This is a genomic window from Streptosporangium sp. NPDC006930, from assembly GCF_040635605.1.
GTDB lineage: Bacteria > Actinomycetota > Actinomycetes > Streptosporangiales > Streptosporangiaceae > Streptosporangium.
On sequence record NZ_JBEYID010000007.1, the window covers coordinates 215910 to 273580 of the forward strand.

Annotated in this window: 48 protein-coding genes (1 of these 48 only partly in view); 22 read left to right on the forward strand and 26 right to left on the reverse strand. The window is 70.4% G+C overall.

Going from position 1 to position 57671, the window contains the following annotated elements:
* The 3 genes from ABZ664_RS15210 to ABZ664_RS15220 form a co-directional block, all read right to left on the reverse strand.
* Nucleotides 1-1272, reverse strand: the 5' portion of a protein-coding gene (locus tag ABZ664_RS15210) for a HAMP domain-containing sensor histidine kinase (protein WP_362509237.1). 87 nt of this gene lie to the left of the window's left edge; only the first 1272 of its 1359 coding nucleotides appear in the window; its start codon is at nucleotides 1270-1272; its stop codon lies off the left edge, out of view.
* A gap of 204 nt (nucleotides 1273-1476) precedes the next feature.
* Nucleotides 1477-2514 carry a TerC family protein gene (locus tag ABZ664_RS15215; protein ID WP_362508834.1) on the reverse strand — a complete coding sequence of 346 codons (1038 nt, stop codon included), beginning with the start codon at nucleotides 2512-2514 and terminating at the stop codon, nucleotides 1477-1479.
* A 283-nt stretch (nucleotides 2515-2797) separates the two neighbouring features.
* Entirely contained in the window at nucleotides 2798-3040 is a 243-nt protein-coding gene (locus tag ABZ664_RS15220; protein ID WP_362508837.1) for a hypothetical protein, read from the reverse strand.
* Between the two features lie 159 nt (nucleotides 3041-3199).
* Between ABZ664_RS15220 and ABZ664_RS15225 the strand changes: the two genes are divergently transcribed.
* The gene (locus ABZ664_RS15225; protein WP_362508840.1) at nucleotides 3200-4456 is read left to right on the forward strand and encodes a histidine kinase; all 1257 of its coding nucleotides are present in this window, start codon (nucleotides 3200-3202) and stop codon (nucleotides 4454-4456) included.
* A 1-nt stretch (nucleotide 4457) separates the two neighbouring features.
* Entirely contained in the window at nucleotides 4458-5120 is a 663-nt protein-coding gene (locus ABZ664_RS15230) for a response regulator transcription factor (protein ID WP_362508843.1), read from the forward strand.
* 19 nt (nucleotides 5121-5139) lie between these two features.
* Here the strand turns inward: ABZ664_RS15230 and ABZ664_RS15235 are convergent, their stop codons facing one another.
* Together ABZ664_RS15235 and ABZ664_RS15240 are read right to left on the reverse strand one after the other, a co-directional pair.
* Nucleotides 5140-6387 (reverse strand): class I SAM-dependent RNA methyltransferase, encoded by a 1248-nt coding sequence (locus ABZ664_RS15235; RefSeq protein WP_362508846.1) that lies wholly within the window; start codon nucleotides 6385-6387, stop codon nucleotides 5140-5142.
* 67 nt (nucleotides 6388-6454) lie between these two features.
* A complete protein-coding gene (locus tag ABZ664_RS15240; protein ID WP_362508849.1) occupies nucleotides 6455-8497 on the reverse strand; it encodes an APC family permease in 2043 nt (680 codons plus the stop codon).
* Between the two features lie 116 nt (nucleotides 8498-8613).
* On the opposite strand from ABZ664_RS15240, the gene ABZ664_RS15245 reads away from it, so the two are divergent.
* Together ABZ664_RS15245 and ABZ664_RS15250 are read left to right on the forward strand one after the other, a co-directional pair.
* Entirely contained in the window at nucleotides 8614-9279 is a 666-nt protein-coding gene (locus ABZ664_RS15245) for a TrkA family potassium uptake protein (RefSeq protein WP_362508852.1), read from the forward strand.
* Nucleotides 9279-9950, forward strand: a complete 672-nt coding sequence (locus ABZ664_RS15250) for a TrkA family potassium uptake protein (protein WP_350946653.1) — start codon at nucleotides 9279-9281, stop codon at nucleotides 9948-9950. The genes ABZ664_RS15245 and ABZ664_RS15250 overlap by 1 nt, the downstream gene beginning before the upstream one ends.
* Nucleotides 9951-10115: 165 nt before the next feature.
* On the opposite strand, the gene ABZ664_RS15255 is transcribed toward ABZ664_RS15250, so the two are convergent.
* The 7 genes from ABZ664_RS15255 to valS all read right to left on the reverse strand — a co-directional run bounded on the left by ABZ664_RS15255 (nucleotide 10116) and on the right by valS (nucleotide 17428).
* Nucleotides 10116-10778: a DUF3159 domain-containing protein gene (locus ABZ664_RS15255; RefSeq protein ID WP_362509240.1), complete on the reverse strand. Its 663-nt coding sequence runs from the start codon at nucleotides 10776-10778 to the stop codon at nucleotides 10116-10118.
* Nucleotides 10779-10811: 33 nt separating this feature from the next.
* Complete coding sequence (locus ABZ664_RS15260) at nucleotides 10812-11204, reverse strand: OB-fold nucleic acid binding domain-containing protein (protein WP_362508855.1); 393 nt, start codon at nucleotides 11202-11204, stop codon at nucleotides 10812-10814.
* A 49-nt stretch (nucleotides 11205-11253) separates the two neighbouring features.
* Nucleotides 11254-11928: a DUF3710 domain-containing protein gene (locus ABZ664_RS15265; protein WP_362508858.1), complete on the reverse strand. Its 675-nt coding sequence runs from the start codon at nucleotides 11926-11928 to the stop codon at nucleotides 11254-11256.
* Between the two features lie 133 nt (nucleotides 11929-12061).
* Nucleotides 12062-12505, reverse strand: a complete 444-nt coding sequence (dut, locus tag ABZ664_RS15270; RefSeq protein WP_362508861.1) for a dUTP diphosphatase — start codon at nucleotides 12503-12505, stop codon at nucleotides 12062-12064.
* Nucleotides 12502-13056: a PaaI family thioesterase gene (locus ABZ664_RS15275; RefSeq protein ID WP_362508864.1), complete on the reverse strand. Its 555-nt coding sequence runs from the start codon at nucleotides 13054-13056 to the stop codon at nucleotides 12502-12504. Before ABZ664_RS15275 ends, dut begins: the two co-directional genes overlap by 4 nt.
* Nucleotides 13057-13067: 11 nt before the next feature.
* Nucleotides 13068-14297 (reverse strand): AI-2E family transporter, encoded by a 1230-nt coding sequence (locus ABZ664_RS15280; protein ID WP_362508867.1) that lies wholly within the window; start codon nucleotides 14295-14297, stop codon nucleotides 13068-13070.
* 539 nt (nucleotides 14298-14836) lie between these two features.
* Nucleotides 14837-17428: a valine--tRNA ligase gene (gene valS / locus ABZ664_RS15285; protein ID WP_362508870.1), complete on the reverse strand. Its 2592-nt coding sequence runs from the start codon at nucleotides 17426-17428 to the stop codon at nucleotides 14837-14839.
* Between the two features lie 83 nt (nucleotides 17429-17511).
* Here valS and ABZ664_RS15290 point away from each other — a divergent pair, with 83 nt between their 5' ends.
* Nucleotides 17512-17808, forward strand: coding sequence for a DUF4235 domain-containing protein (locus ABZ664_RS15290; RefSeq protein WP_362508873.1), 297 nt, complete (start codon nucleotides 17512-17514; stop codon nucleotides 17806-17808).
* A gap of 135 nt (nucleotides 17809-17943) precedes the next feature.
* Here the strand turns inward: ABZ664_RS15290 and ABZ664_RS15295 are convergent, their stop codons facing one another.
* The 5 genes from ABZ664_RS15295 to ABZ664_RS15315 form a co-directional block, all read right to left on the reverse strand.
* On the reverse strand, nucleotides 17944-19374 hold the full coding sequence (locus ABZ664_RS15295; RefSeq protein WP_362508876.1) for a trehalose-6-phosphate synthase: 1431 nt from the start codon (nucleotides 19372-19374) through the stop codon (nucleotides 17944-17946).
* A 55-nt stretch (nucleotides 19375-19429) separates the two neighbouring features.
* Nucleotides 19430-20350: a hypothetical protein gene (locus tag ABZ664_RS15300; protein WP_362508879.1), complete on the reverse strand. Its 921-nt coding sequence runs from the start codon at nucleotides 20348-20350 to the stop codon at nucleotides 19430-19432.
* Nucleotides 20351-20431: 81 nt separating this feature from the next.
* Complete coding sequence (locus ABZ664_RS15305; protein WP_030914836.1) at nucleotides 20432-20731, reverse strand: DUF4193 domain-containing protein; 300 nt, start codon at nucleotides 20729-20731, stop codon at nucleotides 20432-20434.
* 272 nt (nucleotides 20732-21003) lie between these two features.
* Nucleotides 21004-22404, reverse strand: coding sequence for a HAMP domain-containing sensor histidine kinase (locus ABZ664_RS15310; protein WP_362508883.1), 1401 nt, complete (start codon nucleotides 22402-22404; stop codon nucleotides 21004-21006).
* Complete coding sequence (locus ABZ664_RS15315; protein ID WP_350946642.1) at nucleotides 22401-23054, reverse strand: response regulator transcription factor; 654 nt, start codon at nucleotides 23052-23054, stop codon at nucleotides 22401-22403. The genes ABZ664_RS15310 and ABZ664_RS15315 overlap by 4 nt, the downstream gene beginning before the upstream one ends.
* A 207-nt stretch (nucleotides 23055-23261) precedes the next feature.
* On the opposite strand from ABZ664_RS15315, the gene ABZ664_RS15320 reads away from it, so the two are divergent.
* Nucleotides 23262-23444 (forward strand): hypothetical protein, encoded by a 183-nt coding sequence (locus tag ABZ664_RS15320; protein WP_350946858.1) that lies wholly within the window; start codon nucleotides 23262-23264, stop codon nucleotides 23442-23444.
* A gap of 100 nt (nucleotides 23445-23544) precedes the next feature.
* Here the strand turns inward: ABZ664_RS15320 and ABZ664_RS15325 are convergent, their stop codons facing one another.
* Both ABZ664_RS15325 and ABZ664_RS15330 read right to left on the reverse strand, forming a co-directional pair.
* Nucleotides 23545-24363 (reverse strand): inositol monophosphatase family protein, encoded by an 819-nt coding sequence (locus ABZ664_RS15325; RefSeq protein WP_362508887.1) that lies wholly within the window; start codon nucleotides 24361-24363, stop codon nucleotides 23545-23547.
* Nucleotides 24364-24524: 161 nt separating this feature from the next.
* On the reverse strand, nucleotides 24525-26510 hold the full coding sequence (locus ABZ664_RS15330; protein WP_362508890.1) for a S9 family peptidase: 1986 nt from the start codon (nucleotides 26508-26510) through the stop codon (nucleotides 24525-24527).
* Nucleotides 26511-26639: 129 nt separating this feature from the next.
* Between ABZ664_RS15330 and ABZ664_RS15335 the strand changes: the two genes are divergently transcribed.
* Nucleotides 26640-27602, forward strand: coding sequence for a ferrochelatase (locus ABZ664_RS15335; RefSeq protein ID WP_362508893.1), 963 nt, complete (start codon nucleotides 26640-26642; stop codon nucleotides 27600-27602).
* 142 nt (nucleotides 27603-27744) lie between these two features.
* Here the strand turns inward: ABZ664_RS15335 and ABZ664_RS15340 are convergent, their stop codons facing one another.
* On the reverse strand, nucleotides 27745-29100 hold the full coding sequence (locus ABZ664_RS15340) for a lytic murein transglycosylase (protein ID WP_362508896.1): 1356 nt from the start codon (nucleotides 29098-29100) through the stop codon (nucleotides 27745-27747).
* A 125-nt stretch (nucleotides 29101-29225) separates the two neighbouring features.
* On the opposite strand from ABZ664_RS15340, the gene ABZ664_RS15345 reads away from it, so the two are divergent.
* From ABZ664_RS15345 to sepH, 3 genes are all read left to right on the forward strand, one after another.
* Nucleotides 29226-30422 (forward strand): MFS transporter, encoded by a 1197-nt coding sequence (locus ABZ664_RS15345; RefSeq protein WP_362508899.1) that lies wholly within the window; start codon nucleotides 29226-29228, stop codon nucleotides 30420-30422.
* A gap of 136 nt (nucleotides 30423-30558) precedes the next feature.
* A complete protein-coding gene (locus ABZ664_RS15350; protein WP_362508902.1) occupies nucleotides 30559-31872 on the forward strand; it encodes a D-arabinono-1,4-lactone oxidase in 1314 nt (437 codons plus the stop codon).
* A 593-nt stretch (nucleotides 31873-32465) separates the two neighbouring features.
* Nucleotides 32466-34361, forward strand: coding sequence for a septation protein SepH (gene sepH, locus ABZ664_RS15355; protein ID WP_362508905.1), 1896 nt, complete (start codon nucleotides 32466-32468; stop codon nucleotides 34359-34361).
* Nucleotides 34362-34613: 252 nt separating this feature from the next.
* On the opposite strand, the gene ABZ664_RS15360 is transcribed toward sepH, so the two are convergent.
* Both ABZ664_RS15360 and ABZ664_RS15365 read right to left on the reverse strand, forming a co-directional pair.
* Nucleotides 34614-36449 (reverse strand): PH domain-containing protein, encoded by a 1836-nt coding sequence (locus ABZ664_RS15360; RefSeq protein ID WP_362508908.1) that lies wholly within the window; start codon nucleotides 36447-36449, stop codon nucleotides 34614-34616.
* 188 nt (nucleotides 36450-36637) lie between these two features.
* On the reverse strand, nucleotides 36638-37237 hold the full coding sequence (locus ABZ664_RS15365; RefSeq protein WP_362508911.1) for a PH domain-containing protein: 600 nt from the start codon (nucleotides 37235-37237) through the stop codon (nucleotides 36638-36640).
* 177 nt (nucleotides 37238-37414) lie between these two features.
* On the opposite strand from ABZ664_RS15365, the gene ABZ664_RS15370 reads away from it, so the two are divergent.
* The 9 genes from ABZ664_RS15370 to ABZ664_RS15410 all read left to right on the forward strand — a co-directional run bounded on the left by ABZ664_RS15370 (nucleotide 37415) and on the right by ABZ664_RS15410 (nucleotide 49159).
* The gene (locus ABZ664_RS15370; protein WP_362508914.1) at nucleotides 37415-38401 is read left to right on the forward strand and encodes an ATP-binding cassette domain-containing protein; all 987 of its coding nucleotides are present in this window, start codon (nucleotides 37415-37417) and stop codon (nucleotides 38399-38401) included.
* Nucleotides 38398-39207 carry an ABC transporter permease gene (locus tag ABZ664_RS15375; RefSeq protein WP_362508917.1) on the forward strand — a complete coding sequence of 270 codons (810 nt, stop codon included), beginning with the start codon at nucleotides 38398-38400 and terminating at the stop codon, nucleotides 39205-39207. Before ABZ664_RS15370 ends, ABZ664_RS15375 begins: the two co-directional genes overlap by 4 nt.
* A gap of 85 nt (nucleotides 39208-39292) precedes the next feature.
* Nucleotides 39293-42535: a DEAD/DEAH box helicase gene (locus ABZ664_RS15380; protein ID WP_362508920.1), complete on the forward strand. Its 3243-nt coding sequence runs from the start codon at nucleotides 39293-39295 to the stop codon at nucleotides 42533-42535.
* A 1-nt stretch (nucleotide 42536) separates the two neighbouring features.
* Nucleotides 42537-42770: a hypothetical protein gene (locus ABZ664_RS15385; RefSeq protein ID WP_362508923.1), complete on the forward strand. Its 234-nt coding sequence runs from the start codon at nucleotides 42537-42539 to the stop codon at nucleotides 42768-42770.
* Nucleotides 42771-42973: 203 nt separating this feature from the next.
* Complete coding sequence (locus tag ABZ664_RS15390) at nucleotides 42974-43528, forward strand: YbhB/YbcL family Raf kinase inhibitor-like protein (protein ID WP_362508926.1); 555 nt, start codon at nucleotides 42974-42976, stop codon at nucleotides 43526-43528.
* A 183-nt stretch (nucleotides 43529-43711) separates the two neighbouring features.
* Complete coding sequence (locus tag ABZ664_RS15395; RefSeq protein ID WP_362508929.1) at nucleotides 43712-45340, forward strand: hypothetical protein; 1629 nt, start codon at nucleotides 43712-43714, stop codon at nucleotides 45338-45340.
* Between the two features lie 72 nt (nucleotides 45341-45412).
* On the forward strand, nucleotides 45413-47662 hold the full coding sequence (locus ABZ664_RS15400) for a bifunctional SulP family inorganic anion transporter/carbonic anhydrase (protein ID WP_362508932.1): 2250 nt from the start codon (nucleotides 45413-45415) through the stop codon (nucleotides 47660-47662).
* A gap of 67 nt (nucleotides 47663-47729) precedes the next feature.
* Nucleotides 47730-48722: an NAD-dependent epimerase/dehydratase family protein gene (locus tag ABZ664_RS15405; RefSeq protein WP_362508935.1), complete on the forward strand. Its 993-nt coding sequence runs from the start codon at nucleotides 47730-47732 to the stop codon at nucleotides 48720-48722.
* A complete protein-coding gene (locus ABZ664_RS15410; RefSeq protein WP_362508938.1) occupies nucleotides 48713-49159 on the forward strand; it encodes a VOC family protein in 447 nt (148 codons plus the stop codon). The genes ABZ664_RS15405 and ABZ664_RS15410 overlap by 10 nt, the downstream gene beginning before the upstream one ends.
* A gap of 155 nt (nucleotides 49160-49314) precedes the next feature.
* Here ABZ664_RS15410 and ABZ664_RS15415 read toward each other — a convergent pair whose 3' ends face one another.
* The gene (locus ABZ664_RS15415) at nucleotides 49315-49770 is read right to left on the reverse strand and encodes a hypothetical protein (RefSeq protein WP_362508941.1); all 456 of its coding nucleotides are present in this window, start codon (nucleotides 49768-49770) and stop codon (nucleotides 49315-49317) included.
* A 211-nt stretch (nucleotides 49771-49981) separates the two neighbouring features.
* Here ABZ664_RS15415 and fxlM point away from each other — a divergent pair, with 211 nt between their 5' ends.
* From fxlM to ABZ664_RS15430, 3 genes are all read left to right on the forward strand, one after another.
* Complete coding sequence (gene fxlM / locus ABZ664_RS15420; RefSeq protein WP_362508944.1) at nucleotides 49982-51154, forward strand: methyltransferase, FxLD system; 1173 nt, start codon at nucleotides 49982-49984, stop codon at nucleotides 51152-51154.
* Nucleotides 51155-51567: 413 nt separating this feature from the next.
* Complete coding sequence (locus ABZ664_RS15425; RefSeq protein WP_362509243.1) at nucleotides 51568-52560, forward strand: ATP-binding cassette domain-containing protein; 993 nt, start codon at nucleotides 51568-51570, stop codon at nucleotides 52558-52560.
* Between the two features lie 225 nt (nucleotides 52561-52785).
* Nucleotides 52786-53484 carry an ABC transporter permease gene (locus ABZ664_RS15430; RefSeq protein WP_362509246.1) on the forward strand — a complete coding sequence of 233 codons (699 nt, stop codon included), beginning with the start codon at nucleotides 52786-52788 and terminating at the stop codon, nucleotides 53482-53484.
* 144 nt (nucleotides 53485-53628) lie between these two features.
* Here ABZ664_RS15430 and ABZ664_RS15435 read toward each other — a convergent pair whose 3' ends face one another.
* The 3 genes from ABZ664_RS15435 to ABZ664_RS15445 all read right to left on the reverse strand — a co-directional run bounded on the left by ABZ664_RS15435 (nucleotide 53629) and on the right by ABZ664_RS15445 (nucleotide 57089).
* Nucleotides 53629-54231: a hypothetical protein gene (locus tag ABZ664_RS15435; RefSeq protein WP_362508947.1), complete on the reverse strand. Its 603-nt coding sequence runs from the start codon at nucleotides 54229-54231 to the stop codon at nucleotides 53629-53631.
* 388 nt (nucleotides 54232-54619) lie between these two features.
* Entirely contained in the window at nucleotides 54620-56683 is a 2064-nt protein-coding gene (locus ABZ664_RS15440) for a glycosyl hydrolase family 28-related protein (RefSeq protein WP_362508950.1), read from the reverse strand.
* Nucleotides 56684-56909: 226 nt separating this feature from the next.
* A complete protein-coding gene (locus ABZ664_RS15445; protein WP_362508953.1) occupies nucleotides 56910-57089 on the reverse strand; it encodes a hypothetical protein in 180 nt (59 codons plus the stop codon).
* Nucleotides 57090-57671 lie beyond the last annotated feature (582 nt).

A 57671-nucleotide genomic window follows, 5' to 3' on the forward strand; every position in this document is an offset into this window, starting at 1 on the left:
CGTCCCGCCGTGGCGCTCGGCGATTCCTCTGGCGATCGCGAGGCCGAGTCCGGTGCCTCCCTGGTCCTTGCTGCGGGCGGCCTCCAGCCGCGCGAAGCGCTGGAACACGTACTCCCGCTGGTCGGGAGAGATCCCGGGCCCGTCGTCGCCGACCTCCAGCACGGCGTCGCCCCCCTCTCGGCGGACCGAGACCGTGACCGTGGAGGTGGCGTGCCGCTCGGCGTTGTCCAGGAGGTTGGCGATCAGCCGGGCGAGCTGGAGCCGGTCCGCGGTGACCACCACGTCCGGCTGGGGGTCGGCCACGACCCTCGCCCGGCGGACACGGCGGGCGAGTTCGGAATCGGCCAGTTCACTCAGGTCCACCCGTTCCCCGAGGTCGACGCCGCCCGCGTCGACCCGGGCGAGTTCGAGCAGGTTGGTGACGATCGCCTGCAGCCGGTGGAGGCTGTCCAGGAGGGCGTCCGCCGTGGCGGGCCAGTCGGCCTCCTTCGGATGCAGCAGCGCCTCCTCCACCTGGGTGCGCATGGCGGTGATGGGACTGCGCAGATCGTGGGAGGCGTCGTAGGCGAACCGCCGTTCCCGCTGGAGCGCCGCCTCCAGCCGGTCCAGGGTCTGGTTCACGATCTCGGCCAGTTGCCGGATCTCGTCGTGGTGCTCGGGCACCGGCACCCTGCGGCCCGGGTCGGTCGAGGTGATCTCGGCCAGCTCGGCGCGCATCGCCTCGATGGGGACGAGGGTCTTGCCGACCGTGCGGTAGGTGCCGACCGCCGTGACTCCGACCAGCAACGCGGATCCGCCCAGCAGCGCGGCCAGCAGGAAATGGTGAACATACGGCGGGACGACGGGCTCGGCACCGTAGATGATCCAGTGGTCTCCGTGCGCGTGGACCCGCAGGCCCACGACGATCACACACGCGTCGGGTTTCGGCGTGCCGCAGACGACCCCGCCCTTCGGCGAGAACTCCTCCGGAGGGACGAAGGAGGCCATGCGCGGCTTGCCGGTCATCCGGGAGTTCGCCGCCACGACCCGGCCGGTCGGTCCCACCACCTGAAGGGCCACGATGCCCAGTTCGGGGAGCACCGGGGGCAGCCGGTCACGCAGGAGGAGAGGAAGCACGCGCAGCTTCACGCGAAGGATTCGGTCGGCACGGTCCTCCGTCGCGTCCTGGTAGGCGCCCACCAGGATCAACGCGCAGAAGGTCGTGCACAGCAGCGCCATCACGACACCGGCCAGCACCGTCATCCGGGCCCGCACGGACCAGTCGCGCCGCATGTCCACCGTCCCCCACCCCTGACGATCACGCTAAACGCGCGTCGCGCGAGGGAGCGGCGGTCGCCGGGCAAGGAGGCGCAAACTGTGGATCAAGAGAACGGAGCGGACGGGAAGACGCGGTCGCCGCCCCCGAAACCCACGACGGCCACGCTCGAACAGAGGCTCGAGAACGTGGCCGTCGTGGAGGCGGAAAGAGCGGTGTGCCTAGGGTTTCGGCCCCGGCTGGGGTTCTCGTTCGGCGGGTGGGGGGACGGGCTTCGGCTCACGGCGGTTGGCGTACATGCTCGTGATCGTGACGGTGGCCAGAACCCCGACGATGACCCCCAGCGAGAGCGGGGTGGGAATCTCCGGGACCCATGACCAGACGCCGTGCGCCCAGTGCAGGACGAGCTTGATCCCGATGAAGGCCAGGATGATGCTGAGCCCGTGGTTCAGGTGCCGCAGCTTCGCCAGGACGCCCTGGAGCACGAAGTAGAGCGCCCGCAGGCCCATCAGGGCGAAGGCGTTGGTGGCGAAGACGATGAAGGGGTCCTCGGTCACGCCGTACACGGCGGGCACCGAGTCGACGGCGAAGACGATGTCGGTGGCGAAGACGGCCACGATGGCCAACGCCAGCGGAGTCAGGGCGCGGCGGCCGTTCTGGCGAACAACCAGGTGGGAGCCGTGGTAGTCGTTGGTAACCGGCATGAAGCGCCGTAGCAGCCGCACCGAGCGCATGGAGGAGACGTCGATCTTGTGCTCCTCCCCGCTCAGCGCGTCCTTGAAGATCTTCCATGCGGTGAAGAGCAGGATCCCGCCGAAGAGCAGGAACGCCCACGTGCCGCTCTGCAGGACGGCCGCCCCCAGCGCGATGAAGATCGCGCGCAGCACCAGCGCCCCGATGATGCCGTACAGCAGGACTCGCTGGGCCAGCGCGGGCGGGACCGCGAAGGCGGACAGCAGCAGCATGAACACGAACAGGTTGTCCACCGACAGCGACTTCTCCACCACGTAGCCGGTGAAGAACTCCACCGCCACACCGGACCCGAAGGCCCCCCACACGTAGAAGCCGAAGATCAGAGGGAGCACCAGGTAGAAGACCGACCAGCCCACCGCCTCGCGCATCCGCACCTCGTGCGGGCGCCGGGTGATCAGGAAGTCCACGGCCAGCAGCAATATCAGGGCGGCTACGGTGATCGCCCACAGTTGCGGCGAACCGATGGTTTCAAGACTGGCTACCGACAGGACTGTCTCAGCGGACATGACCCTCCTCGAACGCGCGCTCGGCTGTTCGAGGTCTCCTTCGCCTGTTTTCGCAGGCGGCCGCCCGGGGCCGTTATGAAACGTCCGTATTGACCGGGTCGGCTCTTGGGAAGTACTCCCCTCGTCGTCCTAGGTTAGACCGTTTCTCGAGCGGTGCTCTACCCGGGGTTTGAGCGATCTCTGAGCTACGCGGATTTTCGGGCCGGCAAGAAACCCCCACCCGCCGAGGGCGTGGAGGGCCGCCACGGAGGGCCGGGGGCCGTCGTTTCTCCTCTCCGCACGGTCATCCGCGGCCTCGCCGGGTGACCGCGTCACCGGCCGCGCCCACCGCGAGACCGAGGACGATCATGATGACGTAGCTGTAGATCTCGTAACCGCCGGGGGCGAGAAAACGGAGGAATCCCATGAAGTGAATCCAGCCGAACCATTCGTGCAGGAGGCCGCTCGCGCCGCCGGCGACGAGGACGAAGCAGATCAGGCCGGACAGTGCCGCCAGCGGGGACTTCGGCGGGGTGGTGAAGGTCATGCCTCGACGGTAGGCATGTGGTGCCGGGCTCGGGATCGGGCTCAGGATGGCCGGGCGGTGACCAAGGATGGCCGTCGGCGGGCCCTTCGGTCGTACTTAAGTATCCGGTCGCGGCGCGGACGCCGGGACACGGGCGGGAGCCGCGTAAATTTCCGGAGTATGCGCCGCATCCACCGCACCCGCCGCGACTGGGTCACCGACGTGGCGCTGTTCCTCTTCGCCGCCTGTTTCGCCGCTGTCAGCTCGCAGTCCATACCGGTTCCCGAGTCCCTCGACCCCGTGTGGCGGAACGTCGATCAGATGGTCGGAGGACTGGGGTGCGCGGCGGTGTTGTTGCGGCGGCGTCGGCCGGTACCGCTGGCGGTGGTGCTGCTGCTGGCGGGCACCTGGGCGCACTACCTGACCGGTCCGGCGATGGTGGCGGTGTTCACGGTGGCCGCGACCCGTCCGTGGCGGGTCACGGCGTGGGTGGCGGCGCTGGCCTTCGCACCGCTGCCCGTCTTCCTGTGGCAGGTGGCGGAGCTGTCAGGGGAACGTGCGGGATCGGCGCTGACGTACTTCGCGCTGATCGCCGGGGCGATCGGGTGGGGATTGTTCCGGCGCTCCCGGCAGCAGCTGATCGCCTCGCTGCGAGAGCGCGCGGAACTGGCCGAGGCGGACGCGGAGTTGCGGGCCGAATGGGCACGGCGGGAGACGCGGGAGGAGATCGCCCGCGAGATGCACGACATACTCGGTCACCGGCTGTCACTGCTGAGCGTGCACGCCGGAGCGCTGGAGTTCAACCCGGGCGCGCCCCGGGAGGAGATCGCGCGGGCCGCCGGAGTGATCAGGGAGAGCGCCCACCTCGCCCTGCGCGACCTGCGCGAGGTGATCGGGATACTGCGGGCCGGACCGGAGGAGGGCGAGCGACCGCAGCCGGAACTGGCGGACCTGGCCCGGCTGGTGGCTGAGGCACGGGCGACGGGCGGCCGGATCGAGCTGACCGGGCCGCCTGACGGGCAGGTACCGCCGCCCGTGGTGGGGCGCACGGCGTACCGGATCGTGCAGGAGGCGCTGACCAACGCGCGCAAGCACGCGCCCGGCGCGGCGGTGGCGGTGGCGGTGAGCGGGTCCCCTGACGGCCGACTCACGGTGGAGGTCCGTAACACGCCGCCACCGCCACCGGGACCGGCTTCGGTCCGTGGCCTAGGTGAGGGCGGAAGCGGGGACGGAATCGGAGATGGGAGCGGGAACGGGAGCGGAAGCGAGGGCGGGCGGGGGTTGATCGGGCTCGCCGAACGGGCCAGGCTGGCGGGCGGCGAGCTGACGGCCGGCCCCGCCGACGGCGGGTTCCTGGTCCACGCCTGGCTGCCCTGGTCCACGGCGGGCATCGCGTCCACCGCGTGCCGGAGTTCCGCGGACGGGAAGGGGGGATGAGGTGATCCGCGTCCTGCTGGTCGACGACGACGCGATCGTACGGGCCGGGCTGCGCCTGATGCTGGGCGGCGCCCCGGACATCGAGATCGTCGCGGAGGCCGCCGACGGGTCCGAGGTACCCGCCCTGGTCACCGCGCACGGCCCCGACCTGGTGCTGATGGACATCCGGATGCCGGGCGTCGACGGGCTGGCCGCCACCGAGAGGCTCCGGGCCAGGCCCGGTGCTCCGGAGGTGCTGGTCCTGACCACCTTCCACACCGACGCGCACGTGCTGCGGGCGCTGCGCGCCGGCGCGGCCGGGTTCCTTCTCAAGGACACCCCGCCGCAGGACATCGTCACGGCCATCCGGACGGTGTCCGCCGGAGATCCGGTGCTCTCCCCCGCCGTCACCCGCCGGCTCATCGAGCAGGTGGCGGACGGCTCGGGGCAGGGCGACCGGGCCGCCGCCGCCCGTGCCCGGCTGGCGCTGCTGGCCGAACGGGAGCGACAGGTGGCCCTCGCGGTCGGACGCGGCCGCTCCAACGCCGAGATCGCGCGGGAGCTGCATCTGGCGCTGCCGACGGTGAAGACGCACGTGTCGCGGATCCTGACCCGGCTGGATCTCAACAACCGGGTCCAGATCGCGCTGCTGGTCCACGACGCGGGCGCGCCGGAGCACCCGTGAGACCGCCGCCGGTCAGAGCCTAGATCGACTCGCTGACCAGCAGCGCCACGCACTCCACGTGGTGGGTCATCGGGAAGGCGTCGAAGGCCCGCAGGTCGGCGAGGCGGTAGCCTCGCTCGGCGAACCAGGCCAGGTCGCGGGCGAGGGTGGCCGGGTCGCAGGAGACGTACACGATCCGGGTCGCCTGGAGGGTGGTCACGTTCTCGACGACGTCGCGGCCCAGACCCGCCCTGGGCGGGTCGACGACGACCAGGTCCGCGCGCTCGATGCCGAAGCGGTCGAGGGCGTTCTCCACGCGTCCCCTGGCGAAACGGGCCTGGGGCAGGTCGCGGAGGTTGCGCTCCGCGTCGCGGACCGCAACGGACTCGGACTCGACACCGAACACGGCTCCCTCGGGACCGACCGCCTCGGCCAGCCCTGCGGCGAACAGGCCGACGCCGCAGTAGAGGTCGAGGGCCCACTCGCCGGGGCGCGGGGCGGCGAACTCCATGACGGCGTCGAGGAGGGTGGCCGCGGCACCGGGGTGCACCTGCCAGAAACCGCTGCCGGTGACCTGGAAGTCGCGGCCGGCGACCCGCTCGACGAGATGGTTGCGTCCGTGGACGACGCGGCTGCGGCCCTTGCCCTCGTCGACGAAGACGGCCACGCTCGTGTCGAGGTCGGGGATGGCCACCGTGCGCCGGGGCTTGGGGGCGACCACGACCGCCTGGTCACCGGCGCTGGAGGCGATGACCTCCACCGAGGATGCGTTGCGCCAGTTCATCACCTCGGCGCCGACGTTCTCCACCTCGGGGTGGGCGATCAGGCAGGCGTCCACCGGCTCGATGTCGTGGGAGCGGTGGCGGCGCAGGCCCAGGCTCCCGTCTCGCTCGACGGCGAACTGGACGCGGGTGCGCCAGCCGAGCCCGTCGGGGGCTCCGGGGACCTCCTCGACGATGCCCTTCCAGTCGATCGAGGCCAGTCGCTTGAGCTGCTCGGCCACCACGTCGGCCTTCAGTCGGCGCTGGGCGTCGAGGGAGGCGTGCTGCCAGTCGCAGCCGCCACAGCGGCCGGGGCCCGCGAAGGGGCACGGCGGGGTCACCCGGTCGGCGGAGGGCTCCAGGATCTCGACCGCGTCGGCCCGCAGGAACCGGGAGGTCTCCTCGGTGATCTCGGCGACGACGCGCTCGCCGGGCAGCGCGTGCCGCACGAAGACGACCCGCCCGTCATGGCGGGCGACACACCAGCCACCGTGCGCAACCGGTCCCACCGTCAGTTCGATCGTCATGGCCGTCGCCCCCAAGAGAAAATCGTCGTCGGTCGAGCCTCCTCGCGTCAGGAGCACCTACGAAAGGTTATGCCTTGACGTCCTCGTCCCGCGCCGCCTCCTGACGCGGACGGCGTACGGCGCCCGGCGCGAGGGGCTCGGGGCGGCCCTTGAGCCGGTCGGAGGAGTGCAGCTGCCAGGGCACGCTGATGACCATCACGCCTGGCTGGAACAGCAGGCGGCCCTTCAGGCGCAGCGCGCTCTGGTTGTGCAGGAGGTGCTCCCACCAGTGGCCGACGACATATTCGGGAATGTAGACACTCACCACGTCCCGGGGGGAACGGCGGCGCAGCGACTTGACGTACTCCAGGATCGGCCTGGTGATCTCGCGGTAGGGCGAGTCGAGCATCTTCAGCGGCACCGGGATGCCGCGCCGCTCCCACTCCTCCTGCAGCGCCCTGGCCTCCGGTCCCTCCACGCCCACGGTGATCGCCTCCAGCGTGGAGGGACGGGTGGCGCGGGCATAGGCGAGAGCGCGCAGGGTCGGCTTGTGGATCTTGGAGACCAGGACGATGACGTGGTTGCGCGCGGGCAGCATCGTCTCGTCCACCTGGGAGTCCTCGGCGACGGCGAGTTCGGCCGCCACGTTCTCGTAGTGGCGGTGGATGCCCTTCATCATCAAAAAAAGCACCGGCATGGCCACGCAGACGATCCAGGCGCCGTGGGTGAACTTGGTGACCAGCACCACCACCAGCACCAGGCCGGTCATGACGCCGCCGAAGAAGTTGATCGTCCGCGAGCGGTGCATCTGGTGGCGGACCCTGGGGTCGGTCTCGGTTCTCAGGTGCCTGCTCCAGTGCCTGACCATGCCGATCTGGCTCAGCGTGAACGACACGAAGACGCCCACGATGTAGAGGTTGAGCAGGCGGCTGACGTCGGCGTCGAAGCCCCACAGCAGCAGGCAGGCCCCGGCGGCGAGGATCACGATGCCGTTGGAGAAGGCGAGCCGGTCACCCCTGGTGTGCAGCTGGCGGGGCAGGTAGCGGTCCTGGGCCAGGATCGAGCCGAGCACGGGAAAACCGTTGAAGGCGGTGTTGGCGGCGAGGAACAGGATCAGCGCGGTGACGGCGGCGATGAAGAAGAAGGGAAGCGAGCCGTTCCCGAAGACCGCGTCCGCCACCTGGGCGATGATCGGCTGCTGGTAGTAGCCGGGCCCGGCGGGCCGGCCGTCGATGAGGACGTCGCGGTAGGCGACGGCGGGGTCGGCGACCTTGACGTCCGAGGCCAGCGCGAGGGTGATGATGCCGACGAACATCGTCACCGAGACCAGGCCCATCATCAGCAGGGTGTTCGCGGCGTTCCTGCTCTTGGGCTTGCGGAAGGCGGGCACGCCGTTACTGATCGCCTCGACGCCGGTGAGCGCGGCACAGCCTGAGGAGAACGCGCGCAGGATCAGGAAGGCCGCCGCGAAGGAGGTCAGGTTCGTCTGCTCGGCGATGATCTCGTACCCGGCGGTGGGCGCGTGCAGCTCGTCACCGAGGATCAGCACCCGGAATCCGCCCCATGCGATCAGGCCGAGGACCGCGAACATGAAGGTGTAGGTGGGGATCGCGAAGGCCGCGCCCGACTCGCGGATGCCGCGCAGGTTGACCACGGTCAGCAGCACGACGATGACGATCGCGACCAGCGTCTTGTGCTGGGCGACGTACGGGATGGTGGCGCCCACGTAGTCGACGCCGTTGGCGACCGAGACCGCGACGGTGAGCACGTAGTCGACCATCAGGGCGCTGGCGACGGTGAGACCGGCGTTCGGGCCGAGGTTGACGGTGGCGACCTCGTAGTCGCCACCCCCGCTGGGGTAGGCGTACACGTTCTGCCGGTACGACGCCACGACGGTGAGCATCACCACGACGACGGCGACGGCCACCCAGGGGCTGAAGTGGTAGAAGGAGAGTCCCGCGAGGGAGAGGATGACCAGGATCTCCTGCGGGGCGTACGCGACGGAGGAGAGGGCGTCACTCGCGAAAACGGGGAGCGCGATGCGCTTGGGGAGCAGTTGCTCGTGTAGCTGCGTGCTACGCAGCGCCCGCCCGATGAAAAGGCGTTTGACAAGGTCCGTCACCTTCGACACGTCTGCAGATGCTAGCCGTTATTACTCGGCCCCACTCACGCGGCACTCCCGGGGCGGTCCATACTGGCTGAATACATCGGGAACAAGATCCGCCTCACAGCGACCGGCGGGGGAGCATGCATATCGTGATCATGGGGTGTGGGCGGGTCGGTTCGACCCTGGCGCACATCCTTGAGGACAGCGGCCACTCGGTCGCGATCATCGACCAGGACCCGCAGGCGTTCCGCCGCCTGCGGGCGGGGTTCAGGGGTCGCAGGGTGACCGGGGTCGGCTTCGACAGGGACGTCCTGGAAGAGGCCGGCATCGAGGCCGCGGGAGCCTACGTGGCGGTGAGCAGTGGAGACAACTCCAACATCATCTCCGCCAGGGTCGCCCGCGAGACGTTCGGCGTGGACAACGTCGTGGCCAGGATCTACGACTCCCGGCGCGCCGAGGTCTACCAGCGGCTGGGCATCCCCACCGTGGCCACGGTCCGCTGGACCGCCGACCAGATCCTGCGCCGCGTCCTGCCCGAGGGCGCCGAGCCGCTCTGGCGCGACCCCAGCGGGCGCGTGGTGCTGGCGGAGGTGGCCTACCACCCCGGCTGGATCGGCACCCTCACGAGGGACCTGGAGGCGGCGGCGGGCACCCGCCTGGCGTTCGTCAACCGGATCGGCGACACCCTGCTGCCCAGGAACGACTCGGTGGTGCAGGAGGGCGACATACTGCACGTCATGGCGGTCGAGGCCGACATGGACCGCATCAACAAGGTGTTGTCCGGAGCGCCGGAGAAGGAGCACTGATGCGCGTCACCATCGCCGGCGCGGGGGCGGTCGGCCGGTCGATCGCCGCCGAGCTCCTGGAGAACGGCCACGAGGTCCTGCTCGTCGACATCGACCCCAAGGCCATCAAGATCGATACCGTGCCGCGGGCGGAGTGGCTGCTCGCCGACGCCTGCGAGATCTCCTCGCTGGACGAGGCGGGCCTCGCCGACTGCCACGTGGTCATCGCCGCCAGCGGTGACGACAAGGTCAACCTGGTGGTGTCACTGCTCGCCAAGACGGAGTACGGCGTGCCTCGCGTGGTCGCCAGGATCAACCACCCCAAGAACGAGTGGCTGTTCAACGAGTCGTGGGGCGTCGACGTGGCCGTCTCGACCCCGCGCCTGCTGAGCGCGCTGGTCGAGGAGGCGGTGAGTGTCGGCGACCTGGTGCGGCTGATGACCTTCCGCCAGGGCCAGGCCAACCTGGTCGAGCTCACCCTGCCCGAGGACGCGCCGGTCGTCGGCCAGCGCGCCGGCTCGGTTCCGTGGCCCAACGACACCGCCCTGGTCGCGATCCTGCGCGAGGGCCGGGTGCTGGTGCCCACCGCCGACGACCCGCTGGAGGCCGGCGACGAGTTGATGTTCGTGGCCAGCCAGGAGGTCGAGGAGGAGCTGGCCGAGCTCCTGTCCCCGCACCGCACGCCCCGCTGAACCCGCGCTCCCTCGCACCGGGCGAACCGGTCCTCCCGCACCGCGTGCCGGGGGATCGGCGCCGGGTCCAGGGCCGGGAAGCCGTATGTGACATCCGGAGGGGCCGGACGGGTTGCCGCCCGGCGGACCGAGAAGCTCTTCGCGAAGACGAAGGCGGCGCGGCGGTCAGGAGACCGCGGGCCGCACCGGGGTCCTGCCGCGGGCGAGGAGCCACACCATGGCAGCGAGCGCCGCGACCTGGAGCGGCCAGCCCATCGCGATCTTGAGGATGCCCAGCTGGGCGACCGCGTCGTCCCTGCCGATCAGATAGACGGGGAGTTGCACCGCCACCCGGATCACGCACGGGATCATCAGCAGCCAGGTGAGCCTGATGCACAACTTCACCACCGCCGGATCCGCGCGCCACGCGGTCGGGTCGCCGGTGACGGATCCGATGAGAAAGCCCACGACCGGCCATCGGGTGATGATCGACAGCAGCATGACCACGGAGTATCCGGCGTTGTAGAGGATGCCCGGCAGGAAGACATCCTCCGCCTGGCCGGTACGGGAGGCGAAGAAGGCGCCGATGCCGATGCCGATCAGGCTGTTGATCACGAACTGCGGCGTCGAGCGTTGCAGCAGCCGCACGACGAGCAGTAGCACCGCGGCCGAGATGCTCACGATCAGGGACGGCCTCAGCTCCGAGGTGGTGATCCACATGCCGGTGAAGGCGATGGTGGGCACGGCGGCCTCGATCACGCCTCGCACTCCGCCGAAGGCCTTGGCAAGCTGGCTGCGGATCACGGCCTCGACCGTGTCGTGCGCGGCGGTCTCACCGGTGGTGGTCATCTTCTCGCTCACCGTCTTGGGATCGTCAATCACTCACGCACCGCCCGCTGGGCGCAGCTCGTATCTCGGATTGAACATGACTTTGCGGCCATCCTGCACGCTGACGAGCCCTTCCGCCAGCACCAGGCGTCCCGGCTCGATACCGGCGATCTTCCTACGGCCCAGCCATATCAGGTCAATCACATCGGAACCATCGTAAAGCTCCGCCTCCAGCGCCGGAGCGCCCCCGCGAGGGCGCAGCGTCACCGTCCGTAGGGTGCCGGTGACGCAGAAGCGGCGGCGCGTGCCGCAGGAGACGATGGGTGTGGCGCCGTGACGATCGAGGTCCTGCTGGAGCTCGTCGGCCTCCAGTTCGGCCTGGCCTGCGGTCAACCGGCGGAAGAATCCCCGCAGACCGCCCTGTTTGTGCGGCTCCTGAGAACCCACGGACCTCTCCTTCACACCCGAGTCGAACCAGCGTACGCGATCGGGCCCGTCAGCGAATCTCGGCGATCTCCGGTCCCCGGTCGAACGGTTTGAGATCGGGCACCTCTCCCCCGGCGGCCTGCTGCTCCGCGGCCTGCTTGGCCTCGGGCGGCAGCCGGAGCTCGATGGCCTCCTTGGGAGCCATGGGCTCGTCGCCGCGTACCACGACCATGTCCCTGACGACACCCTCCAGCGTCTCGGCGGCCCCGGCGTCCTCCGCCGCCTTACCGCTGATCACCGCGCGCAGGAACCAGCGCGGCCCGTCCACCCCGATGTAGCGGACCGGCTGCTCGCCGCCCTCCGCGGGGATCCTCGCGCTCAGCTCGACACCGAACGCCCCCTCCCGCTCCTCGGCGGTGCCTCCGGCGCCCTTGACCCCCTCGGCCAGCTCGGCCCTGACCTCGTCCCAGATCCCGCTCCGCTTGGGCGCCGCGAAGGCGTGCACCTGCAGGGCACTCCCCTCGAACAGCACCACGGCACCGACGATCTGATCGCCGGCCAGATTGAGCTGCACCTCGAAACCGGCGTCCACCGGCAGGCGCATGCCTCCGAGGTCGACCCGTTCGCGCTCGGGGTGGGGCTCGTCCGCGTCCCACGGCCCCGACTCCCGCGACGGTACCCGCTCGACCTCTTCCACCGCGGCCTTGGCGGCCGGGGACTTCTCACGACGGCTACGTCCGAACACTTCTCTCACGCTCCTTGAAGATTCACTCGTCACTCGTCACCCGCCGGGCGCGGCGGCCGCTCTCCGGGGCCGGGAGGATGCCCCGCCCTCGGATCGCCGGCCGTTCCGTCCACCTCGCCGGGATCACTTCCTGTCAGCGGCCGGTGGACCCGAACCCACCGGCGCCTCGCACCGAACCGGGCAGCCGGTCCACCTCGTGGAACGCCGCCTTCTCCACCTTCTGGATCACCAGCTGCGCGACCCGGTCTCCTTTGCGCAGCCGTACGACGCTCTTGGTGTCGGTGTTGATCAGCGTCACCTTGATCTCCCCCCGGTACCCCGCGTCGACGGTGCCGGGCGCGTTGACGAGCGTCACGCCATACCTGGAGGCCAGGCCCGAACGCGGGTGGACGAACGCGGCGTACCCGTCGGGCAGGGCGATCGCCAGCCCCGTGCCGACCACGGCTCGCTCACCGGGGAGGAGCTCGACGTCCTCGGCGGCGTGGAGGTCGGCGCCCGCGTCGCCCGGATGGGCGTACGAAGGCGGCGGCAGGTCGGGGTCGAGCCGGTGGATCAACACCTCGACGGTGTGGGTCACGGGTTCACCTCGTACTCGTGGTGCTCGTCGGCGATCTTCTGAATGTCACCGTGCTTGGCGAAATGCTCCATGCCCACCTCGACGAAGAGGGCAGCGGCCCGCACGGCGACCGGGCCGTCCGGGGAACCGATCCGGCCCTCAGCCTCAAGGTACGCCTTCCTGCCGGACATGCCGTTGCACCAGGCGCGCAAATGCAGGGCGGTGCCCACGGGAACCGGCGCGAGATAATCGGTCTCCAGCCGGGCGGTGACGTAGGGGCGCTGGAAGAGCCACACGGACATACCGATGACCTCGTCCATCGCCGCGGCGAGCACACCACCGTGCGCCAGGCCGGGCGCGCCCTGGTGGGTCTCCTCCACGGTGAACTCGGCGACCACCGTGATCCCGTCGGGGCTGAGAGCGGTCAGGCGCAGGCCGTTCGGGTGGTCGGCACCGCAGCCGAAGCAGCGGCTGTAGTGGGAACCGAGCGGGATGCCGGGAGCGGGAGCGCCGGGATGCGGCGTCGGGCGGGTCGCATCCGGCGGAGGGGTGGTCAGGGCGGAACGGGTCACGGGGCAGAACGTTACCGCCTGGGCTGCGGTGATTCCTCATTCGCCGGTTTTCCCTCCGCACCGGCCCGCGGCCCGCCGGAACCGCTGCTCGGCCCCTCGGGACCTTCGGGACCACCGGGACCGCCGGGACCGTGAGGTTCCCCGGGATCGGGGCGTGGCGGGGCAGGTGGCAGGGCAGGCCGGGAATCACCCCTGAGGAGCTCCGGCAGCGCGCGGTAGATCACCGCGGCCACCGGCACCGCCACGGCGGCCCCGGCGATGCCCGCCAGGATGCCGCCCACCGCAAGCACCAGAATGATCGCCAGCGGGTGGAAGTGCAGCACCCTGCCGACGATCAGCGGCTGGAGCACGTGGTTCTCCAGCTGCTGCTCCACGACCAGGACGCCGAGGAAGATCAGAGCGTAGATCGGGCCCTTGGCACCGAGGGTGACCAGGGTGGCCACGGCCCCGGCGAAGAAGATTCCGACGATGGGGATGAAGCTGGCCAGGAAGATCAGCACCGCGAGCGGCGCCCAGAGCGGCACGCCCATCCCCGCGAGCACGATGCCCATGATCACACCGTGCACGGCGGCCACCGCGACCGTACCCTGCACGTAGTGCGAGAGCGTCACCCAGGCGGCCCTGCCGGCCCTGTCGACGCGGGGCGCGACGTCACCGAAGCCCTTCAGGAACCACGACCAGATCTGGTCGCCGTCCTTGAGCAGGAAGAACGTCACGAACAGCAGCAGCACGATGGAGGCGAGCACCTCCAGTGCCACCGTGGCGCCGGTGAGGACCGTCTGGGTGATCTGGTTGCGCTGGGTGGTGATCTGCCGCCCGATCTCGTCGACCCAGCTGGAGATCTGGGTCGGCTGCAGGTGCAGGGGGCCGGTGTAGAGCCAGTTCTCGACGCTCTTGACCGTCACGCGTAACTGGTCGAGGAGACCGGGGAACTCGTCGTTGGCACGCACCCCGATGATCCAGCCGGTGCCGCCGAGCACGGCGAGCGCGATGATCATCGTGAGCCAGGTGGCGTAGATGGGCCGCATGCCCATCGCGCCGAACCTCCGGGTGAGCGGGAACAGCAGCGCGGTCAGCAGGAGCGCGACGGCCACCGGCAGCGCCACGATGCGCAGCGTCGCGATGAACTGCGCGAAGTAGAGGACCGCCCAGCCGATGATGATCAGGCAGAGGCTCCACATCGCGATGCGCAGCAGCGTGCGAGGCACCAGGTTGGTGAGGCGTTCCCGGTCGGAGATCACATGTTCAAGACTGTCACGCCGGGAGTATGAATGCGCGGGGGTTATCGCAGGAACACGAAACGCGGTGGTTCGTCCGTGCGTCGGGCGCCGGCGCCCGTCCCGCGCCCACCCGGCAGGGATGCCGGCGCCCATCCCGCCGGGGTGGCACCCACCCTGCCGGGTCGGTGGCACACCCCGGCGGGATCGACACCCGCCCGTGACCGGGAACCGGCGCCCCTGGTCACGGGCCGATGCTCACCGATCCCGAGCCGAGGCCCACCGGTCACCACTCACCGGATGAGCGCTCACCCGGCAGGGGTCAGCGCTCATCCGGCGGGCGCGAGATCACCCTGTCTTCGAGGTAGCAGCTGCAGTTGCCACATCCTGGCGGCATGCCTGTCCTCCTCTCACCTGTCCTGCCTCGACCGTACGGCAGGACGCCCCGACGGGAAGGACAGATTCGCGTGCGCGCCCGGAGCGCGGATCCCGCCCGGGACACCTCGGCCGGGCGAGGAGCCGGACCTCACCGGGAGGCGTACCTCCGCGCCTCGGGCCCACCGTCAGGTGAGAGCGACCTCCACGAGAAGATCTCCCTCGCCCTCGTGGAGCACGAACTCGTCGATGACGCCCGCGCCGCACAGGTCGTCCTGCGCCTGGCGCACGAGGGCGGCCCGCGCACCGGTGACGGTCAGCCGGGAGACCTCCGCGCGCATGGAGAGGCGCGCGTCGGACTTGGCCTTGCGGACCCGGCCGAGGACGGCGGCCACCACGGGCAGCAACTCGGGGTCGCCTCCGCGCTCACGCGCCTCTGGCCAGGCGGCCCGGTGCACCGAGCCCTCACGCCACCAGGACCAGACCTCCTCGGTGACGAAGGGCAGGAAGGGGGCGAACAACCGGAGCATGACGTCGAGCGCCTCGCGCAGCGCCGCGTGCGCCGAACGCGCCGCTGTGTTTCCGCCGTTCCCGCCGTTCCCGCCGTTCCCGTCGCCTCCGGTCGCGGTGTTCGCGTCGTCGTAGGCCCTCGCCTTGACCAGCTCCAGGTAGTCGTCGCAGAACTCCCAGAAGAACCGCTCGGTCCGCTCCAGCGCGCGGGTGTAGTCGTAGCCCTCGAACGCCTCGGTGGCCTCGTGGACCACCTCCGACAGCCGGGCCAGCATCGACAGGTCGATCGGCTCGGTGACCTCCCCACCCCCCTCACCCAGGCCAAGGACGAACCTGGAGGCGTTCAGGATCTTGATGGCCAGGCGGCGGCCGACCTTGATCTGACCGGTGTCGAACGCCGTGTCGGTGCCGGGACGGCCGCTCGCCGCCCAGTAGCGAACCGCGTCGGAGCCGTACTGCTCCAGCAGACCCAGCGGGGTGACCACGTTGCCCAGGGACTTGGACATCTTCTTGCGGTCGGGATCGAGGATCCACCCGGAGATCGCGACATCGCTCCAGGGCAGGGTGCCCTGCTCCAGGTGCGCGCGGACCACGGTGGAGAACAGCCAGGTCCGGATGATCTCGTGGGCCTGCGGGCGCAGGTTCATCGGGAAGACCCGCTCGAACAGGTCCTGGTCGCGCTCCCAGCCCCCGGCGATCTGCGGCGTCAGCGAGGAGGTGGCCCAGGTGTCCATCACGTCCTGGTCTCCGATGAAACCGCCTGCCTTGCCGCGCTGGTCCTCGGTGTAGCCGCGCGGAACGTCGGTGGACGGGTCGATCGGCAGCGCGGACTCCGGCGGCATGATCGGCGCGGAGCGGTCGGGCTCGCCCTCGTCGTCCAGCGGGTACCAGACCGGGATGGGCACGCCGAAGAACCTCTGCCGGGAGATCAGCCAGTCGCCCGCCAGGCCCTGCACCCAGCTGTCGTAGCGGACCCGCATGTGCGGCGGGTGCCAGGACAGCTCCGCGCCGCGCGCCAGGAGCGCGTCGCGCAGGGCGAGGTCGCGCCCGCCGTTGCGGATGTACCACTGGCGAGTGGTGACGATCTCCAGCGGCCGGTCGCCCTTCTCGTAGAACTTCACCGCGCGCCTGGTGGGCCGCGGCTCGCCCTCCATGTCACCCGACGCGCGCAGCAGCTCCACGATCCGCTCACGGGCGCCGTGCACGGTCCTGCCCGCCAGCTCCGCGTACGGCTCCTCCGGCACGCCCTCGGGCGCGTCCGGCAGCAGCCTGCCGTCCCAGCCGATGACGGCGCGGGTGGGCAGGTCGAGCTCGCGCCACCAGACGACGTCGGTGACGTCGCCGAAGGTGCAGATCATCGCGATGCCCGAACCCTTGTCCGGCTCGGCCAGGTGGTGGGCGAGCACCGGCACCTCGACGCCGAACAGCGGTGTCCTGACCGTGGTGCCGAACAGGGGCCGGTAACGCTCGTCGTCCGGGTGGGCGACGAGCGCGACGCAGGCGGGAAGCAGCTCGGGGCGGGTCGTCTCGATCCAGACCCGGTCGCCGAACCCCCGGGCCCGCTGCTCCTCCGACAGGCCGAAGCCCAGCCGGTGGAAGGCGCCGGGCCACTCCCGGTCCTCCAGCTCGGCCTGGGCGACGGCGGTGCGGAAGGTGACGTCCCACAGCGTGGGCGCCTGCGCCACGTACGCCTCACCCCTGGCGAGGTTGCGCAGGAAGGCGCGCTGGGAGGCGGCCCGCGCGGCGCCGCCGATGGTGGCGTACGTCAGTGACCAGTCGACCGAGAGGCCCAGGCGACGCCAGAGTTCCTCGAAGACCTTCTCGTCCTCGACGGTGAGCCGCTCGCACAGCTCGATGAAGTTTCCGCGGGAGATCGGGATCTGCCGCTTGGGGTCGGGTCTGGCCGGAGGCTCGAACGAGGGGTCGTAGGCGATGGAGGGGTCGCAGCGCACGCCGAAGTGGTTCTGCACCCGGCGCTCGGTGGGCAGGCCGTTGTCGTCCCAGCCCATGGGGTAGAAGACCTCGCGCCCGCGCATGCGCTGGAAGCGGGCGACGGTGTCGGTGTGGGTGTAGGAGAAGACGTGGCCGACGTGGAGGGAACCGGAGACGGTCGGCGGCGGGGTGTCGATCGAGTAGATCTCCTCGCGCGTGCGTGACCTGTCGAAGCGGTAGATCCCCTCGGTCTCCCAGCGGCCCGACCATACGACTTCCAGGCCGTCGAGAGTCGGTTTCTCGGGCATGGAAGCGGGGCGCGGACGCTGATGTGTCATGCCTCCCTATGGTATGGCTTCACGCGATACGACGCTCGGGGAGACTAGTGTTCTTGGGGCGAGCCACGAAACGGGAGGACCCTATGGCCGACAAGAGCGAGAAGCAGGACATGGCGTGGAGGGCGATCGGCGGCCTCCTGGGGCTCGCCACCGCGTGGGGGGCGAAGAAGGTCATCGGGTTCGCGTGGGAGAAGACCACCGGTAAGAAGCCTCCCGTCGACAACGAGTCCCTGGAGATCAGCCTCGGCGAGGCGATCGGCTACGCCGTGGTGATGGGGGTCGGCATGCAGGTGACGCAGATCGTGGTCGCCCGCACCGCCAAGAAGCGCTACAACGCCTGGAAGGCCATGAAGGACGCGGCCAAGGACGTCACCACCTGACGGTGAGGCCGTGCCTCGCCGGTGACCCCGGCCGGGGTCACCGGCGTTGCCCCGGTGTTTCAGGACCCGTCGTCCCCGACCGCCGTCAAGGACCCGCCGCGCCGCTCGCCCCGCCCGAGGGCGGCGAGGTCGAGGTCAGGAGGACTCCGAGACTCCGGAGGGTTCCGGTGAGTCCTGGGAGCCGGGTGCGCCGGATGACTCCAGCGAGGTGAGAAACTCCTTGGCCCAGCGGTCCACGTCGTAGGTGGCCACCCTGCGGCGCAGCGACCGCATCCTGCGCGACAGATCGTGCGGGGTGGCCCGCATCGCGGTCAGCATCGTCCGCTTGAGACCGTCGACGTCGTAGGGGTTGACCATGAACGCCTGGCGCAGCTCGTCGGCCGCCCCGGCGAACTCGCTGAGCACCAGCGCGCCACGCAGGTCGTTGCGGCAGGCGATGTACTCCTTGGCGACCAGGTTCATCCCGTCGCGCAGCGGCGTCACCATCATCACGTCCGCCGCGAGATAGAGCGCGGCGAGCTCGTCCCTGCCGTACGACTGGTGCATGTACTGCACGGGTTGCTGGCCGAGTTCCCCCTGCTCCCCGTTGATCCGGCCGACCTGGAGTTCGATCGAGTCGCGCAGCCGTACGTACTCCTCGACCCGTTCCCTGCTCGGCGTGGCGATCTGTACGAACGCCGCCTCGCCCGGCTTGATCGCTCCCTCGGAGAGCAGCTCGCCGAACGCCTTCAGGCGCTGGCCGATGCCCTTGGTGTAGTCGAGCCTGTCGACGCCGAGCAGCAGGCACTCGGGATCACCCAGCTCCGCGCGGATCTCCCTCGCCCTGGAGATGATGTGCGGCTCCCTGACCAGGGAGTCGAGCTCGCCGAAGTCGACGGAGATGGGGAACGCCCCGGCGCGCACCACCCGGTCGCCCACGTAGATCTCGTGCTTGTGGTGCTGGAGGCCGAGCAGGCGGCGGCAGAGCCGGATGAAGTTGGACGCGCCGCCGGGGCGCTGGAACCCCACCATGTCCGCGCCGAGCAGCCCTTCGACGATCTCGCGCCGCCACGGCATCTGGGAGAACAGCTCGACCGGCGGGAAGGGGATGTGCAGGAAGAAGCCGATGCGCAGGTCCGGGCGGAGCTTGCGCAGCATGGCCGGGACCAGCTGGAGCTGGTAGTCCTGGATCCACACGACGGCGTTCTCCGCGGCCTCCTCCGCGGCGGCCTCGGCGAAGCGCTCGTTGACGGTGCGGTAGGCCTCCCAGGTGACCCGGGAGTAGACGGGCGTGGCGACCACGTCGTGGTAGAGCGGCCAGAGGGTGGCGTTGGAGAAGCCCTCGTAGTAGAGCTCGACCTCGGACCTGGAGAGCGGGACGGGGACGAGCTGCATCCCGTCGTGCTCGAAGGGTTCAAGGGTCTCGTCGGGAGCGCCGTGCCAGCCGACCCAGGCCCCCTCCCTGCGCTGCAGGACGGGGGCGATCGCGGTGACGAGGCCGCCGGGGCTACGCCTCCACATGTCCTCCCCGACGCGGTCGACGGGCAGGCGGTTGGCGACGATCACGAATGCGCTGCGGCCCAGCACAAATTCCTCCAGGTAGTCGGGGGCTTACTGAACTAACTACCCGTTTGCGAGGTTTCTATGGCTTACCAGGTGGAAGGGCTCGGTGGACCCTCAGATCGGCCCGTACGACCTCGCCGAGCTTCTTCGTGGCGGCCCGGTTGAGGAACCCTCCGGCCACGGCGCCCGTGAGGAACGGGCCGAAGGTGGTGAGGTGGCGTCCGAGGGTGCGCATCAGCCTGTTGCGCAGGGCCGTCTTCGCCGCGGTGCCCAGGGCGACGGTCATCGTCCCCGGCGCCATGGGGTCGACACCGCGCTGCTTGGACCAGGCCATCGCGAAGGCCATGGCGCGCTGGGAGCCGGTGCCCGGCACCTGGATCCCGTACACCTCGTGGAGTTCGGCGATGAGCTTGACCTCGATCGCGGCCACGACAAGGGTCTCGGCGACGAGCTGGGCGGGGGCGGAGAGCAGGAGAGGGGGAGCTGCGAACTCGGCGGCGGCGACGGCCCCGCCGATCGCCCCGACCGTCATGGTTCCCTTGGTCGCGGTACGTACCAGGTCGTCGGCGAGCGCCTCGGAGGTGAGGCCGCGGTGATGCTCGGAAAGGGTCTGCAGGTCGCGGATGGGGATGCGGGGCGCCACGGCCATGAACACGTCGGTCAGCCAGCGGCCTCGATTCTCTCCCGATGCCTTGGCCCTCTTCGCCCCTCGCGCCAGTGATCTCGTGAGGCGGCCGAGCAGCCTTCGCCGCTCGGCCGCGTCCATGTCGCCCGGCTCGGCGAGCCTGCCGACGATCTCGGCCACTTCTTGATCAGAACCGTCGTCCGCGGCCGCTCCGTGATCGGGACGGCTTTCCGGGGTAGCCCTGCGATCGGGACCGCCTTCCGGGGTCGCCTCCCGCTTGGTCTCGGGGGCCGTTTCGTGATCAGGCGCGCCGTCCGACTCCTCGGCCGTGGAGTCGTCCGGCGCGGCACCGCTCTGCCTGTTCTCTGACGTCATGTCTCGGAACCTCCTCAAGGCTGTCCTGGGGCCCTACCCGTACTTGGAAGAGCACACCTCGGACAGGCCATCGGAATCATCTCAAGCCGCGCATTCCCGGCATATCTGCTGGCCGTTCTTCTCAACGGCGAGTTGACTGCGGTGGTGCACCAGGAAGCAGCGCGCGCAGGTGAACTCGTCGGCCTGACGAGGGATCACCCGAAGCGAGAGTTCCTCGTTCGACAGGTCCGCGCCCGGCAGTTCGAGCGACTCGGCGAGATCCGTCTCGTCGATGTCGATACTGCCCGAGGACTTGTCGGTACGGCGGGCCTGCAGTTCCTGAAGACTGTCCTCACTGAGGTCGTCGTCGGTCTTGCGTGGGCTGTCGTAATCGGTAGCCATCGGTCTGATCCATCCCCCTCATCTATCTGTCTGCGCTGACTCGCGCGTGTGTAACGCTTGGGAGGCACGACTTGTGCCCGATCCGCCAGAGAGATTCCTGCTTCGGTACCCCGCCGGAATGGTCACTGAACCTCCCTACACGTGAGGGACGTACTGCCAATGGCCACGGTTAGCCAAATATGGCGTAAACCACAGCATCGGCGGCATGCACCACCGTGTTCGACGGCACATCCAACCACATGTACGGCGTGAACGAGACGCCCCCCGCCGGATCAACGTGGCTGAAGTCGCACGGTGACCACGAGACCCCCTCCGTCCCTGGGTACGGCGGTCACGTTGCCCCCGTGGGCGCGCACGACCGCGCGCACGATGGAGAGTCCGAGCCCCGCCCCCTTGTCCGAGTCGACCCGGTCGGCATTGAGCCGCCTGAACGGCTCAAAAAGGCTGTTCACCTCGTACGCGGGCACATGCGACCCCGTGTTGGCCACCTGAACAACCAACGCACCCTCCACCATTCCCGTCCTCACCCATAGGCGTCCGGAATCGGAGAGATTGTGCTTTATAGCGTTCTCCACCAGGTTGGCCACGCACCGCTCAAGCAACACCGGATCGCCGACCGTCTCGGCACTGCGAAGCTCCGGGATCACGGTGACCCCGGCCTCCTCGGCCCGCGCGGCGAGCTGTTCGACGACGGTCTCGGCCACGTCCTTCATGTCCACCGGCTTGCGCACGCTCAGCTCGCGCTCGCTGCGGGCGAGCAGCAACAGGCCCTCGATCAGGCGCTCGTTGCGGGCGTTGACCTCCAGGAGCGTGCGGCCCAGCGCCTTCAGGTCGCCCGAGGCCTCCGGATCGCCCAGGGCGATCTCCAGGACCGTCCGGTTGATCGTCAGGGGGGTGCGCAGCTCGTGCGAGGCGTTGGCCACGAATCTTCGTTGTGTGTCGAAGGCCACATTCAGCCTGGTGAGCATCGCGTCGAAGGTGTCGGCCAGCTCCTTCAGCTCGTCGTCGGGGCCCTTGAGGTCGATCCGCTCGTGGGCGAGCGTGGAGCCCGACAGCTTGCGTGCCGTGGCGGTCATCTGCTGGATGGGCTTGAGCGCCCGGTCGGCGACGATGTACCCGATGATGACGGCGAGGATGCCGACCCCCAGCAGGGCGAGCAGCGAGCGGGCCAGCAGTTCCCGCTGCGCCCCGGTGATCGCGACGTGCTGCTGCCAGTACCACTGCCGCTTGATCTCGGCCGCCAACTGCGGCCCCACAAGCCCGTCCAGGTCGGACGGGAAGGGCGGCCACGCCCCGTAGAGCGCCCAGCCCACCAGGAGGTAGATCACGGCCAGCAGGAGGGCGCCGGCCGTGAAGAACAGCACGGCGTAGGTGATGGTGAGCCGCCACCGGATGCTGATCCGGTCGATGATCGACCTCAGCCGCTCCAGCGGGGTCCTCTCCATCGGGGCGGCGCCCGCCGGGGGCGGCCCGTCCCAGGCGGGCGGGCCGGTCGGCGGCGGGGGCCCGTCCGGCTTCCGCTCTCCGGCGGGCCCGGACTCCAGCCGCTCGCTCTTCCAGGCGCCCCGCTCGGAGTGAGGACTGATCATCGGATGGGTCGGCACCGTGTCGCGGTTCTCTCCCACCGGGACGAACGTCGGGCGTTCCTCTCCCCCACCTGCCGGAGCGTTCACAGCTTGTACCCGACCCCTGGCACCGTCTCGATCACCTGGGGCTCGCCCAGTTTCTTCCTCAGCGTCATCATGGTGACGCGCACGACGTTGGTGAACGGGTCGATGTTCTCGTCCCACGCCTTGTCCAGCAGGTCCTCCTGGCTGACGACCGCGCCCTCGGCGCGCATCAGCTCCTCCAGGACCGCGAACTCCTTCTTGGTGAGCGCGACCTCCGCGCCGTCCCTGGTCACCAGCCGCTTGCCCGGATCCAGACGCACCCCGGAGCGCTCGAGCACCGGCGGCAGCGCCGGGGCGGAACGACGGCCGAGCGCCCGCACCCGCGCCACCAGCTCGACGAACACGAAGGGCTTGGCCAGATAGTCGTCGGCCCCCAGCCCCAGCCCCTCCACCTTGTCGTCGACGTCGCCGGAGGCGGTCAGCATGAGGATCCTGGAGGCGGTGCGCGAGGCCACCAGGCGACGGCAGACCTCGTCGCCGTGGACCTTGGGCAGATCCCTGTCCAGGACGATCACGTCGTAGTCGATGTAACCCGTCCGCTCCAGCGCCCCCGCACCGTCGTAGGCCACGTCCACGGCCATCGCCTCGCGCCGGAGCCCGGTCGCGATCGCGTCGGCGAGCACCCGCTCATCCTCGACCACAAGCACTCGCATGGCCTATGGCACCTCCCGTCACATTCCCAGAGCAGCCGCTGGGACGGCCTCCCCATTCTCCCCTCACCACCTGTAAGCACACGGTAAGCCCTTCACAAGAGGGGGCACTCCATGTGATGTCGGAAACACGCAGGTTTAGCGCGTGGTTCACCCTGGGTACAGCCGGTTCCAGTCTCCATAGCGGTATCCTCCGTTCCCCATGAGCCCGTGAGAAAGAAGGTGAAGATGGGCGAGTTCACCGCCACAATCGAACACCGCCTCGACCAGGCATACAAGAACTTGCAGGAGGCCAGGTCCTCCGGCGACGACTACCTCGCCGACACCTTCACCGCCGAGATCGAGGATCTCCGCCGTCTGGCCACAGACAACGGCGTCCCCGTTCAGCGCTGATGGGAGGGAGCCCCCCGGCCGACCGCCGGGGGGCTCTTTCACGCCCTCGCCCGCCCTCTCATCCGTGAGGACGGGCGAGGCGCACGGGCCCTCGTGAAGGTCAGGCGTCGCGTTCCGGGTCGAGCAGGAGCAGCAGGTCGTGCAGCTCCTCGAACAGGCCGGGGGCCGCGCACAGCAGGAGGCCGGGATTGGCCGGCCTGCCCTCGAGCCCGCCGACCCTCGCCCCGGCCTCCGCGGCGATGAGACCGCCGGCCCCGTAGTCCCAGTACTGAGGACCGCGCTCGTAATAGCCGTCCACCCGCCCCGCCGCCACCGAACACAGGTCGGAGGCCGCCGAGCCGCCCCTGCGGATGTCGCGCACGCGCGGCAGCACGTGGCGGAGCACCTCAGCCTGCACCTCTCGCCGCCCGCTCTCGTAGCCGAACCCGGTGGCGATCAGCGCCCGCTCGAGCGGCACCCCGGTGTTGCAGCTCAGCCGCTCTCCGGCCAGCCACGCTCCCCCGCCCTTGACAGCGGTGAACACCTCGCCGCGGGGCACGACGTTGACCGCTCCCGCGATCACCTCGCCGTCCACCTCGACCGCGATGCTGACCGCCCACTCGGGCACCCCGTACAGGAAGTTGACCGTCCCGTCGATCGGGTCGACGATCCAGCGGATCCTGCCCTCGCCGGTGGCGCCGCCCTCCTCGCCGAGGATCGCGTCGTCGGGCCTGACGGCCTTGATCCTGTCTCGGATGAGCTCCTCCGAGGCCCGGTCGAGGGCGGTCACCACGTCGGTGGGGCTGGATTTGGTGACCAGCACCTCGGGCCGGGCCGGTCGCTTGGCCAGCAGCATCTCACCGGCCTCTCTGGCGATCTCCTCCGTCAGCCGCCCGAAGGTCACGGCGCTGTCCACGATCCCCTCACCACTCTCGCTCATTCGGGCGGGTCCTCCTTGACGGGACCCGCCCTCCCCATGCCCGGCCGGACGTACGGCAGTCCTCGCCCGCCCCACCGAAGTCTGGGTCCATCCTCGTCGTTTTCGGTACGGTGGGCGGTCACCGCCCACCGTGCCGTGTTCACGACGGGATCACGACGGGATCACGACAGTGACTCCGGGCGCTTCCACTCGCGTCCGAGGACATGCTGGTCAAGGAAGGCCAGGACTGTTTCATACCAGGCAACCGCATTACCCGGTTTGAGCACCCAGTGGTTCTCGTCGGGGAAGTACAGGAACTTCGACTCCACCTCCGAGCGCTGCAGGTCCCACCACAGGCGCAGCGCCTCCCCGATGGGGACCCGGTAGTCCTTGTCGCCGTGGATGACCAGCATCGGGGTGGAGATGTTCTCCAGTGACCGGTGCGGGGAGAGTTTCGCGTACAGGCCGGTGCCCGGGGAGCCGAACTCCCGCTGCCAGTACATGGACGCGTCGGTGGTCCCCGCGAACTGGTCGAGGTTCCACAGCGAGGCGTGGGTGACGATCGCCCTGAACCTGCCGGTGTGCCCGGCGACCCAGTTGGCCATGTAGCCGCCGAACGAGCCACCCATCGCCGCGGTCCTGGTGGGATCGAGCTCGGGGAGTTCCAGGGCGGCGTCGGTGATCGCCATCAGGTCGGCGTGGGTGCGCGGACCCCAGTCGGCCCAGCCGCGCCGGATCATGTCCGGCCCGTAGCCGGTGGACAGGCACGGATCGGGCAGCAGTACGGCGTACCCGTGCTGGGCCATGATCCACGGGTTCCAGCGCCAGGACCAGTCGTTCCAGCTGCCCAGCGGGCCACCGTGGATCCACAGCAGGAGCGGTGCGGGGTTCTTCGCGGAGGCCTCCTCGGGCAGCACCAGCCAGGCCCTGATCTCCGCGCCGTCGTCGGCGGTCGCGGTGACCTCGGTGAGCGTGCCCGGCAGCTCCAGGTCTGGGACCGGAGAGGCCAGCTTCTCCACGGTCCCGTCCCGCGCCACCCTGACCGGGGCCGCGGGCGCGTCCACGGCCCCGCGCAGCGCGTAGACGGCGCCGTCGGGCGCGACGTTGAGCGAGCTGTAGGCGGCGTTGTCGAGGGTGAGCCGCTCCGGCGCGCCCCCGTCGGCCGGGACGCGGAAGATCGGACGGCGGCCGTGGTCGTCGGCGACCACGAACAGCGAGCGGGAGTCGGGCGCCCAGACCATGTCGGACGGCCAGAGCCCGCCACCCGCCGGGCGACCCTCCCCGGTGGCCAGGTCGACGATCCACAGGGTGCTCTCGGGGATCCGCTCGGTGTCGGCGTGGTTGTTCCTCACGCAGGCGACCAGACGCCCGTCCGGAGAGATCTTCACCGGCCCGTCGAAGTCGTGGTCGTCCGCGGCGGCCAGGACCCGCCGGGCGCCGCCGTCGGCGGTGTCGATGGCGACCAGTTCGAAGCGGAGCTCGCCCTGCGGCATCGACACGCCCCAGGTCGTCACGACCGTGGAGCCGTCCGGCGCCACGTCGCAGGCGCTGTGGCTCGACAGCGCCTTGCCCGGCTGCGGGGTGAGGTCCCTCACCTCGGTCAGCCGCTCGCCGTCGCCCAGGGTGCCGGCGAACAGCCGCGGCTCTCCGGGTCCGAGATCGTGATCCCAGTAGCGCACCGGGTAGCTCTCGTGCAGGATCGCGCTGATTCCCGCGTCCTTGCGTGTCTTGCGCCGCTCGGCCTCGCCCGCCTCGTCACCGGGGAGCACGTCGGAGCAGAAGACCACGGTCCTGCCGCCGATCGCGAATCCGGCGACGCCTCCTGGCCTGGAGGCGATCTGGCGGGCCTCTCCTCCCGTCGCGGGCAGCAGCCAGAGGGCGGGAACCTCCTCGTCCGCCTCCTTCACGGTCGGGTCGGGACGGCGCGAGGCGAAGAGCAGGTCGCCCTCTCGCGTGAACTCGGCCCCGGTCTCGCCCTTGACGGATCTGGTCAGCCGGTACGGCCGGCGGCCGTCGAGAGGGATCTCCCACAGGGAGGTCCCGTAGGATCTTCCGTCGGGATTAAGCGCCTGCACCACGCTGACCAGGCGCACTCCATCGGGGGATAGCCGCAGGGATGTCACCCGCGGTACGCCGACATAATCGCGGATGTCGTTAAATGGGGTCACGGTTTCGAACTTACCTCGGCGATCGTCTCCGAACACGCCTCCGAACATGCATCCACAAACCTTGTTGATAACGAAGTCCTCAAGGTGACCATGCAAGAGGACACCCCGGCATGCGGTTTGATAAATGCCATGGGGAATTACGACGCGCTTCTCGTCGTCTCGTTCGGGGGGCCCGAGAAACCAGACGATGTCATGCCGTTCCTGGAGAACGTGGTCAGGGGCAGGGGGATCCCGCGCGAGCGGCTGCTGGAGGTCGAGGCGCACTACCAGCGCTTCGGCGGCGCCAGCCCGATCAACCAGCAGTGCCGTGACCTGATCGCGGCCGTGGAGCCGACGATCGACCTTCCGGTCTACTGGGGCAACCGCAACTGGCATCCCTACCTGGAGGACACGCTTCGCCAGATGGCCTCGGACGGGGTGCGCAGGGCCGCGGCCTTCGTCACCGCCGCCTACAGCTCGTACTCGGCCTGCCGTCAGTACATCGACGACATCGCGCTCGCCAGGGCCGCGGTCGAGGGTGCCCCGGAGGTCGTCAAACTCCGGCACTACTTCGACCATCCCGGGTTCGTCGCGGCGATGGCCGACCACACCCGTGAGGCCCTGGACCGGCTGCCCGCCGAGCTCAGGGATCCCGCGCGGCTGGTCTTCACCGCCCACAGCATCCCGACCTCGATGGCCGCGACAGCCGGTCCAGGCGGCGGCGCGTACGAGGCGCAGCTGCGCCGGGCCGCGGCGCTGGTCACCGCCGAGGTGGGCGGCGGCAGAGAGTGGGACCTGGTCTGGCAGAGCCGGAGCGGTGCCCCGCACATCCCGTGGCTGGAACCCGACGTCTGCGACCACCTGCTCGCGGTCGACGCCCCCGCGGTCGTGCTGGTGCCGATCGGCTTCGTCTCCGACCACATGGAGGTCGTCTACGACCTCGACGTGGAGGCTGCGGAGACGGCGAAGAAGATCGGCCTGCCGCTGGTCAGGGCCACCACGGCCGGGACCCACCCGCGCTTCGTCTCGATGGTCGGGGAGCTGCTCGCCGAGCCGGAGCCCGTGGCGTGCGCGGCCACCTGCTGCCCGGCCCCGCCGCGCCGCCGCGGGTAGCCGCGAGGGCGCGGGCGCGAGCCGATCGCGGACGGCCGCGAAACCCCGAAGATCACCGGTGCGGGCCTCCACGGGATGGCCGACGATCACGGGCGTGGACGTCCGCGGGGCCGCGGCCGGTCACGGGTGCCTCGCCGGGGCCTCAGGGGTAGGCGGCGGCGTAGCCGCGGGAGATGCCCATGACCTTGGCGACGTACGACCAGGAGTGGTTGTAGAACCAGATGGCCTTCTCCAGTTTCTTGCCGCCCTTGCCCGCCCCGTTGGCGCACAGGTAGTTGGCCGCGCCGGGGACCGCGTCGTACGGGTTCCAGATGTCGGCGACGCCGTCACCGTCTCCGTCCACGCCGTAGGCCTTCCAGGTCGCGGGCATGAACTGCATCGGTCCCAGCGCGCCCGCGGAGGAGGGGCCGTTGTTTCGCCCGTGTGAGCTCTCCACCTGGCCGATCGCGGCCAGGACCGTCCAGGAGAGCCCCGGGCAGACCTCGGCCGCCTTGCGGTAGAGCTCCAGGTAGCTGCCTGGCCTGCCGACCGTGACCTGCCGCACCTTGCCGGTTCCCGCCGTCTTGGCGCCGGCGGCCTTCGCGGCGGGCTCGCGGGCGGCCTTCCGGGCACCGCCGACGGCGACCACCTGGGAACCCGGGCTCAGCAGCCTGCCCACCCGTGTCCTGAGGACGGTGGAGGCCTTCTCGGGGCCGTGCACGAGCAGCGCCACACCGGGCAGCAGACCCAGCCTGCGGCCGGTCTCCTCCCCTACGATGCCGTCCACGCCGGGCAGGCCGAACGAGGCGGAGGCCGCGGCCCGCAGCCGGGGACCGCCGTCCACCTGGTACTCCGAGCCGAGGACCAGGCCGAGGCGGCGCGCCGCCGAGTTGTCGGCGACGAGCTCCCCCTTGGCGAGGGCGTCCCAGATCCCCTGCTGGTCGGCGACGATCCTGGGTGCCCACGTGCGAAAGCGGGCGGGGTCGACGGCGATGAGGTTGAGCCCGATCCCGGACACCTTGACCGCCCCGCCGTCGAAGGAGTCGATCTTCTGGACGTACTTGAGCCGGGAGATGTCCTCCTTGGTCTGCTCGGTCAGCGTCGAGGGGGAGATGACCAGCAGCCGAGGCGGGGTGAGGGTGAGACCGGAGGCGCCCGTCGCACCCGGCTCGGGGGCGGAACTCTGTCCGCCTCCCGTCCCCTGGGAGACGGGGTCGCGCGGGGCCTGATCGTCCCCCACGGGAGCGGCCGGGCTCGCCGGGCCGGGATCCGCCGGGCTCACCGGGCTCGTCGGATCGGGGTCCGCCGGGCTCACCGGGATCGCGGGAGGGCTCGCCACCGGCGCGATCGCCGCCAGGTCGCGGACGCGGGACTCCACCACGGCGCTTCCCGCCGAAGTGGCGGGGGTGGCGGGGCGACCGGCGTTGATCATCGCGAGAGCGACGCCGCCGAGGGCGAGGAGAGCGGTCATGGCGACCACTACTGGGACAAACAACCGCAACCCGGGAAGACGTGACACCGCGCTCACGTTAGCTCCAACGGACCGCTCCGTGAGCCATTGCCTGGAAAATCACTTGCCGACCGGCGGTTCTGTGCGAAATCGTCGGCATGTTCCACGCACGGAGATCAGCAAGGGGATTATCGGTGGTCGGGCCGTACAGAGGGCTCTTCAGCATGCCCGGCGCCAAGGGGTTCGTCATCGCCGGGTTCTTCGGGCGGATGCCCATGTCGATGCTCGGCATCGGCATCGTGCTGCTCATCAAAGAACTCACCGGCTCCTACGCGACGGCGGGCGCGGTCGCGGCCACCGTCAGCGTCTCCTTCGCCGTCGCGGCCCCGCTGTCGGGACGCCTGGTGGACAGGTTCGGCCAGGCCAGAATAGTCATCCCGTTCACGCTCGCGCACGGCGCCACGCTGACCGCGATGATGCTCTGCGCCGAGTACGGTGCTCCTCTCTGGACGCTCTTCGCCACCGGCGTCATGGTCGGCGCGACCGCGCTGTCGCTCGGCTCGCTCGTGCGCGCCCGCTGGTCGCACCTGCTGTCCGGGTCGGGGAGGCTGCACACGGCGTTCTCCTTCGAGTCGGTCGCCGACGAGATCATCTTCGTCGCGGGCCCGGCGCTGGTCACCGCCCTGGCCACCATGATCAACCCGTACGCGGGCCTGATCGTGGCTCTGACCTGCACGGTCTTGGGCACCATCGCCTTCGCCCTGCAGCGCGGCACGGAGCCGCCCATCCGCCGCAGGGAGGCGCGCTCCGGCACCCCGATCACCATTCCCGGCGTGGCCCTGATGTCGTGCGCCTTCCTCGCGATGGGTGCGGTGTTCGGCTCGGTCGACCTGATCACGGTCGCGTTCGCCGAGGAGCGGGGTTCCAGGGCCGCGGCCGGGCTGCTGCTCGCCTCGTTCGCCGGCGGGAGCCTCGTCTCCGGCCTCTGGTACGGCGCACGGCAGTGGAGCATCCCGCTGAGCAGCAGGTTCGTCCGCTCGCTCGCGGCGTTCGCGGCCGGCCTCACCCCGATCATGCTCATCGGCGACATCAGGGTCATGGCGGGCGCGCTGTTCCTGGCCGGGCTGGCCATCTCCCCGACCGTCATCACCGGCTACAGCCTGACCGAGCAGCTGGTCCCGGCCGGCCTGCTCACCGAGGGCATGGCGTGGATCTCGACGTCGGTCGGGTTCGGCGTGGCGATCGGCGCGTGGGCGGGGGGCAGGCTCACCGACACGTTCGGCGCCTCCAACGCCTACGGGTTCTCCTTCGCCTGCGCCCTGCTCGCCGTCGCGGTCGGCGTCGGCGGCTCCGCCTGGCTGCGAACCCCTGTCGCCCAGCAACAATCGTGAGTATCGTTCATATTCGCTGGAGAAGCACGCGAACACGAACCGGTGACGGCCCACCTGACCGTGGGCGGGACTCCCCCGCGAGCGGGGCGTCGGCGCCCCCGGACGGCGGGGTGCCGCCCGCCGGGCAGGAGTGAACATGGGCGAGACCTTCCGCAACTGGGCCCGCAACCAGGCCGTCACCCCCGCGGAGGTCCGGGCGCCCTCCTCGGCCGAGGAGGTCTCGCGGGCCGTGCGGGACGCGACCGCGGCGGGCCGCCGGGTGCGCATGACCGGCAGCGGCCACTCGTTCACCGCGGTGGCGCTCACCGACGGCCTCCTGCTGCGGCCCGACGCGCTGACCGGGATCCGCGAGACCGGGGACGGCTGGGTGACGGCCGAGGCCGGGACGACGATCGGCGCGCTCAACCGGGAGCTGCACCGGATGGGCCTCGCCCTCGCCAACATGGGCGACATCGACGCCCAGACCGTGGCAGGGGCGATCCAGACCGGCACCCACGGCACCGGCAGGGACGTCGGCGGGCTCGCCGACCAGGTGCTGGCGCTGGAGATGGTGCTCGCCGACGGCGAGATCGTCACGGTCCGCGGCGACGGCGAGGGGAAGATCCGGGGGGTGGCCGAGCGGGACCTGTTCGACGCCGCCAGGGTGAGCCTGGGCGCGCTCGGCGTGGTGACCGCGGTGACCTTCCGGGTCGAGCCGGCCTTCCTGCTGCGCAGCGTGCGGGAGCCGATGGCGCTGACCTCGATCCTCGACTCCCTGGAGGCGCTCGTCACCGGCAACGAGCACCTGGACTTCTTCTGGCTGCCGCACACCGACACCTGCCTGACCAAGCGCAACAACCGCAGCCCCGGACCGGCCAGGCCGCCGAGCGCGCTGAAGTACTGGCTCGACAACCACCTCATGGAGAACACCCTGTTCGGCGCGGTGTGCGGCGTCGGCGGACGCTACCCGCGCGCCATCCCCCGGCTCAACGCGCTCTCGGCCGCGACGCTCTCGGCCTCGTCCTGTGTCGACGCCTCGCACAAGATCTTCACGAGCGTGCGGGAGGTGCGCTTTCTGGAGATGGAGTACGCCATCGCGCGCGAGCACCTCGGCCAGGCCCTCCACGAGGTTCGTGACCTGGTGGAACGGCGAGATTGGAAGATCAGCTTTCCCGTCGAGGTGCGGGTCACCCCGGCCTCGGACGCCTGGCTGTCCACCGCCTACGGCAGGGACTCGGCCTATGTCGCCTGCCACGTCTACCGGCCGACTCCAAACCCCGCCTACTTCGAGGGCGTCGAGGAGATCATGACCAGGCTCGGCGGCCGCCCGCACTGGGGCAAGCTGCACACCCGTGACGCGTCCTACCTGGCCGCGGCCTATCCCCGATTCGGTGACTTCCTCGCGATACGCGACACCCTCGACCCGGGGCGCGCCTTTTCCAACGACCATCTCGACACCGTGCTGGGGTGACCTGCCCCGGACCTCTCGCGGCCGTACGGCCGTCGGCCCGGCACCGTTCCCCCCAATCGGCCGCTTCTCTCCGGCTTTCGGTAAAGGATGTCGCAAAGGCTCGCTCGAAGAGTGACGCGTCCGCGTGTCCCGTCGTTCCCCTGAGGCGTACGAGGGGCAGATTCGCAGACACCCGCGCCGCTCGACCCCGAGGGAGTCCGCCGGAGATGACCTTCTCCCGCCGTCCATGCCAGCCGCCGCCGCGTCCCGTCGTCACGGAGCGCGACGACCGGCTCCCGCACAACACCGCAATCGCGGCATATCCCACCCGAACCGGCGGACCGGCCTCACCGCCATCTCCCGGTTCTTGGTGGAAGTCCGCAGCGGTTCCCGGAGTTATCCGTGAGAATCCCTTGAGGACCCGGAAGTCGCTGCTCCAGACCGGTGCCCTGTAATAGATGAATGGAGCAAATGTGACCGGCGTCACATCGCTGCGAGCCCCATCCAGGAAGGCGATGTTCGGACATGCCGGGTACGGTGCTGGCAGGCAACCGGCACACGCGAGAGACTCAAGGGTCCGGGGGAAGATTGAGCACGACGACGAAGGGACTCGCATGCAGGAGCTCCGACTCGTCGCGGTGAGTGAGGACGGGACCTATCTCGTGCTGGCGACAGCCGGCCGGGGTACCCGGTTCACGCTGCCCGTCGACGACCGGCTCCGTGCTGCCGTCCGCGGCAACTTCTCCCGTCTCGGCCAGTACGAGATCGAAGTGGAGAGTCCGTTGCGCCCCAAGGAGATCCAGGCCCGGATCCGTGCCGGCGAGACCGCGGAGGAGATCGCCAACACGGCGGGCATCCCGGTCGAGCGCGTGCGGTGGTTCGAGGGCCCCGTGCTCCAGGAACGTGAGTACATGGCACAGCAGGCGCAGCGCTGCGCCGTACGCCTGCCGGGCGACTCCGCTCCAGGTCCCACCCTCGGCGACCTGGTCGCCGAGCGGCTGACCCGCCGAGGCGTCCCCGCCGACGAGATCGAGTGGGATTCGGCCAAGCGGGACGACAACATGTGGCGCATCAAGCTCGGATTCGTGTGGAACGGCCACACGCGCAACGCCGAGTGGCTCTTCGACCCGCGCCGGCGCCACATCACGCCCCACGACGACGAGGCGCTGCGACTGTCCAGCGGCGAGGACGTCGAGCCGTTCGCGGACACCACGGTCACGCCGTTCGTCCCGCGCGTGGCCAAGCTCGCTCCGGTGCCGTCGCTGGCGCCGGAGCCGCTGAACCAGCCTCCGGTGGCCTTCCCCTCGGTTCTGCGGCACGAGACCCCGGCCCAGCCCCGGCCCGCCTACGCGCAGGCCGATCCCACCGTCTCCCCGGCATCCCCGACACCTCAGGCGCCTCAGGCATCCCCCTCGCCCGCGGCCCCTGCCCTGCCCTCGGCGTCCCCTGCCGCCTATCAGCAGCCGCCCATGCCCCCGCTCCCCGCCGGATACGAGGCTCCAAGGGTGTCGGTGCCGCCGCTGCGCGCTCCCGACCCTGCCGGATACCAGCAGGAAAGGGCGCCGGAGCCCACGGCCCAGGACTCCGACCCCGTCACACGGGTCAAGCCTCCCGAGCCCGTGCTGCCCGAGCCTCCCGCTCCGTACCCGGCTCCGTACGAGCCGGTCGCGCCGGCTTCGTACGAGCCGCTTTCCTCTCCGGAGCCGGAGCCCCCGGCACCCGTCGCGCCACGGCCCGCCGTCACCTCCCAGCCCTCCGTGACGGCGTCCGAGCCGTCTACGGCGACCACGCCGGAGCAGGCGACCACCGCGCGCGGATCCGCCGCCGCGCGGGGAGACCTCCTTCCCCAGGGGCCCGAGGAAGCGATTCCGGGGCAGGACGGTGCGGCCGGGCCCTCCGCGGCCGCCGAGGCCGAGCGGGCTCCGGAGACGGCGAAGGAGTCGCAGGTCACGCCGCCTCCGGAGGCGGCGAAGGCTCCGGAGGCCACGAAGGCCGAAGAGACCGAGGGGGCCGCGAAGGCTCCGGAGGCCCCCAAGAGCACCGAGAGCACCGAGAGCGCGAACCCCCCGCCTCCCGCCGCGGCCGCGCCGGAACCGGCCGCGACCGCTCCGGCCGATGCCCTGTCCGACCTCGCCGACCAGCGCTCCCCCGAGACCGGCAAGGCCACCGAGCAGGCTCCCGCGGAAGCGGAGAGGACCGTCGCGGAGAAGGAGACCCCCGCCTCCGAACCCGTTTCCGAGACCGGAGCGGCCCAGGAGGGTTCGATAGCCGTACCCGCGGCGCGCGTCAGCGTGGACAAGCGGGCCAAGACCACGCCTGGCAGGCAAGAGACACAGGGGGACACGGGGGCGATGCAGGAGACCAAGGCCGACAAGCCCGCCGCGGAGAAGCCCGCGGAGCCGCCGAAGCCCGCTCCGGCTCCGGCTCGGCCCGCCAAGAAGTCCAGGGGGCGGCGCGCGTCCGTGCCCACCTGGGACGAGATCATGTTCGGCGCCCGCCGCCAGGACTGAACCGCACCGCACCAGGCGGGGGTGACCGGGGTTCCCGGTCACCCCCGTCTCGTCGTCGCCGGCCCTGGGCGCGAGGGGCCGTCCACGACCTCGGCGGACCCAGAACGTGAGATGCGTGAGGCCGCCCCCACGACCTCGACGATCGTGGACATGAGGGTGTGCGGAGTCCCCGAGAGGTGGGCACCCTGGGTTTCGGCGCCGCGAGGCCCCGGCCTGCCGCAAGAACGAGGAGGCCTCAGAAAGGCGCACCCCTCAGGGCGAGAGCCGCCCGCCGGGCGCGGAGGGCTCCGGACTGCCGGAGGTCCCCGGAGTCGCGGGCGCGTGCGGGATGAGGAACGGGGCGAGCCAGGCGGGAGTGACCTCGACGGCGAAGGCCGGTCCCTCCGCCTCGCCGACGTCGATGGCCGCGTAGCCACCGGTGCCCGCCCCCACGCCCGCGATCACGGTCAGCAGACCGGCGCGACGCTGGAACCAGGTCTGCCTCAGGGTCCAGCCGACCACGGCCCGCTGCTCCACCACCGCCTGGGAACGCCGCAGCGACCCCGACCGGACCGACAGACGGCTCCCGTCGTACGTGTGTCCGAGGGAACGGTAGCGATCGAGACCGAGCGGGACGCCCAGCAGCGCGAGAAGCAGGGCCGGCACCGCGAGCGCCCACCAGAACCCGGACCACGTCCAGGCGGCCGTCACCGCACACGTGGCGATCACCAGCCACGGGAAGATCGCCCTGAACAGCCTGCGCCTGCGCGCCGCCGGCGGGTGTGGCCGCAGCCCTGAGGCGATCGGGCCGATCGCCTCGCCCACCACCTCGAGCACGGTGTCCCTCGGGGCCACGGGCATCAGCTGGCCCCTGGTCTCCGAGTCGCCGAGACCGGTCACGATCGCCCACGCGCGGCCCAGCCCCGCCCAGCGCTCGGCCGGCCCCTCGACGAACTCGAACCCCCGCACCCTGCGCCGCTCCAGGGAGACGTTCCTGTGCGTGACCAGACCGCGCCCGGCGATCAGGTATCCGTCGGCGGCGCGGAGGGTGAAGTTCCAGTTGAACACCGCGTACATGATCGCGGCGATCACCGGCATCGCCAGGAACAGCAGGATCAGGGCCGCGACGAGCAGGAGCGGATGCCCCCAGAGCCACTCCCCGAAGTCCAGCACGACCCGTCTGTCGACTCTGAGCTCGCTGCCCCACTGGAACGCCGCGCCCACGGCACCGGCCACCAGTGCGAAGGGGGTGAGCAGGTAGGCGCCGGAGAGAGGGCCGTACACGAGCCACTTCCTCGGCATCACGAAGAACACCCGCTCGGGGGTCGTGTCGCCCACCTCGTGGCGGGTGGAGGATCCGGCGGACTCCTCCCGCGCCCCGACGGGCATACCGGATGAATCGGGCGCACCGGCCGCGAGCTCATCGGAGCCGGAGGCGGCACCGGCCACCGGCGCCGCTCCACGCGCCTGGACGCGTCTCGCCGTCCGGGCACGGGCGTGCCAGAGCAGCACGGCCTTGAGCCGCTCCCCCTCCTCGACGGTGACCCCGTCGAGTTCGCCCTCCTGCTTCTCGTCGCCGCTCGCGCCGGTGTCGATCCTGAGAACGGCGATGCCGAGCAGGCGGTGCAGCGGCGGGGCGCTGACGTCGACGCCACGGATCCGCTCCAGAGGGATCGTCCGCACCGACCTGCTGATCAGTGACCGGGTGAGCTCCAGCCGGTCACCGACGATCTGGTAGGTGAAGGTGAGCCAGCGCGCGGCCGCGAACACGACGGAGCCGACGACCGCCGTCCCGGCCCACCCGAAGGATCCCAGGGAGAAGCCGCCGAGGAACAGGAGACCGGCGAGTGGCAGGAGCAGCGAGGGCAGCATCCGGATCGGATCGGTCAGCAGGACCTTCGGGCTGAGCCTCAGAGGTCTCTCCGTCGGCGGGCCTCCCGGTCCGGCTCCCGGTCCGGCCATGTCGCCGCCCGGCCCGCGCGGGAAACCCGGGCCGCCGCCGGCCCAGCCGTGCGGGGCACCCCCCTGGACGTGCGGGACATCCGGCCCGGCACCGTCTCGGCCAGGTGGGACGCCTGCCACGCAGGCGTCCATGCCACCGTCGGGCACACGTGGATGCTCCGGTCCTGCGCCGGTTCGGACGGGCGGCGAATGCGGCGCATCCGGCTCGCCGCCTCCGTCGGGCGCGACCCACGCGCCCGCCTCTGGACCACCCGGCCCGATCCGCGGACCGGATCCGGCCGGTGGGCGCTCGCCGGGCGTATGCCCTGCCGGTGGACGATCGGAGGAGGAATCGGTCACGTCGCGTCGTCCCTGAGCTCCTCGGCGCGCCGGGCGAGGCCCTCGGCCAGCTCGGCGGCGACCCCGTACTCAAGACCCTTGATCGTGGACGAGCCCGCGTGCGAGGCGGTGCGGATCTCGACCGTGGCCAGTCCCAGCATGCGCTCGAACCAGCCCTGTGCCTTGTCGACCGTCTGGATCCTGCTGACGGGGACGAACACCCACTCCCTGCTGAGCCACCCGGAACGGGCGTAGACGACGTCCCCGCTGAGCTCCCAGCGGTGCACGGCGTACCGCCAGAACGGCTCGACGAGCGTGCCGGGGATCAGAAGCAACACCATCAGCCACGGCAGCCACCCGATGTTCTCGAGCACCCAGCCTGGTAGCCAGGACCACCGGTCGTCGGCGATCCACCCGGCCAGGGTGAAGGAGCCCACGACCAGGAGAACGGACCAGAACAGCCCGTCCAGCAGCCACAAAACGATGGCCTTGCGGGAGACCGGGTTGGCGGGGGCGCGCAGGGGAACGCCCGTGCGGCGCCCACCCGGCGGATCGCCCGCCTCGGCCCTCTCGCTTCCCCCGAGGGCCGCGCTGTGCTCATCGACTCGGTCGCTCACGCTGTCAGCCTAAACGCTCCTGTCCCGAAGGGCGTTCCGGTCGTGTCACGGAACGGGCTCCCGCGGACACCGTGGCGAAGGCGGGGCGATTCACCGCCTTCGCCCCGGCCGGAGGTCGAAGAAGTGTCGGTGGCGCAGGGCATGCTGGAGATCCGTGACTATGGAAAGGCGTGAACGATGACCTACGCGATCCAGGCCGAGGGCCTGGTGAAGCATTACGGGGAGACCCGCGCGCTCGACGGGGTGGATCTCGTCGTGCCGCAGGGGCGCCTGCTGGGTGTGCTCGGCCCCAACGGGGCGGGCAAGACCACCGCGGTGCGCGTCCTGGCGACGTTGCTGCGTCCCGACGCGGGCACCGCCAGCGTCGGAGGCTACGACGTGACGCGCCAGGCCCACCAGGTGCGCTCGCTGATCGGCCTGACGGGGCAGTACGCCGCCGTCGACGAGATGCTCACCGGCGTCGAGAACCTGACGATGATCGGCCGCCTGCTGGGCCTGACGCGTGCCGAGTCCCGGGCGCGCGCCGGCGAGTTGTTGAAGCGCTTCGACCTGTCGGACGCGGGAGGACGTGCCACCAAGACCTACTCCGGCGGCATGCGCCGCCGCCTTGACCTCGCCGCCAGCCTGGTCGGCCGTCCTCAGGTGCTCTTCCTCGACGAGCCCACCACCGGGCTCGACCCGCGCAGCCGCACCGATTTGTGGAACGTGGTGCGCGGCCTGATGGCCGACGGCGTCACCGTGTTGCTCACCACCCAGTATTTGGAGGAGGCCGACCAGCTCGCCGACGACATCGTCGTCTTCGACCACGGCAAGGTCATCGCCTCCGGCACCTCCGACGAGCTCAAGGCGACCACCGGCGCCCAGGTCCTGGAGGTGCGCCCCCTGCTCGCCGAGCACCTCCAGCTCGTCGGCACGATCATGGCCGACGTGCTCGGGGAGACGCCCGACCTCGGCGGGGGCAAGGCCACCGCCCCCGTTCACGACCCCGCCGTCGTCCCCGCGATCGTGCGCCTCCTCGACGACCAGGGCGTCACCGCCTCGGAGCTCGCGCTGCGCAAGTCCAGTCTGGACGAGGTGTTCCTGTCCCTCACCGGCCACCTGCCGGACGAAGACGGTGCCCCCGACGGCGAGGACACCACGCGCAAGGAAGAGGCCTTCGCATGACCACGCTGACGACGACCATCCCGCAGGTGGCCGCCAAGCGCGTCACGCCCCTGGCCACGCTGCAGCAGACCATGACACTCGCCTGGCGCAGTCTGGTCCAGATCAAGCACAACCCGTGGGAGCTGCTGGACCTGAGCATCCAGCCCATCATGTTCCTGCTGTTGTTCACCTACGTCTTCGGCGGCGCCATCTCCGGGTCCACCGGCGACTACCTGCAGTTCGCCCTGCCTGGCCTGCTCGTGCAGAACGCCCTGTTCTACACGCTGTCCACCGCCATCGGCCTCAACACCGACATCACCAAGGGTGTCTTCGACCGGCTGCGCAGCCTGCCCATCGCCCGCACCGCGCCGCTGTCGGGGCGCATCATCGCCGACACCGTCAAGCAGATGTGGGCGTTCGCCCTGCTGATCGGTTTCGGCATGGTGCTGGGTTTTCGGGTGACCACCAGCGTCTTCGGCCTGCTGGGTGCCCTCGCCCTGCTGGTCGTGGTCGCCCTGGCCATGTCCTGGATGTCGGTGCTGATCGGCCTGAAGGCCTCCAGTCCCGAGAAGGTGCAGATGATCGCCTTCTCCACGATGATGCCGCTCACCTTCACCAGCAGCGCGCTGGTGCCCTCCGCCACCTTCCCGTCCTGGCTGAAGACCTGGTCGGACATCAACCCCGTCACGCACCTGGCGGACGCCATCCGCGGCCTTCTCATCGGTGGCGACATCGGCCAGGCCGCCCTCTTCTCGCTGCTCTGGGCCGCGGGTTTCGCCCTGGTCTTCGCGCCTCTGGCGATCCGCGCGTTCCGCAGCCACGTCTAATCTGTCGGCAGGCCGGGCTCGCGGGGGCGTTCGCGTCCGCCACATGGTGACGAACCGGAATCGGAAGAACCAGAGGTGTGGTCAGGTGCTCGTGGTCCATGGCGCGTGGGTGAACGGGCTCGTGGGTGTCTGGGCGGAGGACACCGCCCAGACCTCGACGTCCGTTTCCCGCGCCGCTCTTCGCCCACATCCCTTCGCGGCGTCCACGGCCGCGCTGGCCGCGGCCCTGGGCGGAACTGGTGAAATTTCAGGTGATCATTACGGAGAGGCCCTAAATGCCGCTCTAAGCGAGGTTTCGGACGCCCCCCTTCCCCGAGGTGCCGACGGGGCCCGCGGGGGCGGGACGGCACCCCAGGGGGCCGCCCCGGGCATCGCGGGCATCCCCGCCGTCGCGGGCGTCCCCGCTGTCGCACACCTCCCAGGCGCCACGAGCACCGGGACCGTCACGGTCCTGACGAACACCACGGCCGTCGAAGGGGAGCTCGTCGTCCTGCTTCCCGGTTCGGCCTCGGGCCCTCTGCCCTCTCCCGACTCCGGCCTCGCGAGCCGGGCGCGGAGACCCAGGATCTCCGCCTGGCGGGTGCCCGCCCTGCTCTTCCATCCGGCCGACGCGCTCCGTCTGCTCGGCTCGCTGCCCGATCCCGGCCCCACACCTCCCGATCTCGTCTCCGGGAGCGGACGCGGCGCGGAGGACCTCACGTGGGAGCCCGCCCTCTCCCTGCGCTACCTCGCCGTGGTCGCCGAGCACGCTCGCGGCCTGGTCAGGCGCGGCCGGATCCTGCCCCAGCTCGCCTTCGAGGGTGACGTCCACGCGGCCCGCTGGCGCCCGGTGCTGACCGGCGCCGACCTGGCCGCGCTGCCCGGCCTCGCCGACGCGATGCCGCCGGTGTGCAGGGCCGTGGCCCAGGAGAGACCGCCGAGGGAGGTGCTGGACGAGGCGCTGGACGGCCTGGTCGACGGCGCGGCGCGGCTGTCGCTGCCCGGCCGGCTCATCCTCGGCAACCGCCCCGGCCCCAAGACCGCCCTGGCCGATCGCTGGCTGTACGCGCTGACCGCCGAGGACGCCTCACTCCCGGGTGCGAGGCCGGACGAGGTCGCGGCGCTCGGCGAGGCCCTGACCGGCTGGTTCGACGCGGCACACGAGCTGGGCGGACCGGTCAGGGTCTGTTTCCGGCTGATCGAGCCCGTCGGCGACGGCGACTCCTGGAGAGTCGAGTTCGGCCTCGCACCGACGGACGAACCGGACGCCTACCTGCCGGTCGAGCGGATCCGCGCCGGCGAGCGGGCGCCGTGGCTGCCCGAGCGGCCCGAGGAGCTGATCCGCGCCGACCTCGGCCGGGCCGTGCGTCTCCACCCCGACCTCCACATCGCGCTGCGCGCACCCGAGCCGGTCACCCTCACGGTCGAGACGGCGTGGGCGTTCTCGTTCCTCCGCAACGGCGCGCCCATGCTCAGGGCCGCGGGATACGGCGTACGACTGCCCTCCTGGGCCGGGCGCCAGGGGCTGGGCCTGAAGCTGACCACCCGCGCGCTCACCGGCGGCGAGAACGAGGGGGCCGGGCTCGGCGGGCGGGTGAGCGTCCGGCTGGACGTCGCCGTCGGCGACCATACGATCGGCGCGGAGGAGCTGGCCGAGCTGGCCGGGCGCCGCATCCCCCTGGTGCGGGTCGAGGACCGCTGGGTGGAGCTGGACGACCAGCAGGTCAAGGCGGCCCTGAAGGTGATCGAGGAGCGCGGCGGCGGCGAGAGGACCGTCGGCGAGGTGATCCGCGAGGTCGTGGAGGGCGGCGACGAGAGGCTGCCGCTGATCACGGTCGACGCCGACGGCCTTCTGGGTGATCTTCTCTCCGGCGAGGCCGACCGCCGTCTCACCCCGGTGCCCACGCCGCGGGCGCTGCGCGGGTCTCTCCGCCCCTACCAGGAGCGCGGCCTGTCCTGGCTGAGCTTCCTCTCCGGGCTCGGCCTGGGGGGAATCCTCGCCGACGACATGGGGCTCGGGAAGACCGTCTCCACCCTCTCGCTCCTGCTCTCCGAGCGCGAGAGCGGTACGCCCGCCCCGACGCTGCTGATCTGCCCGATGTCGCTGCTCGGCAACTGGCAGAAGGAGGCGTCCAGATTCGCCCCCTCGCTGCGTGTCCACGTCCACCACGGCGGCGCGCGCAGGCGCGACGAGGAGCTCGCCGCCGCCGTACGGGAGGCCGACCTGGTCGTCACCACGTACGGCACCGCGCTGCGGGACCTGGGGGCGCTCGCGGGCCTGGGCTGGGAGCGGGTGGTCTGCGACGAGGCGCAGGCGATCAAGAACAGCTCGGCGCGGCAGTCCAGGGCGGTGCGCTCCATCCCCGCCCGCACCCGGCTCGCGCTGACCGGCACGCCGGTGGAGAACCATCTGGCGGAGCTCTGGTCGATCATGGAATTCTGCAACCCCGGCCTGCTCGGCCCGGCCAGGCGCTTCAGGACCCGTTACCAGGAGCCGATCGAGACGCGGCGTGACCCCGACGCCACCGCGGCGCTGAAGCGGGCCACAGGCCCGTTCGTGCTGCGGCGTCTCAAGACCGACCGTTCGATCATCTCCGACCTGCCGGACAAGCAGGAGATGAAGGTCTGGTGCACGCTCACCCCCGAGCAGGCCGAGCTGTACAGGGCCGTGACCGGCGAGATGCTGGACAGGATCGACGCCTCCAGGGGCATCGAGCGGCGGGGCAACGTGCTCGCGACCATGACGAAGCTCAAACAGGTCTGCAACCATCCTGCCCAGCTGCTCAAGGACGGCTCACGGCTGGCGGGCCGGTCGGGAAAGCTCGCCCGGCTGGAGGAGCTCGCCGAGGAGATCGTCCAGGAGGGCGACAAGGCCCTGGTCTTCACCCAGTACGCCGCGTTCGGCGCCATGCTGCAGCCCTATCTCGCCGCCCACCTGGACCGGCCGGTGCTGTGGCTGCACGGCGCACTGCCCAAGAACAGGCGTGAGGCGCTCGTCGAGCGCTTCCAGAACGACGACGAGCCGATGCTGTTCCTGCTCTCGCTCAAGGCCGCCGGCACCGGCCTGAACCTCACCGCCGCCACCCACGTCGTCCACGTCGACCGCTGGTGGAACCCCGCCGTCGAAGACCAGGCCACCGACCGGGCCTTCCGGATCGGCCAGACCAGAAACGTCCAGGTCAGAAAGTTCATCTGCCTCGGCACCCTGGAAGAACGGATCGACGAGATGATCGAACGCAAGAAGGCCCTCGCCCAGAGCGTGGTCGGCACCGGCGAGGACTGGATCACCGACCTGTCCACCGACCAGCTGCGCGAGTTGTTCCTGCTCGGTCCCGGGGCGGTGAGCTGACATGGACGACTCCGGATCCGGCGACAGGCCGTTCGACGGGCGGACCTTCGAGGAGCGGATCGGGGACTTCTACTCCCCCGCCGTCTCCCTGAACCGCCTGCGCCCCCGGCCCGACAGCACCGGAGCCCCCGCCGACCTGCTGCTGCGGGCCCTTGAACCGCCCGCGGTCAAGGTGCGGCACATCCCGCTGGTCGACCTGCTCAGGAAGCCCTACCGAGAGCTGGGCGGCGACTGAGGTCCTCGGGGCTCACCTCGGGCCACTGACGGGTCACTGATGGATGGGTCCCTGTGGCCCCCGCGCGGTCCGGCGAAACTCGTTTTGGAAGTCACTCCAACCCCTTCCATCCCTCGATTTACCCTGATTTCCGACTTTTTTCCCGCCGCCGAACCTCGCGATCCGGTCTGCGCATCTTCCAGACACGCGTAGCATCATCGGGCATGGGGCAGCCGAAAACGTCTACGCGCCGCCCGTGGCACACCCCGAGAGTGGCGGTGGCCACGGCGCTCGTCGTCATGTCCTCGGGCTGCGGGATGGCCTCGGCCGAACGGTTGCAACTGGAGCCGATCAGCGTCTCCAGTCCTCAGGTCAGAGACGGTGGCCCCCTGCCGTCCGACTACTCGTGCAAGGGTTCGGTCGGCAACCCGCCACTGCGCTGGTCACGCGTGCCGGAGGGCACGAAGTCCGTCGCGATCGTGGTGGACAGCAACTCCCGGACGGGCGGCGAGGTGAACTGGGTCGTTTTCGACATCGATCCGCGCACCAACGAGTTACCAGAGGGTAGCGTTCCGGTGGGCGCCATCGAAGGGAGCACGACGAGCGGCAAGGTGGGCTATAGCCCTCCGTGCGACGCCCAGGAGAACTATCGTTTCACTGTCTACGCGCTCACCGGCAAGGTCGAGCTTCGCAAGGGAGCCCTCCTCGAGGAGACCTTGAAGAGCATCGCGGACAAGACGATCGCCTGGGGACGGCTCACCGCGGCGCACATCGAGTAACCGGCCAAACACCGGAGGTAGTAATGGTTACCAATTCTTCACTTAGGGTGTGACAACGCTCATAGTGGTCCGACACAATCAGATCCAATGTCCAAGCGCAGGTGATGCATGGGGGAAGGTCGCGTCGATGGCCGCGCGACCTCACCGGCGCCGCTGTAAGGCCATGGCCTTGAGGGTGGTGCAATGATCGCGGTCGTAGTAAGCCTGGTCGCCGTCGTGCTCCTCGTGCTCGTCGTCGTGGCACTGGGAATGCGGTCGATGAACCGCAGAGAGAGCGCCCTTCCCCCGGAGCGTCTGCGGGAGATGGCGGAGAAGGAGGCGCTGACCCAGACCATGTCCAGCGACGACTTCGCCACCAGAGAACCGAAGATGAACCACTTCACCCCCGATCTGACCCCGTTCGACGAGCCGAAGCCACCGCGCCAGCCGCGGCCGCCGAGCTCTCGGGGCAAGCGAGGGATGAACGAGTTCGGCCAGGTGGACGACTATGACGACGACTACTGGACGCGACTCCAGGCCGACGAGGGTGGTTTCGGAGGATCCCTGGCGGCCCGGATGGGCGCGAGCCGTCCCGTCGAGCAGGAGGATCAGAAGGCCGATGCCGACGCGGTGACCGTGCAGGCTCCGCTGCCGACCAGGCCCCAGCCGTCCCGCAACACCCCGCAGCGGCCCCCGGCCCCACCGGCCAGGCCCGCCCCCGAGCCGGCCATCGCCTCCTCCTCCCTGCCCTCCGGCCTCTCCGACCTGGTCGCCCCGGTCCAGCCGAACCCGGCTCCGACGGCCGCCTCGCTCGCCGAGCAGAAGACCGTGACCTTCGCGGCTCCCACCCCCGGCGCCTTCGGCGATTCCCGCTCCTCCCGGTCCGGCTCCCGTCGCGGCGGCAGCAGGACGTCCTCCCAACCGGCGGCCCAGTCCGCCCCGGGTGGCGGCTCGCCCCGGCCCACCCCGGGCGGCGGCACATCCCGGTCCACCCCCGCCGGTGGCCCGTCCCGGCCCGACCCGCTGAACGACCCTCTCGGCGGCTCCTACTCCCGCCGTGGCGCGGGCTCCACGGCGAACGCGGCCTCCCGGCCCAGCGACGCCGGTTCTCCGGCTTCCCCGGCGAACGGCACCGGCACCTCCGGCGCCCGCCGCCCCGGTCCCGCCGGTGGCCGTCCCGCCGGTGGCGGCGTCCCGACGCCTCCCCCGATGCCCCCGATGGGCCCCACGACCAGCGGCGGCTTCCCCGCCGCGACCGACCCGCTCGCCGCCTCCTACCGCAACCCGCCGCAGCCGCCCAAGCCCGACGACAACGCGACGGACAACGCGTGGGCGCAGGCCACCAACCCCTCCTCGGGGGGCTGGCCGGCGGTCAACACCGCCGACATCCTCGACGACCCCGCCCCGTCCTACTCCTCGTACCAGACACCGGTATACGGCGCTCCGCCCGCGGGCTCGTACGAGGTCAGCTCGGGCTGGGCCACCTTCGAGGACGACGCGGTCACCGGCCCGAGCCCGGCGGTCTCCACCTCGACCGGCCCTTCCAGGACCTTCTCTTCCACCCCTGAGCGTCCGGCCGACGCGCGGGGCGGGGCGGGGGGCGGATACGGCTACGAGCCCCGGCCCGCCACCCCGGCCAGCCCGGCCGCGTGGCCCGAGCCCGGCACCCCCAACGGGAGCGACGCGACGAGCTGGCCGAGCTACGGCGAGCTCTACGGCACGGCACCGGCCCCCGAGGCCGCGGCCACCGGCACCGACGCACGAGGCCGGGCGAGCTCGCGCGGCAACCATCACCGGGTCCAGGAGCCCGACTACCCCGACTATTACCGCTAATTCTTTCCGTCCTCCGTAAAGGCCTCGGGTAAACGCCCAGGTGCCGAGGGGCAGCACCGTATGGTCTGCCCCATGGAGACGGACACGAAGAGCGACGGTGTTCTGACAAAGAGTGGTCTCACCGCTGTGCTGAGGCACGATCTGCCCGCCTCCCTGGTGGTCTTCCTGGTGGCCCTGCCCCTCTCGCTGGGCATCGCGGTCGCCTCGGGAGCGCCACTGGCGGCGGGCCTCGTCGCCGGCGTGGTGGGCGGCGTGGTGGCGGGTTTCCTGGGCGGCTCCGTCGTGCAGGTGAGCGGGCCCGCGGCGGGGCTCTCCCTGGTGGTCGCCGATCTTGTGGTGACGTACGGCTGGCGGGCCACCTGCATGATCACTTTACTCGCGGGCGTCCTGCAACTGCTGCTGGGTCTCTGCCGGGTCGCCCGTTCCGCGCTCGCGGTCTCCCCCGCCGTGGTCCACGGCATGCTGGCGGGGGTGGGGGTGGTGATCGCCCTCGCCCAGTTGCACGTGGTGCTCGGCGGGAGCCCGCAGCGCTCCGCGATCGAGAACCTGATCGAGCTGCCCCAGCAGATCATCCACAACCACACGCACGCCGTCTTCGTCGGCCTGCTCACCATCGCGGTCCTGATCGCCTGGACGCGCCTGCCGCAGCAGCTGCGGACCATACCCGCACCGCTGGCGGCCCTGCTCGCCTCCTCGGTGACCGCCTGGGCGCTCGACTGGGAGGTCACCAGGATCGACCTGTCGGCCAGTCTGGACGCCTGGGCCGGACCCGCCTGGCCCAGGGGCGACTGGCACGGGATCATCGGGGCGGTGCTGCTCGTGGCCCTGCTGGCCGGGGTGGAGTCGCTGCTGTGCTCGGTGGCGGTCGACAAGCTGCACGACGGCAGGCGCTCCGACCTCGACAGGGAGCTCACCGGCCAGGGCGTGGCCAACATGGTGACCGGCGCGCTGGGCGGGCTGCCCGTGGCCGGGGTCATCGTCCGCAGCACCACCAACGTCCGTGCCGGTGCCCGAAGCCGCTGGTCCACGATCATGCACGGGTTCTGGATCCTGTTGTTCGCGGTCGGGCTGGGATGGATGATCGCGCTGATCCCGATGGAGGCGCTGGCCGCGCTGCTGGTCTTCATCGGTGTGCAGATGGTCAACATGGGGCATCTGCGCAACCTGCGCGGCCACAGCGAGGTTCCGGTGTACGTCGTCACGATGGCCGGGGTGGTGTTGCTTGGCCTCGCCGAGGGCGTGCTGGTCGGTTTCGGCCTCGCCGCGCTGTTCGCGTTGCGTCGCCTCACCCGGGTGACCGTGCGGGCGACGGCCGAGCCGGACGGCCGCTGGCACGTGGTGATCGGCGGCTCTCTCACCTTCCTGGGGGTGCCCACGCTCACCTCGGAGTTGCGTGCCATCCCCGCGGGAACCACGGTCGACCTCGACCTGAACATCGACTTCATGGACAACGCGGCCTTCGAGGCCATCCACAACTGGCGGAACGAGCACGAGCGCGGCGGCGGGACCGTGGACATCGACGAGATCCATGACGAGTGGTATGCCATGGCGGCCAGCGGGGCCAGGGTGTTCCCGGCCAAGACCCCGCCTCGCGCCCCCGACCGGTGGTGGTTGCCCTGGTCGCACCGGCGCAACGGGCAGGGGGCGGGCCGCAGGCCGCAGGCGGTCGCCCGGCAGGCGCCCCGCGACGACAGTCCCGCCGTGCCCAATCTGCTCGCCGGGGCGCGTGAGTTCCACCGGCGTACGGCACCGCTGGTCCGCCCTCTCCTGCACGACATGGCCCGCGGGCAGGAGCCCTCACATCTCTTCATCACCTGCGCCGACTCCCGCATCGTGCCGAACCTGATCACCGCCAGCGGCCCCGGCGACCTGTTCACCGTCCGCAACATCGGCAACCTGGTGCCCCGGCTGGGGTCGGTGCCGGCGGACGACTCGGTGGCGGCGACGATCGAGTACGCGACGAAGGCGCTCAACGTCCGCACCATCACGGTCTGCGGGCACTCGGGCTGCGGGGGGATGGCCACGCTGCTGAGCGGTGGTGAGAAGGCGGCGGACCTGCCCGCGCTCGGCCGCTGGCTGCGCCACGGCAACCACACGCTGGCGCGGTTCATCGCGGGCGAGAGCGCCGGTGAGGACGAGGGACCGCTGGACCGTCTCTGCCGGGTCAACGTGCTCCAGCAGTTGGAGAACCTGCGGACCTATCCGCAGGTGGACCGGCTGTTCCGTACCGGGCACCTGGAGCTGGTCGGCCTGTACTTCGACATCGGCACCGCCCGGGTGCACCTGCTGGAGCATCCCCCGATCGCGAGCCGTCCGCTCTGAGCGGACGGCTTGCGCCGGGGGTGAACGCCGGTAGCCGCGCATCTGCCGGGCGCCCAGGATGGGGCGCATGAGAATCCTGATCATCGGTGGCTCGGTCTTCCTGGGCCGGGCCATCACACAAGAGGCGCTGCGGCGCGGGCACGAGGTCACGACGTTCAACCGAGGGCGCAGCGGGGTGGACCTGCCGGGTGTGGAGGCGGTGAGGGGCGACCGCGAGGTGCCGGAAGATCTGGACCGCCTGGTGGAGGGCCGGGAGTGGGACGCCGTCGTCGACGTCATGGGCAGGGTCCCGAGGGTGGTCGGCGAGTCGGTGCGCAGGCTCAACGGCCGGGCGGGCGTCTACACATACATCTCCAGCATCTCGGCGATCGCCGACTTCCCCGTGCGGGAGTGTGACGAGAGCTCGCCCCGATACGAGTGCGCCCCGGACGCCGGCCCGCAGGACGGCGACTACGGCACGCTCAAGGCGGGGTGCGAGCGGGCGGTGGAGGAGGGTTTCGAGGGCAAGGCGCTCATCGTCCAGCCGGGTCTCATCCTCGGCCCGTACGAGGACGTGGGCCGCCTGCCCTGGTGGCTGGACCGGATCTCCCGGGGCGGGCGGGTGCTCGCGCCCGGCGACCCGGACCGCGCGATGCAGGTCATCGACGTCCGTGACCTCGCCGCGTTCGTCCTCGACCGCACCGAGGCCGGCAAGGCCGACCGCTTCCTCGCCTCCGGGGTGCGGGGCAACATCACCTACGGCGACTGGCTGGCCGAGTGCCGGGCGGCGACCGGCTCGGACGCCGAGTTCGTCTGGGTCGACGACCGGTTCCTGCTCGACCGCGAGGTGGCGCCGTGGAGCGAGTTCCCGGTTTGGGTACCGGCCGGCCCCGACTTCGCCGCGGTCTGGCTGCCGTCGTCGGCGAAGGCCATCGCGGCCGGGCTGACCTGCCGCCCCGTCCCCGAGACCGTCCGCGACACCTGGGCGTGGCTCCGCGACGTCCCTCCCGCGGAGCGCTCGTTCCGCAACCACGGCATCGATCCCGAGAAGGAGGCCAGGATCCTCGCCGAATGGGCATAGGGGTCCCCATGGAGATCCAGATCACTTTCGACGCCAACGATCCGCCGTCGCTCGCCGCCTTCTGGGCCGAGGCCCTCGGTTACCGCCTTCAGCCGCCCCCCGAGGGGTTCGGCAGCTGGGAGGCCTGGGAGGAGGCCGAGGGCATCCCCGAGGAGCGGCGCTCCAACTGGTCGGCCATCGTGGACCCGGCCGAGGGACGACCTCGCTTCTACTTCCAGCGCGTGCCCGAGGGGAAGACCGCCAAGAACCGCGTCCACCTGGACGTCAACGTGGGTGGTTCACCCGGCACGTCGCTGGAGGAGCGCCGCGAGCGTGTGAAGACGGAGGCGGGACGGCTCGCCGCTCTGGGCGCCGTCGAGGTTCGCACGGCGGAGGAGAACGGCGAATACTGGACCGTCATGACCGATCCGGAGGGCAACGAGTTCTGCCTGCAATAAGCGTGCATTTCTACGCATACATCATGCCGGTGGACGCATAGATTCATGGCTGTCCGGCTCCGTCCCCCGAATGCCGGACGGCGGTCCACGTTTCCAGGGCCACAGGTGGAGGGCGGCCGATTCCGCCCTCCACCCACCCCTTCACCCGTGCCGTGTCATGCGCGGCGGGTGTGCCTCATCGTCCAGTTGGTCTCCCAGGTCTTCTCCCCGTCCGCGGAGAACGCCTGCTCCCACAGGGCCGAGTTCGGCGTGATCTCCGACCAGGTGTATCGCATCCGGACGGGTGTGCCCTCGTAGGTTTCGTCGCCGCAGAACACGCCCTTCCCGTCGGTGAACCGGCCGAAGACGGGATTGTGGAGGACTCCGGTCTCGCTGCTGATCCAGTAAATCGCCCACAGTTCGCGTTCGACGTCAAAGGTCCGTATCGACGCCCCTTTGAAGCCCTTCGTGGGGAAGGTGATCTCGTCGAAAACGCCCGCGCCGTCGAAAAAGCCGTGGCAGACGGCGACGCTGGGAAACTCCTCCCACTCGTCGTCTCCGCTCAGCGGTTTGAGGAGCCTGCGGTTGTCTATGTCCCAGGTGCCGTGCAGGAAGTCGAAATCACTGTTCATGCAGAGATGTTAAAGCCGTTTCACGACATTCCCAGCCGGTCGGGCACCAGAATTTCCCGTCCGCGCGGACGTTGCGTGGCTCCCATATGCGAGGTACCGTCACGGCCCGCAGGCTTCGTTTTCTCATACGACATCTAACATACGGACGTTTTTCGCCTGACGGGGCATATGGCTCAGGCCGCCACATACGCATACGGCACGGAGGTCAACGATGACTGGGTGGCACGTGTTACGGGAGGAAATGGTCTCGCAAGTACGCGCCCGGGGGATCAGCCAGGCCGTGGCCGACGCGTTTCTGGCGGTGCCACGGCACGTCTTCCTGCCCGAGCTTCCCGCTCAGGCCGTCTACCAGGACGACGCGATCGTGACCAAGCGCGACGCGGACGGCCTTCCGATCAGCTCCTCCTCCCAGCCGGCGATCATGGCTCTGATGCTGGACCAGCTCGGGGTGGAGCCGGGACAGCGGGTGCTGGAGATCGGGACCGGGACGGGATACAACGCCGCCCTGCTCGCCCACCTGGTGGGGCCGGAGGGAGAGGTCGTGAGCGTCGACATCGACCCCGACCTGGTGGCGCTCGCCGGGGAGCACCTGTCGGCCGCGGGGCACTCCGAGGTGAGACTCGCGTGCGGCGACGGATCCGAGGGGTTCGCACCGGGAGCGCCCTACGACCGGGTGATCGCCACCGTGGGCGTGTGGGATCTCGCCCCGGCCTGGCTGGAGCAGCTCGCGCCCGGCGGGCGCCTCGTCGTCCCGCTGGACCTGCGTGGGGTGCAACGCTCGGTGGCGATGGAACGAGACAACGGACACTGGACGAGCCGCTCGGTGCTGCCCTGCGGGTTCATGCGGATGCGCGGACCCTTCGCGGGCCCCGAGACGACCCTGGTGCTGGACCGGGAGTCCGACCTGATGATCTCACTGCCCGAGGCGGGCGAGATCGGCGACGTGCTGGGGGCGCTCGACGGGCCCGTGGTCGAGCTGTCCACCGAGATCAGCGTCAGCCTCTCCCAGCTCCTCGACGGGTTGAGCCTGTGGCTCGCGGTGCACGAGCCCCGCTGGTGCACGATCTCGGAGGCTCGGCCCGGGTGGCTGGCCTCGCCCCCGCTCGACACGACGGGGTTCAGGATGGCCGTCGGCATCGTCGAGGGCGACAATCTCTGCCTGCTGGAGCCGTCACCGGACGGAACGCTGATCGCGCGCGGCCACGGGCCTGACAGGGTGCGGCTGGCCCGTGAGATGGTCGCCCACATCCAGGCGTGGGACATGGCGGACAGGCCCATGACGACAGGGCTCCACATCGACGCCTACCGGGACGCCCCTCCGCCCGGCGTACTGGTTCTGCGCAAGCGCCACACCACCCTCGCCCTGTCGTGGCAGGACTCCTGACCTTCGCGTCCCGCGGGCCCCGGCTGACGGCCCACGACCGCGCGGTGGCCTGACCACCGAGCCCTGGGCGCCGATCCGGCGCCCAGGGCTCTTTCGCGTTCCCGAGACTCGGAGGGCGTCACCGCGTCCGGGAATCTCCGGCGGAAAGAAAAAAATCACATCGTTTCCCGTCGCTCCGGCCCGATATGAAAAAGCCCAGGTCAGCCCGTGGATCCCAATTCCGGGGAGTTTCGGAAAGGACGTTCCCATCGGTCGGGTGAGCGCGCGTTTCCGCAGGTCAGAGCAAATGTGAATGTACGTTTCACGTTTGCCTCGCCCGGATCCCATGGGTAAGGATGAGTCATCTTCCAGCCGGGCCCCCGACCAGGGGTTTCTTCGGCATGCCACCGACCGCCCACCCCGAGGAGGGGACGATGATCCATGCCCGAGGGCTGACCCGGCGATTCAAGGTCGGGAAAGGAGTCGTCGACGCCGTACGCGGCCTCGACATCGATGTGGAGGAGGGCCAGTTGGTGGCCTTCCTCGGTCCGAACGGCGCGGGCAAGTCCACCAGCCTGCGCATGCTGACCTCCCTGCTCCCGCCGACGTCGGGAACCGCGACCGTCGCGGGCCGCGACGTCGTGTCGGATCCGGCGGGGGTCCGCGCTCGCATCGGGTACGTCGGCCAGAAGAACGGCTCGGGCGAGAACTTCCGGGTCCGCGACGAGCTGGTGACCCAGGCGCGCTGCTACGGCCTTCGCCGGTCCGAGGCGCACCGGCGGGCCGACGAGGTCCTCGGCCTGCTGGACCTGGAGTCCCTGGCCACCCGCAAACCCGGCACCCTCTCGGGCGGCCAGCGCCGCCGCCTCGACATCGCCCTGGGGCTCATCCACCGGCCCGGCCTGCTGTTCCTGGACGAGCCCTCGACCGGCCTCGACCCGCAGAGCCGCGCCAACATCTGGGAGCACATCCTGCGGCTGCGCGCGCTGCACGGCACGACCCTCTTCCTCACCACCCACTACCTGGAGGAGGCCGACACGATGGCCGAACGGGTGGTGATCATCGACCACGGCCGGATCATCGCCGACGGAACCGCCGATCGGCTGAAGGGTGATCTGGCCGGTGACCGCGTCACGGTCACCGTCCACGACGAGCCACAGGCGGTGAGGGCCGCCGAGGTCGCCGCGCGGATCGCGGGATCGGACGCGGTCACCGTCGCCGGGACGACGGTACGGCTGCGGGTCCCCCACGCGGGCGCGGCGCTGCCGGAGTATCTGCGCTCCCTGGAGGCCTCGGGGGTGAAGGTCGCCACCGCCGAGACCGCCCGGCCCACCCTGGACGACGTGTTCCTCGCGCTGACCGGCCGCAGCCTGCGCGAGAGCGACGAGAGCCCTGGCGCAAATGCGGCCGGTGCGCACGACGCCTGACCGGTGTCAGCGCACCCCGCACGCCGACCGGCCACGCCCAACGACCACGGCCCGCACACCTCCTGCCCACACAGCCCCGCACGCCGACCGGCCGCGCCCAGCGACCGCGGCCCGCGCGGCACCTACCCGCGCAGCCCCCTCCCCACCGGTAAGAAAGGCCGCCCCGTGCGCGTACGATCCTTCCTCCGCGACACCGTGACCGTGTTCTCCCGCGAGTTCGCCCCCGTGCCGCGCGAACCCCTCGGCCTCCTGTTCACCATGGGCCAGCCACTGCTCTTCCTGTTCCTGTTCGGCCCGCTGCTCGGAGGAACGTGGAGCTTCGAGGGCTCGCCGTGGCAGTGGTTCGTGCCCGGTATTTTGATCATGATGTGCCTGTCCGGGCCGATGATGGCCGGATACTCGCTGCTGGTGGAGCTGATCGGCGGCTCGATGGAGCGCATGCTGGTCACCCCGCTGAACCGCACGGCGATGCTCGTCGGCCGGACGATGAAGGAGTTCGTGATCCTGCTCGCCCAGGCCGTGCTGATCATCGTTCTCGCGGTGCCGCTGGGCTTCCGCCCGCACCTGCCGGGGGTGCTGACCGGACTGGCGATACTGGCCGTGTTCGGGATCGGCCTGGGCGCGCTCTCCTTCACCCTCGCGATCGCCTCCGCTCCGAGCGGCAACCTGTTCTACGGCGTCACCCAACTGGTGTTGTTTCCGCTGATGTTGCTCTCAGGCGTGCTGCTGCCGATGGACTTCGGCCCGGCGTGGCTCCAGGTCGCCGCCACACTGAACCCGGTCACCCACATCGTGGACGCGGAGCGGGCACTGTTCGCCGGCCGTTTCGCGGACGCCTCGGTGCTGTACGGAACGCTCTGGGCCTGCGCCGTCGCCGCGGCGGGCCTCGCGATGGGCACCAGGTCGATGCGCCGCGGCATCTGACCTCGGCGCCCTCGGGAGCGTGCAGCGAGGTCGGGGCGGTTCCCTGCGCGCGGGTCGGGAGCGGGTCGCTCCGCCCTCGACCCACGTGGAAAGCCGAAGAGCCCCGTCTTCGAGATGAAGGACGAGGCTCTTCGCGGTGCGCGGCTACTGGGGGGTGGGGGTGTGCGAGGGCGAGGCGGTGGCCGTCGGAGTGGGGGCGGAGCGCTCCTTCGCCGGCTCCCTGGTGACCTTGCAGTCGTAGGCGGCGATGGCGTACCCGGGCAGCAGCTTGCAGGTCGTCCACACCGGACCGACCTTGTACGCGTAGATGGCGGGAAGTCCGCCGTCCTCCCCCGCGGGGCCCTGGGGCCCCTCAGGGCCGGTCTCACCGGGGGCGCCCTTCGGGCCGGCCGGACCGGCGGGTCCCTGCGGGCCGGTCTTCCCCTGGTAGCCGCGAGGTCCGGCCGGCCCCTGGGTTCCGACGCCGTCCTTGCCGTCCTTGCCATCACGCCCGGCGGGTCCCTGGGGGCCGGGGCCCGCGACCGTGCTCTGGCCCTGGGCGGACTGCTTGGCCCACCACGTCTTGACCTCGGTCGGCTTGCACTTCGTGGTGGCGGAGACCAGACGCACCAGACCGGTGCTCTTCAGCTTGCACGCATAGATGAGGTCGGCGCCTGAGGTCTGGGCGGCGGAGGCGGTGGTGATGCCGGACATGCCGACCGCGAGAACCGCGGTAGCCGCTATCGCCAGAGGCGTCTTGAAACGCATATGGAACTCCAGAAAAGAAGGGAAGGCCGTGATGCGGCTCGACAAGAGTGCCAGGTGGGAACGATCCACGCTGCCATATCGGATCATGTGATGAAAAAGAGACCGACTTCCACTCCCGACCCTCTAGTTTCCGGAACTTTCGCCATTAAAGACACTTTTGTCGAAAAGTACACTTATTGTCTTGGGCGCGCCTTTCGGTATTCGGCCGGCTCCTGTGGCCACCGTCCGTACGGAACCCGGACCGCGGGGAGGGACCTCCCCGCGGTCCGACGGCCCCGCGAACCGCGGCACCGGCCGTCCGGCCGGTGCCGCCGTGACACCGGCACCCGCTATGGAGAGGCCGGTGGTTTCGAAAAGCGACGTACGCTCTGTCGGTACGACCGGACGATCACCACGGGGAGGGCGCCGGCGGCGTGACCACCGGTGGGCGGTCGTCGCAGGTGATGGTGTTGGGCAGCATCCACGGGGCGAGCCAGGCCCCGGTGGCGCCGCCCCCGTCGTTGCCGCCGAGGTCGGTCAGGGAGAACTCCGAGCCGGTGGGCGGGAAGTTGAACGAACCGCAGTTGTTGACGCCGACCGCGCCGACGTTGCGGGCGTCCACGTTCTCGAAGGAGGCCGATCCCTTCACCCGCGCGCTCACCACCGAGGTGCCGGTGCCGTCGACCCTGATGTCCTTGAAGTGGACGTTCGTGATCGAGTACAGGTCCTTCACTCCCCACTCGCTGACCAGCATGATCGCGTTGTAGGTGTTGTCGAGGAAGTGGTTGCCGACCACCTGGATGTCGGCCTCGATGTTCTTGTCGAGCGCGTAGAGCCAGATGGCTCCCAGACCGATGTTCCAGTTCAGCTCGTACGTGCCGGCCCGGACCGTGGTGTTGTCCTTGATCGACAGTTTCCCCGCGAACGCCTCGGCGCCGAAGCGGGAGCCGACGTGGATGCCGCTGCCCTCGCGGATCGGGTCGGCGACGAGGTTGCCCGAGACGGTGTTGTCCGTGCCGCCGTAGACGGCGATGCCGTTCGCGAGGGTCGGCGTCTGCACGGTGTTGCGGTCGAAGGTGTTGCGGGCGTTGGCGATCTTCTCGGACCACAGGGCGAGGCCGTCGTCACCGGTGTTGCGGATGAAGTTGTTCGACACGACCGAGTCCGTGACGCCGCCGTGGAAGTTGAGGGCGTCGGCGATCTGGTCGACGATGATGTTGTTCGTGATCCTCAGGTTCCTCATCGGCCCGTCGAACCACATGCCCACCTTGGTGCGGTGGATGTGGAGGCCGTCGACGGTCGAGTCGCTCAGCGCCCCGCCGATGCCGTTCACCTGGTCGGTGTCGATGCGCTCGCGGACGTCGCCCTCGATCGCGAAGCCGGACAGGTGCACGTTCCTGCTGCCGCCCTTTGCCGCGTCCTTGCCGTAGAAGCCGACTCCGGTGTGCACCGAGCCGTCGGGGGCCGGGGAGGGAAGGGCGACCTGTCTGCCCTTGATGATCGTGTACCAGTTGCCGGCGCCCTCGATCGTCACGTCGTCGACGACGATGTGGCGGTTCACCTGGTAGACGCCCGGTGGGATGTAGACCTTGAGGCGGCCGCGCTTGGCGAAGGCGATCGCCTTGTCGATCGCGTCGGCGGAGTCGCGCCTGCCGAGCGGGTCGGCGCCGAACGCCAGCACGTTCGCCGCGACGAGCCTGACGTGCGGCGCGCCGACGAGCTCCGAGCCGAGCAGGTCGATGACCGTCCACGCCGCGTTGCTCCCGGCCGGGACCGTGAGCCGCACCCTGTCACCCGCGCGGTACGTCCTGCCGAGCAGGAGACGCTGCTCGTCGTAGAAGTGGGTCGGGCGGAACGGCTTCGTGATCGTCGGGGCGGGCGTCGTGGCACTGGGAACGCAGGCGCACTCGGTGATCCACCAGTCGGGGTGCAGCAGGTCGGCGTTCGGGTCGTTCGTGAACGGATACTGGTTGTAGAGCCACGAGTACTGCGACGTGAGGGTCATCACCTTCCTGCCGCCGCCGTTCACCGTGACGTGTAGCGGCGCGGTGATGCCACCGCCGTTCGGGGCGTCCGGAATGCTGTAACGCACGGTGATCGCGTTCGCCGCCTTCGGCAGCGTGAACTCGACGTGCTGCCTTGGCGTCAGCCTGACCGCCCTGCGGCCTGACGCCTCCCCCGCGAGCGTGTACGCATCGCGGTCCGGGCCGATGGTCGTGCCGTTCGTCGTGGCGTTCTCGGCCTCCTGCTCGGTGAAGGCGACATCGGCGCCCCGCCCGGCGACGAGTGACGGGTCGAGGGCGGCGCGCGTCACCACGGGGGCCGGGGCACCGCCCGTGCCCGCGAGGGCGGGGGGACCGGGCACGACGCCGAGGCCGGTGAAGGCCACGATCACCGCCGCGACCGCCGCCGACGCCCTTCGCGGTGGCCCGCCTGTCCGTCTCGCCGCGGCTTCCGTGATGCTCCGTGACATTCGGATGCTCGTTTCTCTCGGGGGAACACCTGAAAACGCTCGGGGCGGAGCGAACGCCACGAGGGTGAGGCGACCGTAGGACTCCGGCGCCTCGCCCCACAAGAGTCTTGCGAAATAGTTTCGCAATCTTGCTCTATACCTGCGGACACCTCACAGGTTCTTGCAATGCGAGTCATGGATCATTGCGATGTTCCGTAACGTACGACCCACCCCGATGCGATGTGGGTCACTGGAGATCCATGGCCTCGCGGGCACGCGTCCGGGTGCCCGCGCTCACCGCCGGCAACACCGCGGTCACGATGCTGGAAAAGGTCAGGGTGAGGTGGTCCGCTCCGTCCGCGAAGGCTCCGCGTGTGATGTACGTGCGGAGCGACACCGTCCAGACGGCCGCCGTCCAGGCGAACACGAGGGTGAAACGCCACGGCGAGCCCCGCGTCGTCCCGGCCTCCTGTGAGCGGCGGGCCGGGCGGCGAAATCAGAAGGGGGCAACGCGCGCTCGCGCCCCGGAGTGGCCCCGCAGGCCTTCGGCTGCGACCTCAAGGCCGAAAGCGCCGGCCTACCGCCGGCAAACCGACCCGCACGTGTCAGGGCAGGACGAGGACCTTGGTGCCGGGACGGTGTCGGCGAATGTCCCGAACCACCCTCGAGATCACCCATGGCCGAGGGGCCACCCGAACGGCGGTGAGCCGGGCAGCGAGGGCTGATCGGTGCGATATGAGTGTTTGCGCTAACACCCCTGCGAGCAATGTAAGGCCCGCGTTACGGCCGCGTCAATCGTTCACATCACAGAAACCTGTCCTGGCTCCGCCGGGGTTTTCGGCCCTCCCAAAAGGGGGGCCACGCCCTCGCGAGCCGGGAGCTCGGCGCCCGCGCCTCTCGCCTCCGCCGAAGCGGCCCCTCCCCCGCCGGACACGTGGAACGATCGTCGATCCGGCGGGCATCGGGGGTCGGCGAGAAGATTTTCACCGATCGGTCCCCCTCCCCAACT

Coding starts and splice junctions, on each gene's coding strand:
- ABZ664_RS15370 (WP_362508914.1), top strand. CDS start 37,415: ATGACCTACGCGATCCAGGCCGAGGGCCTGGTGAAGCATTACGGGGAG.
- valS (WP_362508870.1), bottom strand. CDS start 17,428: ATGACACATCAGCGTCCGCGCCCCGCTTCCATGCCCGAGAAACCGACT.
- ABZ664_RS15215 (WP_362508834.1), bottom strand. CDS start 2,514: ATGTCCGCTGAGACAGTCCTGTCGGTAGCCAGTCTTGAAACCATCGGT.
- ABZ664_RS15375 (WP_362508917.1), top strand. CDS start 38,398: ATGACCACGCTGACGACGACCATCCCGCAGGTGGCCGCCAAGCGCGTC.
- ABZ664_RS15395 (WP_362508929.1), top strand. CDS start 43,712: ATGATCGCGGTCGTAGTAAGCCTGGTCGCCGTCGTGCTCCTCGTGCTC.
- ABZ664_RS15440 (WP_362508950.1), bottom strand. CDS start 56,683: ATGTCACGGAGCATCACGGAAGCCGCGGCGAGACGGACAGGCGGGCCA.
- ABZ664_RS15305 (WP_030914836.1), bottom strand. CDS start 20,731: ATGGCTACCGATTACGACAGCCCACGCAAGACCGACGACGACCTCAGT.
- ABZ664_RS15325 (WP_362508887.1), bottom strand. CDS start 24,363: ATGAGCGAGAGTGGTGAGGGGATCGTGGACAGCGCCGTGACCTTCGGG.
- fxlM (WP_362508944.1), top strand. CDS start 49,982: ATGACTGGGTGGCACGTGTTACGGGAGGAAATGGTCTCGCAAGTACGC.
- ABZ664_RS15220 (WP_362508837.1), bottom strand. CDS start 3,040: ATGACCTTCACCACCCCGCCGAAGTCCCCGCTGGCGGCACTGTCCGGC.
- ABZ664_RS15390 (WP_362508926.1), top strand. CDS start 42,974: ATGGGGCAGCCGAAAACGTCTACGCGCCGCCCGTGGCACACCCCGAGA.
- ABZ664_RS15315 (WP_350946642.1), bottom strand. CDS start 23,054: ATGCGAGTGCTTGTGGTCGAGGATGAGCGGGTGCTCGCCGACGCGATC.
- ABZ664_RS15300 (WP_362508879.1), bottom strand. CDS start 20,350: ATGACGTCAGAGAACAGGCAGAGCGGTGCCGCGCCGGACGACTCCACG.
- ABZ664_RS15235 (WP_362508846.1), bottom strand. CDS start 6,387: ATGACGATCGAACTGACGGTGGGACCGGTTGCGCACGGTGGCTGGTGT.
- ABZ664_RS15435 (WP_362508947.1), bottom strand. CDS start 54,231: ATGCGTTTCAAGACGCCTCTGGCGATAGCGGCTACCGCGGTTCTCGCG.
- ABZ664_RS15250 (WP_350946653.1), top strand. CDS start 9,279: ATGCGCGTCACCATCGCCGGCGCGGGGGCGGTCGGCCGGTCGATCGCC.
- ABZ664_RS15415 (WP_362508941.1), bottom strand. CDS start 49,770: ATGAACAGTGATTTCGACTTCCTGCACGGCACCTGGGACATAGACAAC.
- ABZ664_RS15385 (WP_362508923.1), top strand. CDS start 42,537: ATGGACGACTCCGGATCCGGCGACAGGCCGTTCGACGGGCGGACCTTC.
- ABZ664_RS15255 (WP_362509240.1), bottom strand. CDS start 10,778: ATGACCACCACCGGTGAGACCGCCGCGCACGACACGGTCGAGGCCGTG.
- ABZ664_RS15425 (WP_362509243.1), top strand. CDS start 51,568: ATGATCCATGCCCGAGGGCTGACCCGGCGATTCAAGGTCGGGAAAGGA.
- ABZ664_RS15410 (WP_362508938.1), top strand. CDS start 48,713: ATGGGCATAGGGGTCCCCATGGAGATCCAGATCACTTTCGACGCCAAC.
- ABZ664_RS15335 (WP_362508893.1), top strand. CDS start 26,640: ATGGGGAATTACGACGCGCTTCTCGTCGTCTCGTTCGGGGGGCCCGAG.
- ABZ664_RS15350 (WP_362508902.1), top strand. CDS start 30,559: ATGGGCGAGACCTTCCGCAACTGGGCCCGCAACCAGGCCGTCACCCCC.
- ABZ664_RS15290 (WP_362508873.1), top strand. CDS start 17,512: ATGGCCGACAAGAGCGAGAAGCAGGACATGGCGTGGAGGGCGATCGGC.
- ABZ664_RS15405 (WP_362508935.1), top strand. CDS start 47,730: ATGAGAATCCTGATCATCGGTGGCTCGGTCTTCCTGGGCCGGGCCATC.
- ABZ664_RS15245 (WP_362508852.1), top strand. CDS start 8,614: ATGCATATCGTGATCATGGGGTGTGGGCGGGTCGGTTCGACCCTGGCG.
- ABZ664_RS15225 (WP_362508840.1), top strand. CDS start 3,200: ATGCGCCGCATCCACCGCACCCGCCGCGACTGGGTCACCGACGTGGCG.
- sepH (WP_362508905.1), top strand. CDS start 32,466: ATGCAGGAGCTCCGACTCGTCGCGGTGAGTGAGGACGGGACCTATCTC.
- ABZ664_RS15400 (WP_362508932.1), top strand. CDS start 45,413: ATGGAGACGGACACGAAGAGCGACGGTGTTCTGACAAAGAGTGGTCTC.